Raw genomic sequence first — 56182 nt, 5'->3', positions numbered from 1 at the left:
TCGTCAGGAACTCCTTGATGGCCGACTTCTTCGCCCGGTCGACGACGTTGCGGATCACGGCGCCCGAGTTGAAGTCCTTGAAGTAGAGGACCTCCGTCTCGCCGTTCGCGTACGTGACCTCCAGGAATTCGTTCTCCTTGCCCGTCGAGTACATCGACTCGACGGTCTGCCGGATCATCTCGCGCACCGTGGCGCCGGGGTCTCCTCCGTGCTCGGCGAGGTCGTCCGGGTGCAGGGGCAGCCGCGTCGTGAGGTATTTGGCGAAGATCTCCGCCGCGCCCTCGGCGTCGGGGCGCTTGACCTTGATCTTCACGTCGAGGCGGCCCGGCCGCAGGATCGCCGGGTCGATCATGTCCTCGCGGTTGGAGGCGCCGATGACGATCACGTTGTCGAGCTTCTCGACGCCGTCGATCTCGCTCAGCAGCTGGGGCACGATCGTGGTCTCGACGTCGGAGGAGACGCCGGTCCCGCGGGTGCGGAAGAGGGAGTCCATCTCGTCGAAGAAGACGACGACGGGGTTGCCTCCCGCGGCCTTCTCCCGGGCCCGGGCGAAGATCAGCCGGATGTGGCGTTCCGTCTCGCCCACGTACTTGTCCAGCAGCTCGGGGCCCTTGATGTTCAGGAAGTGGCTCTGCGCCGAGGTCTCCCCCCGCAGCTCGGCCGCGCGCTCGGCGAGGGAGTGGGCGACGGCCTTGGCGATGAGGGTCTTGCCGCAGCCCGGGGGTCCGTACAGCAGGATGCCCTTGGGGGCCTTGAGCCCATGTTCCCGGTAGAGGTCAGCGTGCAGGAACGGCAGTTCGACGGCGTCGCGGATCTGCTCGATCTGCGGGCCCAGGCCCCCGATGTCGGCGTAGGCGATGTCGGGGACCTCTTCGAGGATGAGCGACTGCATGTCGGAGAGGTGGACGCGTTCCATGGCGAGCCCCGTGCGCGGGTCCACGGCGAGGCTGTCCCCGACGCGGACCTTCTCGGCGGAGACGGGACCGGCAAGCCGCACGACGCGCTGGTCGTCGGCGCGGCCCACGGCCAGGACGCGCCCGTCGTCGAGGACCTCCTTGACGGACACGAGCTCACCCGTGGCCTCGAAGCCGAGTCCGGCCACGACCGTCAAGGACTCGTTGAGCAGGACCTCCTGCCCCAACTGCAGCTTCGTGAAGTCCAGGAGCGGACTCACGGCGACGCGCAGCTTGCGCCCGCCCTGGACGATGTCGACGCCCTGCCCCCGCGTCGAGGCGATCGCCGTCCCCGCGGGCGCCGGGCCCTTCTCGTGGAGGGCCACGATGGTGCCGTGGCTGAAGGGCGCCTCCCCGTCCTTGTCCAGGGCGGACTTGAGCGTGACGATCTCCTCGCGCGTGCGCTCGAGCATCGCCACGAGGCGGCTGTTGTTCTGCCCTGCGGCGGCGAGCTGCCGGTCCAGGGTGCGGGCCTTCTCGCGCAGGACGTTCAGCTGCCGTTCGGCCAGCGAGAGCTCGCCCGCGAGCCGCTCCTCGCGCGGCGCGGCCGGCTGGGAGGGATCGTGGTGGCTGCTGTCCGTGGGCATGTGCGGTGCTTCCTTCGCGCTGGGGATCCCGCCGTGGGGCTTGGGACCATCGTATCCATGCACCACGGCGGCCCCTAGGATCCTTCCCGCGCCGGCGTCATGGTCCGGCGCCCCGCAGCGGGCCTAGGCGTCGGCGCCGTCCCCGTCCGGCGCGGCATCGGCGTCCCCGTCGGCACCACGGCCGGCCAGGGATCCGCGCTGGACCATCGACGCGGCGTCGCGGGCCGCGCGGCGCAGCCGCTTGTCGGACACGCCGCGTTCGCCGAGCCCGGCACCCGACCACGCCTCGTCGTCGTGCCCCTTGGTCCAGGCCTCGACGTCCTCGGCCGCGAACTCGGTGTTCTTCACCCGCTTCTGCCCGGGGATTCCCGCGGCTCCGTCGGCGAGCCGGCGGGCGGTCATCAGGAATCCCGTGTGCGCCACCATCCGGTGGTCCGGACGCACCGCGAGCCCGTCGAGGTGCCAGCCGCGCACCATGGATTCCCAGGCCTCCGGCTCCGTGAAGCGGCCGTCGGCCCGGATGGCCTCGGCCGTCCGGGACAACTGGGTCACCGTCGCGACGTAGTTCACCCAGACGCCGCCCGGGGCGAGCACCGTGGCGACGGCGTCGACGCACTCCCAGGGCGCGAGCATGTCCAGCACGACCCGGTCGACGCTGCCGGGGGCCTCGGTCTCGAGGACCTTGTCCTGGAAGTCTCCGATCGTGATGTCCCAGGCCGGGTGCGGGCCGCCGAAGATCGTCTCGACGTTGCCGCGGGCCACGTCGGCGAACTCCTCGCGCCGCTCGAAGCTGTGCAGGCGCCCGGCGTCGCCGACGGCGCGCAGCAGGGAGATGGACAGCGCGCCCGAGCCGACGCCGGCCTCGACGACGCGGGCCCCGGGGAAGATGTCGCCCATCGTCACGATCTGCGCGGCGTCCTTGGGGTAAACGACGGCGGCGCCGCGCGGCATCGAGAGGACGAAGTCCTTCAGGAGTGGGCGCAGGGCCTGGTAGCGGTGGCCCGTCGTGTTCTCGACCACAACGCCCTCGGGACGGCCGATGAGGTCGTCGTGCTCGAGGACGCCGCGGTGCGTGTGGAACGCGCCGCCGGGGGTCAGCGTGACGGTGTTGATCCGCCGCTTCTCGTCCGTGAGCTGGACGCGGTCGCCGGGCCGGAACGGTCCGCGCCGGCGGGCGGTGCCGTGGGGCTGCCCGGGCTCGGGCGCGGGCTGGGGATTCTGCGGTGCTTCGTTCATCGGGGGTCCTGTTCCGTGGGGTTCGTGGCGGGCATCCGGCGGCGCGTGCCCGGGGGTGGTCAGCGTCCGGTGACGGCCCGGACGACGGCGGACTGCACGAGCAGGCCGACGATGTCTCCGGCGTCGTCGAGGACGACGTACTCGCTGCCGTCGAGGGAGGCGAGGTGGGAGATGAGCTCCCGGCCCGCGGCGTCGCGGCGGACGAGGGCCCCGGGGGCGAGGGCCCGTGCGGCGGTGCCGGCCGGCGTCGTGCTGCGCAGGTGAGGCGGCACCGACGCGAGCGAGGCGGCGTCGACGACGGCCTCCGGACGCCCGTCGGCGTCGACGAGGACGACGTGCCCTGGCCGGGCGGCGACGCGCTCGTCGACGTCCGCGACGCTCGCCCCGGCCTGGATCGCGCTCGCGGGCTCCATGAGGGCCACGGCGCTCACGCGCGGCAGGCGCTCGCGCATCCTGGCATCGCGGATCGCCTGGTTCGCGCCGGTCCAGAGGAAGCCGCCGACGAGCATGCAGATGATCGTGAACTGCAGGTCGAGCGCACGCCCCTCGACGATCGGCAGGACGACGAAGTAGGCGACGAGGCCCGCGACAATCAGCCGGCCGGCCCACCCGGCGGCCACGGTCCCGCGCTCCTGGGAGCCCGTCGCCCGCCAGACGGCGGACTCGACGAGTCGCCCGCCGTCGAGGGGAAGCCCCGGCAGCACGTTGAAGACGGCCACGAGGAAATTGGCCCAGACCAGGATGTACAGCAGCAGGCCGGCCACGCCGGTCGGGGCCGCGGCCTGCTGGACGGCATAGCCGAGGCCCGCGAGCACGAAGTTCGCGGCGGGCCCGGCGAGGGCCACGACGAGCGACTTCCCGGGCGTCGCGTGGAAGCTGCCGAACTGGGTGTGCCCGCCCCACAGCGTCAGGACGATCCGCGCCCCCGGCCAGCCGAAGGCCCGGGCGCTCAGGGCGTGGGCGAGCTCGTGGACGAGGATCGAGAGCAGCAGCAGGACGGCGTAGGCGAGCGCCACGGCGTAGGCCCCGGGGCCGATCCCGGGCAGCGCGCGGGCGACGTCGGGTGAGAAGACGACGACGATGAACGCCGCGATGAGGAACCAGGACCAGGCGAGGGAGACGGGCACGCCGAAGACGCGTCCGAGCGGGATGCCCTCGCGGCGTTCCGCGCCGGCCTGCGTCACGTGGCGGACCCCGCAGCCGTTCCCGGAGCGGCGCCCGCGGCGCGCGAGCGGACCAGCGCGTCCAGGTCGGCGGCCGTCCGGCCGGCCAGGGTCTCCCACACGGTCCATCCGCCGTCGGGCAGCGCGGTGATGTGGGGCACGGCGACGGTCGCGGCGCCGCTCGCGTGCGCGGAGGCGACGCCCGGGGCCGAGTCCTCGAGGGCGGCCATGCGGGCCGCGACGGGCCGGCCGGCCACGGCTTCGAGGAGCTCCATGGCACGCAGGTAGGGCTCGGGATCCGGCTTGCCGCGCTCGACCATGTCTCCCGTGACGACGACGGAGAAGGTGTCCTCGGGCAGGGCCGCGGCGACGATCCGGGCCAGCGGCCCCTCGGACATGGTCACGAGGGCGCACGGCACGCCGTGGCGCCGTAGGTCGGCGAGGAGCTCGCGGGCACCGGGGCGCCACGGGACGCGCTCGGTCACGGACTGCGCGACGGCGCCGGTCAGCTCGTCGATGATCTCCCGGATCCCCAGCCCGACGCCCGCTTCCTGCAGCATGCCGGCGCTCGTGGGCAGGGCCTGGCCGACGAGCCGGAGTCCGTCCTCGTGGCTCCAGCTTCCTCCGTGCGCCGCGACGAGGCGCTGTTCGGCCGCGATCCAGTAGGGCTCGGTGTCGACGATGGTGCCGTCCATGTCCCACAGGACGGCTTGGAGTCCTGCGTCGTGGTCGAAGGCGTTCGGGATCCCGGCGGGGGCGTTGGAGGGCATGCGGCAATTCTACCGGGGCGGGATGCCCCGCCCGTCCGGCGTGGCGTTAGGGTGAGACCGTGGCAGAGAATTTCAAGGAGCGCACATCGCTGACCGAGCTGGCGTCCTCGGCCCCCGGGTCGGACGACGCCGGACGGGGCGCGATCATGGTCGTCGCCTTCGAGGGCTGGAACGACGCCGGCGAGGCGGCCAGTGACGCCGTGCGGGCCCTGTGCCGGGCATGGGGCGCCAAGAAGATCGCCCAGCTCGGGGAGGACGACTACTACGACTACCAGTTCTCCCGCCCGTCCGTCCGCCGCAACGCCGCCGGCAAGCGGGTCATCCACTGGCCCTCGACGCGTTTCTACCGCGCGCCGATCCCGGGCGCGGACCTCGACGCGCTCATCGTGCGCGGGGTGGAGCCGACCTACCGGTGGCAGGCGTTCACGGCGGAGCTGCTGACCCTCGCGGAGGAGCAGAACGTGAGGGCCGTGGTCCTCGTCGGCGCGCTCCTGGCGGACGTCCCCCATTCGCGGCCCATCCCCGCGACGATGACCTCGGAGGACGCCGGGCTCCGTGAGGCGCTCGGGGCCGAGGCGGCGAGCTACGAGGGTCCGACGGGCATCCTGGGGGTCCTCGCCGAGACGGCCGACTCGGCGGGCCTGCCAACGGTGTCGATCTGGGCCGCGGTGCCCCACTACGTCGGGCAGTCCCCCTCGCCCAAGGCCACCCTGGCCCTGCTGCGCAAGCTCGAGGACGTCCTGCGGATCCACGTCGAGGTCGAGTCCCTCGCGGAGGACGCGGAGGCCTGGGAGCGCGGCGTGGACGAGCTCGCCTCAGACGATCCGGAAATCGCGGCCTACGTGCAGCAGCTCGAGCAGGCCCAGGACGCCGCCGAGCTGCCCGAGGCGAGCGGCGAGTCGATCGCGCGCGAGTTCGAGCGCTACCTCAAGCGCCGGGGCAGCGACGGCCGCGAGGGTCCGTCCGTCGACTGAGCCCGCCTCAGTCCAGGCGGATCCCCAGCAGGGCGTCGACGGCGTCGCGCAGCGCGGCCGCACCGGAGCCGTCCCCGGCGGGGGCGGCGGCGAACGCGTCGAGGACGTCGAGGGACGCAGGCGCGTCGAGGTCGTCGGCGAGGTGCGCACGCAGGCGGTGTACGACGTCGGACGCCTCCCGGGTGCCCGCGGCCCGGGCCGCGGCGGACCAGTTCCGGACGCGTTCCCCGGCCCGTTCGAGCATGGCGTCGGTCCACGACCAGTCGCTGCGGTAGTGCTGCGAGAGGATCGCGGCGCGGACGTGGCGCGGGTCGGCGCCGCGGGACCTGAGCACGGAGACGAGGACCAGGTTCCCCTTGGACTTGCTCATCTTCTCGCCGTCGAGTCCCACCATGCCCGTGTGGACGTAGTGCTCGGCGAGGGGGCGCCCGTCGGTGGCGCTCGCGTGGCCGGCCGAGTACTCGTGGTGGGGGAAGACCAGGTCGGATCCGCCGCCCTGGACGGTGAAGGGCGCGGGCAGGAAGCGGCGGGCGATGACGGAGCACTCGATGTGCCAGCCGGGCCGGCCGCGTCCGAGGCCGGCGCCGTCCCACGCGGGCTCGCCGTCGCGCTCGACGCGCCAGAGCAGCGGGTCGAGCGCGTCGCGCTTGCCGTCCCGTCCCGGGTCGCCGCCGCGCGCGGCGAAGTACTCCTCGCGCAGGCCGCGCGTGTAGCCGCTCACGGATCCCGGGGACCAGGCCCCGTTCGCCGCGGCCTGCGCGTCGAAGTACACGTCGCCGTCGGGCTCGCCCCCGCTGCCGGGGACGCGGTAGGCCAGTCCCGCGGCGAGCATCCGCTCGACGACCGGGACGATCCACTCGACCGACTCGACGGCGCCGACGTAGTGCCGGGGCGGCAGGACGGAGAGGGCCTCCATGTCGGTCCTGAACAGCTCGGTCTGCTCGGCGGCGAGTTCCCGCCAGTCGACCCCGGTCGCGGTCGCGCGCTCGAGGAGCGGGTCGTCGACGTCGGTCACGTTCTGGACGTAGTGGACGTCGATCCCCTCTGAGCGCCAGAAGCGGTGCAGCAGGTCGAACGCGACGTAGGTCGCGGCGTGTCCCAGGTGCGTGGCGTCGTAGGGCGTGATGCCGCAGACGTAGAGCCCGGCCTCGGCACCCTGGCGCGGCGTCTCGAGGGCGCCGGTCCGCGAGTCGTGGATCCGGAGGGTGTGCCCCGACGGCGCCAGCGCCGGCAGGTGGGGTGCCTTCCATGCGTGCATGGGGGCTCCTTTCAACGGTTTGGTGGGGCGGCCGCTGCCGCTTCCCTACGGCTGGATGACCTGGAGGCCGAGGAGGACGTAGAGCCCCAGGCCCAGGAGGACGCGGTACCAGACGAACAGGCGGTAGTTGTGCGTGGAGATGTACTTGAGCAGCCAGCCGACGATGATGTATCCGACGATGAACGCCACGCCGGTCGCCGCGAGCGTCTCGGGGATTCCGTAGGGGCCATTGGCCGCCTCGTCCGTGAGGGCCTTGTAGAGCTTGTAGAAGCCCGAGGCCATGACCGCGGGGATCGCCAGGAGGAAGGAGTACCTCGTGGCCGCCTCGCGGGTGTAGCCGAGCAGGAGGCCGCCGGTGATCGTTCCGCCGGAGCGGGAGACCCCGGGGATCAGGGCCATAGCCTGGGCCAGGCCGTAGAGGATGCCGTGCTTGTAGGTGAGCTGGTCGAGAGAGCGCTGCTGGCGGCCGAAGGTATCGGCGACGGCCAGGATCAAGCCGAACACGATCAGCGTCGTCGCGACGATCCACAGGCTGCGGAACGTGGAGTCGATCTGCTCCTCGAAGAGCAGGCCGAGGACGGCGATCGGGATGCTGCCGAGGATGATCAGCCACCCCATGCGGGCGTCGGGATCGTTGCGTGGGACCCGTCCGACGAGCGAAGCCGCCCAGGCCTTGATGATCCGGACGATGTCGCGCCAGAAGAACACGATCACGGCCGCCTCGGTGCCCAGCTGCGTGATGGCCGTGAAGGTCGCCCCAGGGTCGGAGGCGTTGGGCAGGAGTTCCCCGACGATGCGCAAGTGGGCGCTGGAGGAAATGGGGAGGAATTCGGTGAGGCCCTGCACCAGGCCAAGGAAGAGAGCTTCGAACCAATTCACAGGTGAGACACTACTTCACCCGCCGCCACGGCACCGATTCCAGCAGCCGTGAGCCATGTCATGCCCGGAGGTCGTCCAGCTCCCCGGCGTCGCCGTCGGCCGACTCCTCGTCGTCCTCGTAGAGGTCGAGCGGCGTGACCTCGCCGTACGCGTCGTAGAGCGCGTCCTCGTAGCCCTCGAAGGCGTCGGCGATGGAGAAGAAGGCCGCCTCGACGGCGGGGTCCGCTTCCCCGCGCCGCGAAGACACGGCCGAGAGGTGCTCCTCCAGGGCGGCGACGAGGGCCTGCAGCGCTACGCGCGGATCCGTGCTCATGGACTAGACGTTACCCGCAAACCCTGCACAATGGACAGGACATGAGGAAACTTCCGACGCCGACCGCCCAGCTCGTACGCGACCCCCGGGAACCGTTCGAGTACCTCGTCGTGACCGTGCAGCCGGGCCAGTCCCTCTCCGACGCCCGCCAGTCGCTCGTGGACTACGCCGAGTACGGCAAGTGGGAGCTCAAGCGCAGCAGCAGCTACTTCGGTGGGATGCGGCGCTTCTGGCTGCGCCGGAAGGTCATGCGCGTCGAGCGGACGCTGCCCCCGGCCTGAGCGCCCGCGGCTCCCCGCCTACCCGGCCGGCTCGACGGGCCCGAGCAGCCAGGCGGCGACGGTGCGGTGGGCCGATCCGGCATCGGACGGGTGGTACAGACCGGCCAGGACGTCGCGGTAGAGGCGCTCGAGCTCGCCTCCCCTGAAGTACCCGCGGCCGCCGGCCACCCGAAGCGCGAGGTCGACCGTCCGGCGGGCGGTCTCCGTGGCGTGGGTCCGCAGGGCGACGAGCCGGGGGAACCACTGCGCTCCGTGGTCGACGCCGTCGTCCAGCTCGCGGGCCGTCAGCCGGAGTTGCGGATCGAGGGCGAGCACGGCCAGACCGGCATCGGCGACCTGCCAGCGCACGTCGGGGTCCTGGTCCAGCCCGCGGCCACCGGCGGCGTTCGAGGTGCGCGCCGCGGGCAGTTCGGCGGCGAGCTGCATGCCGCGGTCGGCGATCCCCGCGTAGACGGCGGAAACCAGCGTCAGGAACGACGCGAAGATGCCGAACACGAGCGGATCGTCGTTGGGCGCCGCGGGCAGCCGGCTGTGGATGCCCTCGACGGGGACGCGGGCCCGGTCCAGGCGCGTCGTGTGCGATTGGGTGGCCCGCATGCCCAGGGCGTCCCACGTCGGGACGATGGACACGCCGGGGTCGTCGCGCTCCACGAAGCCGTGGAGGAGCTCGGGCTCGGCGCCCTCGCGTTCGAGGCGGCCGAAGACCCCGAGCCTGGTCCAGGCCGGGGAGAGGGAGGTGAAGATCTTGGTGCCCGTGAAGTAGACGGCGTCGCCGCCCTCGTCCCGGACCTCCTCGGCGACGGTCGTGGAATCGAAGAGGACGGAGTCGTTGCCGGCCTCCGAGATGCCGAAGGCCAGGACCTCCCCGGCGGCGGCCCATTCGCCGACGGCGTCGAGCCGGTGGTCTCCCCGCGCCGCGAGGAGCCGCGCGATCCCGGTCCAGACCAGGTGCATGTTCACGGCCAGGGCGGTCGCCGGGGCATGGGCGGCCAGGAGCCGCTGCGCCGCCGCCGTCGTCTCCAGCCCCCAGTCCCGCCCGCCGAGCCGCTCCGGGAGCATGGCCTTGAGGTATCCGGCCTCCTGGAGCTCCCGGAGGTCCTCCGCGCAGAAGCGGTTCCCGGCGTCGTACCCGGCGGCGCGTCCGCGGATGCGCTCCAGCAGCGACGCGTCGAGGACCTGGCTGACATCGGCCACTGCGGGCTCCGTTTCTCTCGTGTCTTCTCCGGCAGCGCGCCGGATCAGTAGGTGCTCAGGAGGCGGTGCAGCACGCGCGTGCCGAAGTGCAGCGCGTCCACGGGGACCCGCTCGTCGACGCCGTGGAACATGCCGGTGAAGTCGAGGTCGTCGGGCAGGCGCAGGGGCGCGAATCCGTAGCCGGTGATGCCCAGGCGCGCGAGTGACTTGTTGTCGGTGCCGCCCGAGAGCATGTAGGGCAGCACGACCGCGCCCGGGTCCTCCGCCCCGAGCGAGTCCACCATGGAGTCGACGAGGGAGCCGGAGAAGGGCACTTCGAGGGCGATGTCCGAGGTGACCGTGCTGATGTCGATCCCCTCGCCGACGAGGCCGCGCAGCGTCTCCATGACGTACTCGTCGCGACCGGGCAGCGTCCGGCAGTCGATGAGCGCCTCGGCGGAGCCCGGGATGACGTTGTGCTTGTAGCCGGCCTTGAGGACGGTCGGGTTGGAGGTGTTCCGCAGCGTCGCTCCCACGAAGCGCGCGACGGTGCCGAGCTGGTCGAGGAGGGCCTCGGGGTTTGCCTCGTCGAATTCGACGCCTGTGATGTCGGACACGGCCTCGAGGAACGCGCGGGTCGTCTTGGTGTATTCGCTGGGCCACTCGTGGCGTCCGACGGCGGCGACGGCCTCGGCGAGGCGCGTCACCGCGTTGTCGGTGTTGATCTGGGATCCGTGGCCGGCGCGGCCGGCCGCCGCCAGGCGGAGCCAGGCGATGCCCTTCTCCGCGGTCTGCAGGAAGTAGGCCCGCTGTCCGCCGATCGTCGACGAGAAGCCGCCGACCTCGCTGATCGCCTCGGTGGCGCCTTCGAAGACCCCGGGGTGGTGGTCCACCATCCAGTGGGCGCCGTATTCGCCGCCGGCTTCCTCGTCGGCGAAGAACGCGAAGACGATGTCCCGCCGCGGCCGGGTTCCCTCGCGCTGCATGCGGCGCTGCACCGCGAGGATCATGGCGTCCATGTCCTTCATGTCGACGGCGCCCCGGCCCCAGACCAGTCCGTCCTTGACCTCCGCGGCGAACGGGTCGACGCTCCAGTCCTCCTTGAGCGCGGGGACGACGTCGAGGTGGCCGTGGACAACGAGCGCCGGCAGGGACGGGTCGCTGCCTTCCATGCGTGCCACGACGCTCGCCCGCCCGGGAGAGGACTCGTAGATCTCGGGCGAGAGCCCGCCCTCGTCCAGGAGTCCCGCGACGTATTCGGCCGCCCCGCGCTCCCCCCGGCAGTCGTTGCCCCCGAAGTTCGAGGTGTCGAACCGGATGAGGTCCCTGCAGATGCGCAGGACCTCGTCCTCCGCGATCCGGGCCGCGTCCGTGGGGTCTACGTGCTGAGTCATGGCTGTCCCTTCCGCCTGCCGCTGGTGCCTCCCAGCCTAGCCAGTCGGAGGTGGCGGGGGCCGAATTGGGAACTGCGCGAACTGCGTGCTAGAGTCTTACTCGCTGCTTTCGCCGGTGCGGGACTTGAGAGAGTCACCGGATCGGCGGAGATCTTCACCTGCGCGGGTGGCGGAATAGGCAGACGCGCTAGCTTGAGGTGCTAGTCCACGTATAGTGGGTGGGGGTTCAAGTCCCCCTCCGCGCACGAAATGAGCCCCGGATTTCCGGGGCTTTTTTCATGCCCTGGCGCGCCGCCCCGCCGGCGCCTGCGAAGCTTCCGTCCGCGGTCACAAGCCCCTGACCTTGAACCCTTCGCCACAAGCCTGCGTCCTTGTCCTCCGCGGGAGCGCATCGGCACCCCGCGGAACCCTAGTCGCCCGCGCCGATCGGGAGTACGGTGTTGCCTACGTAGCTGTCTGTCCGGAAGGCCGTTGAATTGGGGTGGCCCTCCGGTGGTTGAGGGGAACAGATGAAGACGCACGGACGAAGGCGGAGTTCTTGGGGAACCCGCCGGGCGTCCGCTTCGTGGCGTTGGATCGCCGCGGCAGCGGCCGCCGCCTTGGTTGCCGGTACCGCGCCGGGGGCCGGAGTGGCCCTGCCGCTCCGGACCAGCGACGTCCGGACCGGTTCCGATCTGCCCTGGGCCAGAGAACAGCTGGCCCAGCCGGTCAGCGTGCCCGGTCTGCAGGACCAGGACGCCTCCTTCAGCCAGGACGCCTTCTGGCCCGCGCCCGAGGCGGGTACGACGCCGGTCACGGCACCCTGGGAGCGGCCGTCAGGGCTCGAGGTGCAGTCCGACGGAACGGCGACCGACGGGCAGAGCATCCTCCGTTCGACGCACCGGCTGGACCTCACGGGGGCCGATTCGGGCCTGCCCGGCGGGCTCAAGCTCGCCCACCCCGTCTCCGTGCTGCGCATCACGAGCCCCTTCGGCTGGAGGAAGAATCCGACGGGCCCCGGACACCACATCCACATCGGACAGGACTACGCGATCGCCTGCGGCACCCCCGTAAGGGCCGCGGAGGCCGGCAGAGTCGTCCAATCGGCGTGGGCCGGGCACTCGGGCCAGCGCATCCGGATCGACCACGGCCACGGGATCGAGACGGCCTACAGCCACAATTCGCTGCTCATCGCCCAGGTCGGCGACACCGTGGAACAGGGCGCCCTGCTGGCGCTCTCCGGGACCACCGGGAACTCCACCGGCTGCCACCTGCACTTCGAGGTCTACGTCAACGGGCACTGGACCAATCCCGCCCTCTACCTGCCGCGGATCCCGGGCCAGCCCGCGCCGATGACCCCGCGTGAGCTCGTCCGCGTCCGGGACGCGAAGACCCCGTCCACGACGCCGGGCGCGAACTACCTCCAGGCGGGCGCGCCGCGCCCGTCGACGGTCGCGTCACCCGCGCCCGCCCCGTCGCGCCCCGCCGCGCCGGCTGAACCGTCGTCGACCGCGTCCGGCCCTCCGTCGGCTCCACCGGGCACCGCCGTGAAGCCCTCGCCCACAGCGGCACCGCAACCGGAGCCGGCCCCCTCGGCCCCTCCTACACCCACCGGCCCCGCGGCGCCGACGCCGGTCCCCTCGCCGACCCCGGGGACACCGGTCCCGACGCCCGTGCCGACGACGCCCGCACCGGCACCTGAACCACTGCCCACGGAGACCGGACCGTCCGGTCCGGACCCCACGCCGGTTCCGACGCCCACGGCCGCACCCGAAGCGCCGGAGCCCACGCCGGGACACGGCGATCCGGAGGATGACACGCCGGGAGGACCCGACGGCGAGGAGGCCACGCCGCCGTCTCCCGGTCCCGGGGACCCGGCCGGTGACGGTCCCTCGGCCCCCGACCCGTCGGACGGACCGGGCGATGGATCCGGTGATGGACCGGGCGCAGGCACGGACCCCGCGGAATCCGGCACCGGGCACTCCGAGGGCGATCCGGCGGACGGCGACGCGGCGTCCACGGACGGCGGACCGGGCGACCGGGACGCGGACGAGGACCCGGCCGTCGCGGATCCCCCGCCGGTCAACCCGACACCGGCCTCCGCAGCTCCGACGACCGCAGCGCCCGGGCCGTCGTCCGCACGGACGCCGCAGGACGCTCCGCGGCCCGCCGCCACGGCCCAGAGCACGACCACGTCCCAGGCCGCAGCGAAGCAGATGGCCACGCCCTCCCGGGCGGTCACGCAGGAACCGGCGGCCACCGCCGTCGGATCCACGGCGGCAAGGGCCGGGACCGAATCGGCCCCGCGTCCGGGCACGGCCACACCGGAGGCTCAGCGCCCGTCGCACGGCCGCGCTGCCGGAGGAGACGGTGTCTGTCCAGAGGGGACCGACGATGTCCACGTGGCGGAGCGCTCCGCCTCCGGAGCCGAGGACGCGGCCAAGGAGAATGAAAGCTGCCTCGCGGCCGACTCGCAGACCTGACGGCCGGCCAGGGCCTCCAGGTGGCGCGTCAGGCGGTGACTGGTCAGTCCGCCGGGCCCCCGTGGGCGAGAAGGCGCTCGTAGAGCCGGCGCGAGGACGCCTCGAACGACGCGGGCAGGAACAACTCCGCCGCGCCGCCCGCGGCGCGTGAGAGCTTCTCGGCGATGGCGGGATCCTCGGCGAGCTCCACGAGGGCGTCCGCCATCGAGTCGATGTCCGGTGCGGGCGCCATGTATCCGCACGTGGCCAGCCCCTCCCGCAGCTCGGGATCGACGTAGAACACGCCCCGGCCCAAGAGGACGGATTCGACGACGGTCATCGGCTGGTTGTCGAAGCCGAACGAGCTCAGGCACGTGAGGTGCGCCCGCGAGACGAGCCCCCGCACCGTCGCGTTGTCCACCCGCCCGAGGAACTCGACGCCCTCGAGGCCCCGCGCCGCGGCCTTCGCCTCGGCCAGCTGCAGCCCGTCGCCGATGACCGAGACCTGGAGCCGGCCCGGACCGAGGCGCCGGGAGGCCCGGGAGACCGCCTCGAGGAACGGAAGCAGACGCTTCTCGGCCACGCAGCGGCCGATCCAGGCCAGGCGCAGCGGATCCGTCGGGCCGCGGCCCGGCAGCGGCACGGGTTCCGCGTCGATCCGGAAGGTGTTGGGCACCACGACGACGTCCACGAGCCCGGCCGCGCGCAAGTGGCGGGCCTGGTGCGCGGACGGGGAGACGACCGCGTCGGCGAGCCGCGCCGTCGTCAGCGTCATGTTGCGCAGCGCCGCGTCCACGGGCCGTTCGCCCAGGCTGGCCCGCGTGATCCCCCCGTTGGTCAGCCAGCGGTAGAACCCGCGCAGCAACGCCGCGGCAACGGGCTGGAGCGGCATGAGGGCCTGCCAGAAGAAGGTATGCACGGTCAACACCACGGGGATCCCGGAACGTCGCGCCGCGCGGAAGCCGGCGCGGACCAGGCCGAACTCCGAGTGGCAATGCAGGACCTCGACCCCGCGGCGGCGCAGGACGGAAGCGAGCCGGCGCTGCAGCCCCGCCGAGGTGCGGATCAGGGGCAGCCCCACGGCGGGCAGGGTCAGCGAGAAGTCGACCGGTTCCATGTCGATCCGCGGGTGGTCCTCGAGCGCCGGGACCGGGCCGCGCGGCCTCGGGGCGATCACGGTCACCTCGTGGCCCGCATCGGCGAGGACCCGCGCCTGCTGCAGGAAGGCCGTCTGGGCTCCTCCGAGGTACTCCAGGGAGTAGTCGCACATCAGGGCCACACGCATGCCTCCAGCCTAGGCCACGCCGGGCGCCGACCGCCCCGGCGGCACGGCCCGGAGTCCTGGCCGGCCGGACACCGGGTGGCGGGCGCCCCGGCGGCGGGGATAGCCTGCTGCTGACGCGATCGGCCCATGGTGGGCGGCGCCTAAGGATGGACGATGCCCGCACGCACCAACGCCTCCGGGGCCCTCGATGCCCCCCGGCGGATGGCCATGCTCTCCCTGCACACCTCTCCCCTGGCCCAGCCGGGGGCGGGCGACGCGGGCGGGATGAACGTCTACGTGCGCCAGCTGGCCTCGGCTCTGGCGCGCACCGGAATCGAGGTCGACGTCTTCACGCGGGCCGTCGACGGACCGTCCACGACCGACCTGGGCGACGGGGTGCGCGTCCGCCACGTCGCCGCCGGTCCGCGCGGGCCGTTGTCCAAGGAACGCCTGCCGGAGCACCTGCCCCAGCTCGTCGCGGCGATCAACGACTGCTGTGCGGGCCGCTACGAATTGATCCACAGCCACTACTGGATGTCGGGCGTGGCGGGGCTGCGGCTGGCCGCCGACTGGAACGTGCCGCTCGTGCACACGATGCACACGATGGGAGCGGTCAAGAAGCGTCACCAGGCCGGGGCCGAGGAGCCGGACGTCCGCCTCGCCGCCGAGGCGCGCCTCGCCGCGGAGGCCGCCCGGCTCACGGCCAACACCCCGGCCGAGGTCGCGGAGCTCGTGGGCGACCTCGCCGCCGACGCGGGGCGGATCGACGTGGTCCCTCCCGGGGTCGACCTCGGGATCTTCCATCCCGGCGCCGAGCCGCTCTGGGAGGGCCTGCCCGGTCCGTCCCGCGGCGTGGCCGGCGTTGACCGGCCACTGCGGCTGCTCTTCGCGGGCCGGGTCCAGAAGCTGAAGGGCCCGCACATCCTGGTCCACGCGATCGCCGAACTGCACCGCCGGCGCCCGGAGCTCGGCGTCGAACTGGCCCTGATCGGGGCGCACAGCGGAGCCAAGGAGCTCGACCTCCGGCAGGTCATCGCCGACGAGGCGCCGCACCTGGCGGTCCGGATCCTGGATCCCGTGCCCCCGGCGCACCTGGCCCGGTGGTTCGCGGGAGCCGACCTCGTGGCCGTGCCGTCCTACAGCGAGTCGTTCGGGCTCGTGGCCATGGAGGCGCAGGCGTGCGGGACCCCCGTCATCGCGAACGACGTCGGAGGGCTGGCCCATACGGTCCGCGATGGTGCAACGGGGGTACTGGTGCCCGGGCTGGATCCGGTCCTCTGGGCGTCGGCCCTCGAGGCGCTGGTCGACGCGCCCGGGCGGCTGGACGCGTGGGGCGCGGAGGCGGCGCGGCACGCGGCGGGCTTCAGCTGGGAGCGCACCGCCGCGGCCGCGCTGCACAGCTACCGCAACGCCCTCGCCGTCCCGGTCCCCGGCTAGGCGCCGGCGACCGTCGGTTCCACGGATCCGCGGAAATGCCGGCGCCCCGTGCGGCCGTCCCAGCCACTGAACCCGGTCCGGCCGCCGTCCGGCCGGGCCGCGAACTGCACGGTCCCGGGCAGGAAGACGGGTGCCTCGAAGGTGATCTCCCAGCGGTAGCCGCCCTCGACGGGGGCCGTCGAGGCCAACGCCCTCCCTGCGAGATACATGCCGTGGGCGATCTGCCGCTTCAGGCCGAGGGCCCTCGCGCTCGCCGCCGAGAGGTGGATCGGGTTGTAGTCGCCGAGCACCGCGGCGTAGTCCCGTCCCGTTCCCGGACCGAGGCGCCAGGCGCCGGTCCGCGCGGGCGCCGCGACCCCGGCGTCGTCCCGCGCGGGCCGCTCCGGACGTTCGCCGGCCCACACCCCCTTGGCCAGGTAGGTGGAGGTGCCGCGCCACGCCGGGCCGTCGCCGTTGTGCACCTCGCTGACCAGGTCGACCCGCGTACCGGCGTGGTGCGGCGCCAGCTCCTCCGCCCACGCGCGGACCTCGAGCGGCCCGGACACGGCCAGGGGCCGGGCGTGATCCACCCGGTTGGCCAGGTGCACCATGCCCAGGAGCGGCAACGGGAACGAGCGCTCGGCCATGAGCCCCATGGCGACGGGGAACGCGAGCCCGTGGACGAATACGGAGGGGAGCGTGTCCCGGACCGTGTCGCCCATGAGCCGCTGGTAGGCCACGACGCGGGCGGGGTCGGCGCGCACGCCGGCCACGCGGTGCTCGGTTTCCGGCAAGGCTCCCGGCGTCTCCCGCCCGCGCCCGGCCAGGCGGGCGAGGTGCCCGCCGGCCGCGGCGGCGTAGAGCGACGGGAGCGAGGGCGCCGCGTCCAGCTGGACGATCCGGCGGCTCATCGGCCCACCAGGGACTGCCCGCAGACCCGCAGCGTCTGCCCGTTGATCCCGCCGGCGGCGTCGGAGGCGAGGAAGGCGATGGCCTCGGCGACGTCGAGCGGCAGCCCGCCCTGCATGAGCGAGGGCATGAGCATGCGCGCCACGGTGCGGGTCGCGACGGGGATCTTCGCCGTCATGTCGGTCTCGATGAAGCCGGGCGCCACAGCGTTGATGCCGCCGGCGCCCATGCTGCGGGCCGTCGCCGACACCATGCCGATGACCCCGCCCTTCGACGCGGCGTAGTTGCTCTGGCCGCGGTTGCCGGCGATGCCGCTCGTGGAGGCGAGCGAGACGATCCGCAGTCCGTCGATTCCGGCGGCGAGGAACGCCTCGTTCATGGCGAGCTGCGATTCGATGTTGACGGCGATGACGGAGTTCCAGCGGGCAGCGTCCATGTTGGCCAGGAGCTTGTCCCGCGTGATGCCGGCGTTGTGCACGACGATGTCGAGCCCACCGTGGCGGGCGCGGGCGTGCTCGAGGATCAGCGCGCCGGCGTCGGGCCGGGTGATGTCCAGTTGCAGCGCCGTGCCGCCGACCTCGTTCGCGACGGCCGCGAGCGCTCCCCCCGCGGCGGGGACGTCCACGACGACGACGCGGGCGCCGTCGCGGTGCAGGGTCCGGGCGATCGCCGCGCCGATGCCGCGCGCGGCGCCCGTGACGACGGCGGTCTTGCCGGCGAGCGGGCGGTCCCAGTCCTGTGGCAGCGCGCCCCGTCCGGTCTCGATGGCGAGGAACTGGCCGTCGACGTACGCGCTGCGTCCGGAGAGCAGGAAGCGCAGCGCCGCGACGGCCGAGGGGGCGCCGGCGTCGATGCCCTCCCCGAGCAGGATCCCGTTGGCGGTCGCCCCGCCGCGCAGCTCGCGCCCGATCGAGCGCACGAAGCCGTCCACGCCCTGCCGGGCCGCGGCCTCGGCCGGATCCAGCTCGGGCCCGGACGGGCGCGAGACGGAGACGACGCGGCCTCCGGGGGCCAGCTGGCGCAGGGCCTCCCCCGTCTCCAGCGCCACCTCGGCGAGGTCGCGGGGCGCGCGCACGTCGTCGAGGGCGAGGACGACGGCGCCGGCCGTGCCGGGGCCTCCGGCGTGGCGCCTGACGTCGAGCCCCCAGCCGAGCAGGACCCCGGACAGCGCGGCGGCGGAGGCCCCGCCGCCGAGCAGCAGGACGGGCCCCGGGACGAGCGGCGCGGCCGGGTCGTAGCGGCGCAGGATGGACGGCCGGGGCAGTCCCAGGGCCTTCGAGAGCTGCTGGGTCAGTCCGGTGTTGACGAGCTTGAGGTACGCGTCGGCCATGATCAGCGCGCCTCCAGGATCGCGACGACGCCCTGCCCGCCGGCCGCGCAGACGGAGATCAGGCCGCGGCCCGAGCCCTTCTCGTGGAGCATCTTGGCCAGGGTGGCGACGATCCGTCCGCCCGTTGCGGCGAACGGGTGCCCCGCGGCGAGCGAGGAGCCGTTGACGTTGAGCCGGGAGCGGTCGATCGAACCGAGCGGGGCGTCGAGGCCGAGCTTGTTGCGGCAGAAGTCCGGGTCCTCCCAGGCCGCCAGCGTGCTGAGCACCGTGCCGGCGAAGGCCTCGTGGATCTCGTAGAAGTCGAAGTCCTGCAGCGTCAGGCCGTTGCGCTCGAGCAGCCGCGGCACGGCATAGGCGGGGGCCATGAGCAGGCCCTCCTTGCCGTGCGCGAAGTCGACGGACGCGGCTTCGAAGTCGACGAAGTCCGCCAGCATCGGCAGGTCGTTCTCGCGCGCGAAGTCCTCGGAGCCGAGGAGGACGGCCGAGGCCCCGTCGGTCAGCGGCGTCGAGTTGCCCGCCGTCATGGTGGCGCGCTCGCCCAGCTCGCGTCCGAACGCGGGCTTGAGCGAGGCGAGCTTCTCGAGCGTCGTGTCGGGGCGCAAGTTGGTGTCCCGGGTGACACCGCGGAACTCGGTGACCAGGTCGTCGAAGAAGTGGCGGTCGTAGGCGGCGGCGAGGTTACGGTGGCTCGCGAGCGCCAGCTCGTCCTGGGCCTCGCGCGTGATCCCCCACGCCGCCGTCGTCAGGGCCTGGTGGTCTCCCATCGACAGGCCCGTGCGCGGTTCCCCGGTTCCGGGCGCATCGGGGGCGAGGTCGCGGGGACGCAGCTTCGCGGCCGCGGCGAGGCGCTGCGGCAGGGTCCTGGCGCGGGAGAGCTCGAGCAGCACGGCCCGCAGGCCCTCGCTCACGGCGATCGGCGCGTCGGAGGTCGTGTCCACTCCCCCGCCGATGGCCGACTCGATCTGCCCGAGCTTGATCTTGTTCGCGAGCGAGCCGATGGCCTCCAGACCCGTGGCGCAGGCCATCTGGACGTCGTAGGCGGGCGTCTCGGGGGCGAGCGCGGTGCCGAGGACGGATTCGCGGACCAGGTTGAAGTCCCGTGAGTGCTTGAGGACGGCGCCGCCGGCGACGGCACCGAGGCGGTGGCCCTGCAGGCCGAACCGTGCCACGAGGCCGTCGAGCGCAGCGGTGAGCATGTCCTGGTTGGACGCCTGGGAGTAGGCGCCGTTGGAGCGGGCGAACGGGATCCGGTTGCCGCCGATGACGACGGCGGGGCGCACGGCTTCCGCTCGCGCTGCGGACGTGGGCTTTTCGGCCATGGTGTCTCCTTGGGAGTCGCTGCGGGGTCCCGCCGCGGCCGGAGGTGCTTTCTCGCGGCCGGTGTGACGAGGGTTACCGATACCTAGCGTACCTGATACGCTGGGTATCGTGAACATCCCCGCCACGCCCCTTGCCGGGCACCCGGCCGCCCCCGGCGACGGCCGCTCCGCCCGCTGGGACGCCCACCGCCAGTCCCGCAAGCTCGCGCTCGTCAAGGCCGCCCGCAAGGCCGTCCACCGGCTCGGCCCGGCGGCCTCGATGGAGGACCTCGCCACGGCGGCCGGCACCAGCAAGTCGGTCTTCTACCGCTACTTCGGCGACAAGGACGGCCTGCGCCGCGCCATGGGCGAGATCGTCGTGGGGACGATGCGCGAACGCATCATGTCCGCCATGCAGGACGCCTCCTCGCAGGCCGAGGGGCTCGGCTCGATGGTCGGCGCCTACCTGTCGATGGCGGAGACGTCCCCCAACGTGTACTTCTTCGTCACCTCCACCGACCGCGAGTCCCCGGGCGGCACCGCGGATCCCCTCGACCACTTCCTCGCCGAGCTCACCTCGATGATGGCCGGGCACATGCGCGGCTATCTCGCGGGCCACCCCGGGCACGGCGCCCCCGACACGGACCTCGAGTTCTGGCCGCGCGCCGCGCTCGGCATGGTCCGCACCACCGGAGAGGCCTGGCTGCGGATGCCGGCAGACCGCTCACGGCCCACGCGCGACGAGCTCACGGCGGCGCTGCTGCGCTGGCTCGTCCACGGCATCGCGGCCGAGGGCGCCGCGGGCCCCGCCGACACCGACTCCGCCGAACGCTCCAGCTCGGCACACCGACCCGAACGAAAGGCCACGCAGTGACCCAGGAAACCCCCACCTCCCCCGTTCCCGATCCCCGCGTCGACGTCGACGCGCTGGGCGCCCAGCTCCTCGGCAAGTGGGCCGACGTCCGCCGGACCTCTCGCGCCCTCGCGGCCCGCCCGGAGTTCCAGCGCATCGACGGCCAGTCCATGGACGAGCACCGCGACCGCGTCTTCGACCAGCTCCGGCTCCTCGTCCAGGAGAACGCGATCTCCCGCGCGTTCCCCCGCGGCGTCGGGGGCGGCGACGACCACGGTGGAAGCATCGCGGCCTTCGAGGAGCTCGTCACGGCCGATCCGTCACTCCAGATCAAGGCCGGCGTCCAGTGGGGCCTCTTCGCCGGGGCCGTCCTGCACCTGGGCACCGAGGAGCACCATGAGAAGTGGCTCCCGGGCATCCTCTCCCTGGAGATCCCCGGCGCCTTCGCCATGACCGAGATCGGGCACGGATCGGACGTGGCCAGCATCGCGACCACGGCCACCTACGAACCGGAGACGGAGGAGTTCGTCCTCCACACGCCGTTCCGCGCCGCCTGGAAGGAGTACCTCGGGAACGCCGGCATCCACGGCCAGGCCGCCGTCGTCTTCGCCCAGCTCGTCACGCGCGGCGTCAACCACGGCGTGCACGCCTTCTACGTCCCCATCCGCGACGGAGCCGACTTCCTGCCCGGTGTGGGCGGCGAGGACGACGGCCTCAAGGGCGGACTCAACGGCATCGACAACGGCCGGCTGCACTTCACCAACGTCCGCGTCCCGCGCACCAACCTGCTCAACCGCTACGGCGATGTCGCCGCCGACGGCAGCTACAGCTCCCCCATCGCCAGCCCGGGGCGCCGCTTCTTCACGATGCTCGGCACCCTCGTCCAGGGCCGCGTGTCCCTCGACGGCGCGGCGGCCGCGGCGAGCAAGACGGCCCTGCAGATCGCCGTGGGCTACGGCAACCAGCGCCGCCAGTTCAACGCCTCCTCCGACACCACCGAGGAGGTGCTGCTCGACTACCAGCGCCACCAGCGCCGCCTCCTCACGCGCGTCGCGACGACCTACGCCATGGGCTTCGCCCACGAGGAACTGCTCGAGAAGTTCGACGACGTCTTCTCCGGAGCGCACGACACGGACGAGGACCGGCAGGACCTCGAGACCCTCGCTGCCGCCCTCAAGCCCCTCTCGACGTGGAACGCCCTGGACATCCTCCAGGAATGCCGCGAGGCCTGCGGCGGGGCCGGCTTCATCGCCAAGAACCGCTTCACCGCCCTGCGTGCCGACCTCGACATCTACGTGACGTTCGAGGGCGACAACAACGTCCTGCTCCAGCTCGTGGCCAAGCGGCTGCTCTCCGACTACGCGGAGGAGTTCCGCAACCTCGACGCGGGGGTCCTCGCCCGCTACGTCGTCCGCCAGGCGGGCAACGCCGCCCTGCACCGCACGGGTCTGCGGCAGCTCGCGCAGACCTGGGCCGACACCGGCTCGGAGAAGCGCTCGGCCAACTTCCTCAAGGACCCGCAGACCCAGCGGGAGCTGCTCACGGACCGCGTGCGCTCGATGGTCGCCGAGGTCGCCGACGTCCTGCGAGGTGCCGCGAAGCTGCCCCAGGACCGCGCCGCCGCCCTCTTCAACGAACACCAGAACGAGCTCATCGAGGCCGCCCGGGCCCACGCCGAGCTGCTCCAGTGGGAGGCCTTCACCCGGGGCCTCGCCCGCGTGGAGGACCCCGGCACCCGCGCCGTGCTCACCTGGGTCCGCGACCTGTTCGGGCTCGGCCTGATCGAGAAGGACCTCGCCTGGTACCTCATGCACGGCCGTCTGTCCGGCCAGCGCGCCCGGACCCTCGGCCCGTACCTCAACCGGCTCCTCAACCGCCTGCGTCCGCACGCACAGGACCTCGTCGACGCGTTCGGCTACGCGCCGGAGCACCTCCGGGCCGAGATCGCCACGGGGATCGAGGCGGAACGCCAGGAGGAGGCCATGGAGTACCAGCGCCTGCGCCGCGCCTCGGCCGACGCCCCCGTCGACGAGAAGGTCCTCGCCGCACGGCGCAAGGCCGCCGAGAAGGACGCCCCGCGGAGCGTCTCCACGGCCTCCCGCTGACGCACGCGCCTCGGCACCACTGACGCCGGGCCGGCGCCCCACGTGGGGCGCCGGCCCGGCGTCGTCCGTCCTACGGCCCCGCGACGTCCGTCACCGCACCGCGGCGGGGCGGAACCGGTCGCGACCGCCCCGGTGCGCGTCCGGCGTCGTCCTCCCGGCGTCCCGTCAGGCGAGGGCCGAGCGGTAGACCTCGATGGTCTTGTCCGCGATGGCGTCCCAGGAGAAGTGCCCGGCGGCGCGGCGGCGGCCCGCGGCTCCCATGGCCCGGGCCCGCTCCGGATCCCCGAGGGCCCGGACGAGGGCCGCGGCGAAGTCCCGGACGAAGCCCTCCGGATCCAGGGGCGTGCCGGTGCCGTCCTGGACTTGTTCGAGGGGCACGAGGTACCCGGTCTCGCCGTCCGCGACGACCTCCGGGATCCCGCCCGTGGCGCTCGCGACGACGGCCGTTCCACAGGCCATCGCCTCGAGGTTCACGATGCCCAGCGGCTCGTAGATCGACGGGCACGCGAAGACGGTGGCCTGGGCGAGCACCTGGCTGAGCTCGCGCCGCGGGAGCATGCGCTCGATGACGACGACGCCGTCGCGCGAGGACTTCAGCCCCTCCACGAGCCCGGCGACCTCCGCGGCCAGCTCCGGCGTGTCCGCGGCGCCCGCGCACAGCACCAGCTGGACCTCGGGCGGCAACTGGGCCGCGGCCCGCAAGAGGTACGGAACGCCCTTCTGCCGCGTGATGCGGCCGACGAAGGCGACCGTGGGGCGGTCCGGATCGATGCCGAGACCCTCGAGCGTGTCCGTACCGGGGGCGTCGGACCACGCGTCGACGTCGATCCCGTTGTGGACCACGTGGACGCGGTCCGGGTCGATTCCCGGATAGGCGCGTAGGATGTCGGCCCGCATGCCCGCCGAGACGGCGATGACCGCGGCGGCGGCATGGTAGGCGGTCGACTCCGCCCACGAGCTCAGCGCGTACCCTCCACCGAGCTGCTCCGCCTTCCACGGGCGCAGCGGCTCGAGCGAGTGCGCCGAAACGACGTGCGGGATGCCGTGCAGGAGCGATCCCCAATGGCCGGCCATGTTGGCATACCAGGTGTGGGAATGCACGAGCTCGGCGCCGGCCAGGTCCTGCACGATCTCCAGATCGGTGCCCAGCGTCTGGAGCGCGGCGTTCGCCGAGCCGAGGCCGGGCGGGACGCCGTAGCTGGAGACGAGCGCGCCGTGGTAGTCCTCGGGCCGCGGATCGCCGAAGGCACGGATGCGCAGCTCGAGCCGCGGGGCCAGCACGCGCCCGAGCTCCGCGACGTGGACGCCGGCCCCGCCGTAGATCGTGGGCGGGAATTCCTTGGTAACAATGTCTACTCGCACACTCACAACGTAGTCGGTGCGAGCCCGGTCACATAGTGTGACATTGTGGTGATCGTCGAGGTCGGCAGGCCACGCCGGCCCTAGGAAACGAGGGAGTGCCCATGCCCACGAAGAAGGTCCTCGCCATCGTGCTTGCCGGCGGCGAGGGAAAGCGGCTCATGCCGCTGACGGCGGACCGCGCCAAACCGGCCGTCCCGTTCGGCGGCGGCTATCGCCTGATCGACTTCGCCCTGTCCAACGTCGTCAACTCCGGCTACTACCAGGTCGTCGTCCTCACGCAGTACAAGTCCCACAGTCTGGACCGCCACATCTCCGAGACCTGGCGGCTTTCCGGACAGCTGAACAACTACGTCGCCAGCGTGCCGGCCCAGCAGCGCCTCGGCAAGGAGTGGTTCCTCGGCTCGGCCAATGCGATCCTGCAGTCCAAGAACCTGATCACGGACGCCAACCCGGACTACGTCGTCGTGGTCGGGGCGGACCACGTGTACCGGATGGACTTCTCCGAGATGCTCGAGGCCCATATCGCCGCCGGCGTCTCGGCCTCCGTCGCCGCCGTCCGCCAGCCGCTTTCGCTCGCGAACCAGTTCGGCGTCATCGAGGTCGACCCCGACGCGCCGCAGCTCATCTCCGGCTTCGTGGAGAAGCCCGAGACCACGGCCGGGCTCGCCGACGACCCGGAGAGCTTCCTGGCCTCGATGGGCAACTACATCTTCAACGCCGACGCCCTCGTCGAGGCCCTCGAGCAGGACGCCCTCCGCGACGACACGGCCCACGACATGGGCGGGGACATCATCCCCTCCTTCGTCGAACGGCGTGATTGCGCCGTGTACGACTTCACGCTCAACCCCGTCCCCGGGGAGGCCAGCGACGGCAGCCGCTACTGGCGCGACGTGGGCACGCTGGATTCCTACTTCGAGGCCCACATGGACCTCATCGCCCCGATCCCGGAATTCAACCTCTACAACCGGCAGTGGCCGATCTTCACCCGGCCGACCGTCTCCCCTCCCGCCAAGATGGTGCGCGGGGCCGACGGAACGCCCGGCCAGGCCCACGACTCGATCCTCGCGGCGGGCGTCCTCGTCTCCGGCGCGCTCGTCGAGAATTCCGTCCTGGGAACCGACGTCGAGGTCTCCCAGGGGGCCCACGTCTCGCGCTCCGTCCTGCTGGACAACGTGAAGGTCGGGGCCGGCGCGAGGATCCACCACGCGATCATCGACAAGAACGTCGTCGTCCCCGACGGGGTCGAGATCGGCGTGGACCCCGAGGCCGACCGCGCCCGCGGCTTCACCGTGACCCCGTCCGGGCTGACGGTGCTGAGCAAGGGACAGCTCGTCGTGCCGCAGCCGGGGCGCGTCGCCGCGCGGGACTGAGCGGGCCGCCGGGGCGGAGGGGGCCGGGCCCGGAAACGCCCCGGCCCCCCGCCCGGGCCTCCACGATGCCGCGATCGCGGCCCCCGGGCGATAGGGTGTCCCCGACATGAGTGATGCAAGCACGCCCCGTTCCGCCGCGGAATCCGACGACCAGCCCTTCTCCCCCGAGGACCTCGCGGCCTGCCTGCGCGTCCTCGCGGCCGTGCACACGCTGCCCGACGACGACGAGCGCTTCGTCGCCGTGCGCCGCGCCACGGGCAAGATGTTCAAGGAGGTCAAGCGGCACCGGCGCACGCTGGCCCGCCAGGAGGAGCTCGAGGCCGACCGCCGCCTGATGGAGCTCACGGCCACGGGCGCGGCCGACCGCCTCGACGACGAGACGGAGGGCCTGCCGCTGACCTCGACGGCTCCCGGGGCGACGGCGGGCGAGTACCGCCAGCCGCGCAAGTGCTACGTCTGCAAGCAGCCCTTCACGACCGTCGACGCCTTCCACCACCTCCTGTGCCCGAGGTGCGCGGCCGACGGCCGCCACTGGCGCACCGCCGGCACGGACCTCTCCGGCCGCCGCGCCCTGCTCACGGGCGGACGCGCCAAGATCGGCATGCACATCGCCCTGCGCCTGTTGCGCGACGGCGCCCACACGACCATCACGACGCGCTTCCCGCGGGACGCGGCCCGCCGCTTCGCCGCCCTGCCGGACAGCGCCGAGTGGCTGCACCGCCTGAGGATCGTCGGGATCGACCTGCGCGATCCCTCGCAGGTCGTCGCGCTCACCGACCGGCTCCTCGGCGAGGGGCACCTCGACATCCTGATCAACAACGCGGCCCAGACGGTGCGCCGCACGTCGAACTCGTACCGCCACCTCATCGAGGCCGAGGAGGCGCCGCTGCCGCGGGAGCTCACCCCGGCCGGCGGCGGCCCCGAGGTCTGGGGCGCGGGACACCCGCCCGAGGCGCACCCGCAGGCCCTCGCCGCGGCGTTCGACCTCGAGGCCGGCGCGCTCCTGGCGCCGTCGACGGTGGAACCCGCGCGCCTTGCCGAGCTCGCGATGACCGCCGGCTCGGCCTCGCTCGCCCGGATCGCCGAGGGCACCGCGATCGACGCCGGAGGGCTCGTCCCGGACCTCGTCTCGGAGAACAGCTGGACGCAGGTCCTGGGATCCGTCGACGCCCTCGAACTCCTCGAGGTCCAGCTCTGCAACGTCACGGCCCCGTTCCTCCTGGCCGGCCGCCTCCGCCCCGCCCTGGCGGCCTCGCCCGCACGGCGGAAGTACATCGTGAACGTCTCCGCCATGGAGGGCCAGTTCTCGCGCCGCTACAAGGGCGCGGGCCACCCCCATACGAACATGGCCAAGGCCGCCCTGAACATGCTCACCAGGACGTCCGCCGAGGAGATGCTCGAGACCGACGGCATCCTCATGACCGCCGTCGACACCGGGTGGATCACGGACGAGCGCCCGCATGCGGACAAGGTGCGGCACGCGGCCGAGGGCTGGCACGCGCCGCTCGACCTCGTCGACGGCGCCGCCCGCGTCTACCACCCCATCGTGGAGGGCGAGCGCGGCACGGACCTCTACGGCTGCTTCATCAAGGACTACCGGCCCTCGGCCTGGTAGGCGCTCAGGCCAGGCGCGTGACCTTGACGCTGACGTCGAGCGTGACGCCGCGGCCACCGGCCTGGATGCCCTTGAGCGGGCTCACGTCGCGGTAGTCCCGCCCGCGCGCGACCGAGACGTGCAGGTCGCTGGCCGGCTTGTGGTTGGTCGAATCCCACGACCTCCACTCGCCGTCCCACCACTCGACCCAGGCGTGCGACTGCCCGGCCACGGTCTCCCCGATCGCCGCTTGCGGCCGCGGGTGGATGTAGCCGGAGACGTAGCGCGCGGGGATGCCGAGCGAACGCAGGGCGCCGATCCCAAGGTGCGCCAGGTCCTGGCACACGCCCCGACGCTCCGCCCAGACATCCTCGGCCTTGAAGTGCACGCCCGTGACGCCGGGAACGTACTCGACGTTCTCCTGCAGCCACGCCAGCACGCCGAGCGCGGCCTCGTGGGGCGTCGCGGCGCCGGCCAGGTGGGCGACGGCCGCGACGACGTCGGGGCCGGGCTCGCTCAGCGCCGACTGCGGAAGCCAGTCGGAGAACTCCCCCATGGCGGCCTCGTCCCCCAGGACCTCCCAGCCGGCCAGGTGCTCGGCGCCCGCCGGACGCTCGGAGCGGTGCACCTCGACGGTCGCCTCGGCGTCGACCTGCAGGTAGTCGTGGGGCGTGCCGACGTCGAACGCGGTGACCCGCGTGCCCCAGTAGTCCCGGTACTGCTGCACGGCTCCGGCACCGGGCAGCACCTGGACGGTGCTCTCCAGGACCACTTGCTGCGCATCGGTGAGCGGAGACATCCGGGCCTCGTTGTAGGAGAGCCCGACGCGCCCCTCGTAGTCGTAGCGGGTCGTGTGGTGGATCTTCAGTCGGCTCATGAGATTTCTCCAACCCACGCGGTGTCGGCCGCGCGCGAGAAGTACTTGCGGGTGACGGCGTCGGAGGCCTGCGCGCAGGCCTTCTGGACGCGTTCCATGTGCTCGGGCAGTTCCTGCAGGAGGTCGTCCGAGGGATGGAACTCGAGGAAGGACCGGGCCTGGCCGACGATCCGCCGGGCGTCGGAGTCGAAGCCGACGCGGCGCAGGGACGGGTCCAGGCGCCGCAGGCAGGCCTCGGCCTCCGAGAGCGAGTAGACGATCGAGCGGGGGAAGAGCCGGTCGAGCAGGAGGAACTCGGCGGCGTGCTTCTCGCCGAAGGCCGAGCGCTGCGTGCGCAGGAACGACTCGTAGGCGCCCGCGCAGCGCAGCATGTTCACCCAGGACAGCCCGGAGGCCTGCGTGTCCGCCGTCGAGAGCATCCTCGCCGTCATGTCCGCCTTTTCGAGGGCCCGGCCGAGCTCGAGGAAGTTCCACGACTCGTCCTTGCTCATGGTCGTGTCCGCGGAGCCGCGGACCATGGCCGTGCGCTCGAGGACCCAGTGGCAGAAGCGGAAGGTCCCGACGACGTCCTTGCGGTGCTGGCTCAACCCGTTCCACGTCGTGTTCAGCGCCTCCCAGAGGGAGGAGGAGACGGTCTCGCGGGCGCGCCGGGCGTTCTCGCGGGCCGCCCCGAGGGCGCCGGCGATCGAGGCGGCGTCGGCCCGGTCGTAGGCCATGTGGTGCAGCAGCTCGGCGAGGCCGAAGTCCTCGTCGTCGGTGCGCGCACCCATGACGGCCATGAGCTCCCGCGAGGCCACGCGCTGCTCGGCGAGGGGGAGCTGGTTGAGTCGTTCCAGGTGGACGTCGAGGATGCGGGCGGTCCCGTCGGCCCGCTCGATGTAGCGGCCGATCCAGAACAGCGATTCGGCGATGCGGCTCAGCATGTCGTCTCCTCCTTCAGCGGGTCGGGGGTCGTGTCCGTGGGGTTCACTGCTGCTGCTGCTCGGCCTGGCCGTCGGGGTCGGCATCCCGCGTGCCGACCTCGATGGGCCACACGTTCCTGGCCGCGCGGGAGGACCCGGAGCCGGAAGCCGGCGCCGCCGCGGGTCCCGCCGTGCCGTCGACGACCCACGTGTCCTTGGATCCGCCGCCCTGGGAGGAGTTCACGATGAGCGATCCCTCCTTCAGGGCCACGCGGGTCAGGCCGCCGGGCAGGACCCAGACGTCGTCGCCGTCGTTGACGGCGAAGGGGCGCAGGTCCACGTGGCGCGGGCTGAAGCGGTCGCCGGCCATCGTGGGCACCGTCGAGAGCTGCAGGACCGGCTGTGCGATCCAGCCGCGCGGGTCCTTCAGGACGCGGGCGCGCAGGGCGTCGAGCTCGGCGCGGCTCGCATCCGGCCCGATCACGAGGCCCTTGCCGCCGGATCCGTCGACGGGCTTGACCACGAGCTCCGCGAGCCGGTCCAGGACCTCCTCGCGGGCCGCGGGCTCCTCGAGCCGGTAGGTGTCCACGTTGGGGATGACGGGGTCCTCGTGCAGGTAGTAGCGGATCAGGTCCGGGACGTAGCTGTAGATGAGCTTGTCATCGGCCACGCCGTTGCCGATCGCGTTGGCGATCGTGACGTTGCCGGCCCGTGCGGCGTTGATGATCCCGGGGCAGCCGAGCACGGAGTCGGCCCGGAACTGCTGCGGGTCGAAGAACTCGTCGTCGATGCGCTTGTAGATCACGTCCACGCGCTGTTCGCCCTCGGTCGTGCGCATGTAGACGCGGTTGCCGCGGCAGACCAGGTCGCGCCCCTCGACGAGCTCGACGCCCATGAGGCCGGCGAGGAGCGTGTGCTCGAAGTAGGCGCTGTTGAACACGCCGGGGGTCAGCACGACGACGTTGGGGTCCTCGACGCCGCCCGGCGCCGTCTTGCGCAGCGCCGCGAGGAGCCGGCGCGGATACTCGTCGACGCCCCGGATGTTCTGCTGGCCGAAGGCCTCGGGCAGGCCCTTGGCCATGGCCCGCCGGTTCTCCATGACGTAGGAGACGCCCGAGGGCACGCGCACGTTGTCCTCGAGGACGCGGAATGTGCCGGCCTCGTCGCGGACGAGGTCGATTCCGGAGATGTGCACGCGCACCCCTCCGGCGGGCTTGAAGCCGTGGACCTGGCGGTGGAAGTGGGCGCTGGAGGTGATGAGCTTGCGCGGGACGACGCCGTCGGCGACGACGTGCATCTTGTCGTAGACGTCGTCGAGGAACGCCTCGAGGGCCTTGACGCGCTGGGCCACGCCGACCTCGAGGACGTGCCATTCCTCGCCGGAGAGGACGCGGGGCACGATGTCCAGCGGGAACGGCCGCTCCTCCCCCGCGAAGTCGAAGGTCACGCCCTTGTCCAGGAACGTGCGCGCCATCGAGTCGGCGCGCGCCGCGACGTCCGCCGGGGTCAGTTCCCCGAGGGCCGCGGACACCTGGCGGTAGGCCTCACGGACGGCGTGGTCGCGCTCGAACATCTCGTCGAAGGCCGTGGACCGGTCCTGCGCTGCGGCATAGTCGGCAAATAGATCGGACATGAGAGCTAGATAACCACGTCCGGGGCCGACTTGGCATCCCCGAAGCGCCGGTGTCGTGCCGCGGCGTCGAAAGCGGGTAGCGTTACAGCCGCCCGAAAGGATCCCCATGTACCCTGTGCCGGCTCCGCGCCGCCGCGCCGTGGCGTTGGCGCCGGGCCTCGCCGCGGCCGCTGCCGCCGTCGGCCTCGCCTTCGCCGCCGCCCGAATCCTGCCGGGCATCCCGGCGCTGACGTGGTGCGTCGTCCTCGGCCTGGCCCTCGGCTCCGTCCCGCTGCCCCGGGCCGCCGTGCGTTTCCGCGCGTCGCTGGACGCCGGGCTCGACGTCGCGGCGATGCACCTCATGCGCGCCGGGATCGTCCTGCTGGGCCTGCAGCTCGCGCTGTCCGACGTCGTGGCGCTCGGCTGGGCTGGCCTGGCCGCGGTGGCCGGCGTCGTGGCCGTCGCCTTCGCGGCCACGTGGGCGGCGGCCCGGGCCGCGGGGCTGCCGGGCGACCAGCCGGTCCTCCTGGCGGCGGGGTTCTCCATTTGCGGCGCGAGCGCGGTCGGCGCGCTCGCCCAGGCGCGTGGCACCTCGCGCGACGCGGGGCTCCCCGTGGCGCTCGTGACGTTGTGCGGGACGCTCGCGATCGCCGCCCTGCCGGCGGCCAACCTCCTGCTGGGCCTCGGCCCGGTGGCGTTCGGCCACTGGGTCGGAGCCTCGGTCCACGATGTCGGGCAGGTCGTCGCTACGGCGCAGTCCGCGGGGTCCGCGGCCCTCGCCGCCGCCGTCGTGGTCAAGCTCGTCCGGGTCCTGGCGCTCGCCCCGGTCGCGATCGCCGGCGGCTGGCTGGCCCGTTCCGGGAACGACGCCGGGGCCTCCCGGTGTCCGCCGCTCGTGCCCTGGTTCGTGGCCGGCTTCGCGGCCGCATGCCTGCTCCGCTCCACCGGCTGGGTGCCGGCACCCGTCCTGGACGGGGCCCACGTGGCGCAGGAGCTCCTGCTGGGCGCGGCCCTCGTGGGGCTGGGCTTCGCCATCCGGCCGCGCGAGCTCCTGGGCCAGGCCCGGCGGGCCCTCGGCGTGGCGCTGGTAGCGTGGGCCGCGGTCGCCGCGGCGGGCCTGGGGGCGGCCTGGATCATCGCCTCGACGTGATCTAAAACACTTATTTCATGATTGAATGGGACCGTGGAACCGAACAGCACCCTCATGGACACCGGCCGCAACCTCTCGCGTGGGGAGGCCGCGGAACGCTCGCGGATCCTGACGACGCGCTCCTACGAGGTCTTCCTCGACCTCTCCGGAGCCGAGGACCCCGGCGCCACGGGATATCCCTCGCGCACCACGGTCGAGTTCGACTGCGCCGAGCCCGGGGCCGCGACCTTCCTGGACTTCATCCACGGCGGCGTCGACGCGGTCGAGCTCAACGGCGAGGCCCTCGACCCCGCCCGGTGCGCGGGCCCGTCCCGGATCACCCTGGCCGGACTGCGGGAGCACAACACGGCCACCGTCCACGGCACCGCGCTCTACAGCAGCAGCGGCGAGGGGCTGCACCGCTTCACGGACCCGGCGGACGGGGCGGTCTACCTCTACACGCAGTACGAGCCCGCCGACGCCCGCCGGGTCTTCGCCGACTTCGAGCAGCCGGACCTCAAGGCCTCCTTCACCTTCTCCGTCCGCGCCCCGCGCGGCTGGCACGTGGCCTCGAACCGCTCTGCCGACACGGTCGAGGACCACGGCGACGGGACGGCGACGTGGACCTTCGCCCCGACGGAGCGGATGTCGACCTACATCACGACCATCCTCGCCGGCCCGTACCACTACGTGACGGACAGCTGGGAGGGGACGATGCCCGACGGCACCTCCCTGACGATCCCGCTCGGCGCGTCCTGCCGCGCCTCGCTCGCCCCGCACTTCGACGCGGAGGCGGTCTTCGACGTGACCAAGCGCGGGCTCGACTTCTTCCACCGGCTCTTCGACTACCCGTACCCGTGGGGCAAGTACGACCAGGCGTTCGTCCCGGAGTACAACCTCGGCGCCATGGAGAACCCCGGCCTCGTGACGTTCACGGAACACTACGTCTTCACGTCCCGCGCCACCGAGGCCCAGTACGAGGCCCGCGCGAACACGATCATGCACGAGATGGCGCACATGTGGTTCGGCGACCTCGTGACGATGCGCTGGTGGGACGACCTCTGGCTCAAGGAATCGTTCGCCGACTACATGGGCACGCTCGCCGTCGACGAGGCGACGGACTTCGAGACGGCGTGGACGACGTTCGCCAACCGGCGCAAGGCCTGGGCGTACGTGCAGGACCAGCTGCCCACGACCCACCCGATCGTCGCCGACATCGGCGACCTCGAGGCGGCCCGCCAGAACTTCGACGGGATCACCTACGCGAAGGGCGCCTCGGTCCTCAAGCAGCTCGCCGCGTTCGTCGGGCGCGACGCGTTCGAGGAGGCGACGCGCGCCTACTTCCGCCGCCACGCCTACGGCAACACGTCCCTGCAGGACTTCCTCGACGTCCTCGCCGAGGCCTCGGGCCGGGACATGGGCACCTGGTCCCGTGCCTGGCTGCAGACGGCGGGAGTGCCCGTGCTCGGGATCGAGCTGGACGAGGACGACGCCGGGGCCGTCACCTCCGCGCGGCTCGTCCAGGAGGGGCTCGACCCCGCCACGGGGGCGGAGGTCCTGCGGCCCCACGTGCTGCGGGTGGGCTCGTTCGAGCTCCGCGACGGGGCCCTCGAACGCACGGGAAGCCTCGAGGCGGAGATCGCCGGCGCCTCGGTGGAGCTGTCCGGGCTGGCCGGCCGCCCGCGCCCCGCGCTGCTGCTGCCGAACGACGCCGACCTGAGCTATGCCAAGGTCCGCTTCGACGACGGGTCCCTCGAGGTCCTCCTCGGGCACCTCGACACCCTGCGCGAACCGCTCGCCCGCGCGACCGCCTGGGCCTCCCTGTGGAACATGGTGCGGGACGCGGCCCTCGAGGCCCCGCGGTTCCTGGACGCCGTGCGGCGCATGGCGGGTTCCGTGGGCGACGTCGGCGTCCTCGCGACGCTCCTGTCCCAGGCCGGGACGGCCGTGAGGCTCTATTGCCCGCCCGCCGTCCGCCGTGAGGAGCACCGGCTCCTGGCCGCGGCGCTGCGGGGGCATCTGGACAGCGCGGCGCCGGGTTCCGACCTGCAGCTCGCCTTCGCGCGCTCCCTCGTCTCGTTGGCGCGCGACGGCGGCCTCGACGACTTCGTCGAGGCGCTCCTCGGCGAGGCGCATCCCGTGGACGGCCTCGTCGTCGACGAGGAGTTGCGCTGGGCCCTCCTGCAGGCCGCGGCGGCGCGGGGACTCGTCGACGCCGAGCGCCTCGAGGCGGAGCTCGTGCTGCGCCCCTCGGCCGCGGCGTCCGTCGGGCACGCGCTTGCGTTGGCCTCGCGGCGCGAGGCCAACGTCAAGCGCGCGGCGTGGGACGCCGCGCTGAGCGGCCGGGACGCGGCGGGCCGGGAGCTGTCCAACGACCGCCTGAGCGCCGTCGTGGCCGGGTTCATGGTCGGCGGGCACGCGCTGCTCGATCCGTTCTACGCCGAGTACTGGCCCGCGTTGCGGGGCCTCTGGGAGCGCATGAGCATCGGGCAGGCGACGCGCGTGGTCCAGGGGCTGTTTCCCGGCGCCCAGGACCTCGGCGAGGAGGGCCCGACGGACCACCCCGTCCTGGCCGCGGCGGATGCCTGGCTGCGCTCGAACGACGACGCGCCGCGCGCCCTGCGCCGGATCATCCTCGAGCAGCGTGACCAGTTGGCGCGCAGCCTGCGCGCGCAGTCCGTCGTCGTCTAGCCCGGCAGCCCGTCACCGAAGACGCGGGTGCCGCCGCGGCGTGCGGCGGCACGGGCCCTAGCATGGCGGCCCGGTCAGGGAACGCGCGAGGTCCAGCCCGGATCGAGGAACTTCTCCTCCGCGAGCTCCCGGGCCCGGTGGAGCGTTGCGGCATCCAGGCCGCCCCGGGACGCACCGTAGCGCCGGGTGAAGGTCTGCATCATCGCCTCGATGATCTCCCCGCGGCTCCGCCCGGTGTGGCGCTTGAGCGGGTCGACGCGCTTCTTGGCGCTCGCGATCCCCTTGTCGGAGAGCTTCTCCCGGCCGATCCGCAGGACCTCGGTCATCTTGTCCGCGTCGATGTCGTAGCTCATGGTCACGTGGTGCAGCAGCCCGCCCCCGGCCAGTCGCTTCTGCGCTGCGCCGCCGATCTTCCCGTCGTCGGTGGCAATGTCGTTGAGCGGCTTGTAGAAGGCCCGCACGCCGAGCCCGGCCAGGGCCTCCATGACCCACGCGTCCAGGAAGGCGTAGGAATCGGCGAAGGACATCCCGTCGACGAGCGAGGCGGGCAGGTAGAGCGAGTAGGTGATGCAGTTGCCGGCCTCCATGAACATGGCGCCGCCCCCGCTGATGCGCCGCACGACGGTCACCCCATGGCGCTCCGCGGCCTCGGCGTCCACCTCGTTGCGCAGGGACTGGAAGCTCCCGATGACCACGGCCTTCTCGGTCCAGTCCCACAGGCGCAGGGTCGGGTTCCGCGTCCCGGCGGCGACCTCCCGCGTGAGGACCTCGTCGAGCGCGACGTTGACGGCGATGGGCAGCGGTTCCGGGGCGATGACTTCCCACGCGTGGTCCTCCCACGTCGTGGCGTGGCCGAGGGCGCGCCGGGCTGCCGTGGCGACGGCCGCGGCGTCGAAGCCCGTCATCACCGCTCCGGGCCGCAGCCCCCGGGCCACGGCGTCGCGCAGCTCGGCGTGGGGCGCGTCGGCAGGAAGGCCGCACAGCGCGGCGTTGAGGTCCTCGAGGGCCTCGTCGGGTTCGAGGAAGAAGTCGCCGTTGACGCTCGCCTCGGTGATGATGGCGGGGCCGGCGCCGTCGGTGGGCCCGGTGCGCAGCTCGACGGCGACGAGCTTGCCACCGGGCACCTTGTACGCTCCGCGGTGCAGGACATCAGCCGCGGCGGCGCCGTCGGCCGGGCCGGCACCCGGGCCTGCGTCGTGCCCGGGCCGGGCTCCGGCGTCGTGCGGGGAAGGGCTCGGGACGGTGCTGTGGTGGTCCTGGGGCATGGGATCCATTCTAGGGACGCCGGCCGTCGGGAGCGGTCCTTAAACGCGGAAGGGGCCCCGTCGGGGCCCCTTGCGTCGGCGCGCCGGCGGCGCGTCGTGAAGGCTACTTCTTGCCGAAGTTCTTGAAGCGCGCGTTGAAGCGCTCCACGCGGCCGGCGGAGTCCATGATGCGCTGCTTGCCCGTGTAGAAGGGGTGCGACGCGGCGGAGATCTCGACGTCGATGACCGGGTAGGTGTTGCCGTCCTCCCACTCGATGGTCTTGTTGCTCGTCGCGGTGGAGCGGGTCAGGAACTTCTCGCCGGAGGCCAGGTCGTTGAACACGATCTGGGCGTACTGCGGGTGGGTGTTTGCCTTCATGAATAAACCTTTGTTCGAGCCCCTGGATTTTGCCAGCGGCCATTCGGGATCATGTTCCGTGAGGCACGGAACCGACTTTCCACTATAACGCAGGCCGCCCGCTGCCCCAAGCCGGCGGGCCGCACCACTCGTGCGAACCCTCAGGTGCGCTCATGCGCGGTGGCGTAGCTCCCAGAAGGCCACCGCGGAGGCAGCGGCGACGTTGAGCGAATCGACGCCGGCTCGCATCGGAATCATCACGGTCCGATCGGCCGCGTCGAGGGCCTGCGCCGAGACTCCGGCCCCTTCCGTGCCCAGCAGCAGGGCCAGCCGCTCGGGGTTCTCGGCGGCGACGGCGTCGACCGCCTCCGATTCCCCCGTCAGCTCGAGCGCGGCCAGGGAGAACCCGGCCCGGCGCAGCAGCCCGACCGTCTCGTCCCAGCTCCCGAGACGCGCCCACGGCACCTGGAAGACCGCCCCCATGGAGACCCGGATGGAGCGCCGGTAGAGCGGATCCGCGCAGCGCGGGCTCACGAGGACCGCGTCGATGCCGAGGGCGGCCGCCGAGCGGAAGATCGCGCCGAGGTTCGTGTGGTCGACGATGTCCTCCAGGATCGCGACCCGGTTCGCCCCCTCCAGCAGCTCCGCCGGTTCCCGGGGCCCGGGCCGGTGCATGGCCGCGAGGGCCCCGCGGTGCAGGTGGAAGCCGGTGATCTGCTCGAGCAGGCCCGGGGCGCCCACGAACGCTGGCACGTCCGGGTGCCCGGCGAGGACGTCCGCGAGCCCGTCGAGCCACTTCGGGGCCAGGAAGAAGGAGCGCGGCCGGTGGCCCGCGGCGAGGGCGCGGCGCAGGACCTTGGAGCTCTCGGCGATGTAGAGCCCGCGCTCGGGGTCCGTGCGCTGGCGCAGGGCCGCGTCGCTCAGGGCGACGTAGTCAGCGACGCGCGGATCGGCGGCGTCCTCGAGGTGGATGAGGGTCACGGCGCCACGAGTCTCATGAGCATGTTCGCGAGCGCCACGAGGCCGAGGGCGATGATGACGGCGCGCAGGACGCCGGGCGAGAGCCGCCGCCCGATCCGCGCGCCCAGGAAGCCGCCGATGAGCGAACCGCCGGCGATGAGCGCGACGACGGGCCAGTGGATGCGGTCGAACGCGAAGATCAGGTACGAGCACGCGGCGACGAGGTTCACGACGAGGCTCAGGATGACCTTGATCGCGTTGGACTGCTGGAGCGTGCCGTGGAAGAGCACGCCGAGGACGCCCATGAGCAGGATCCCCTGGGCCGCGGTGAAGTAGCCGCCGTAGACGCCGATGAGGAACACCAGGACGTACAGGACCGGGGGGAGCTTCTGGGCGTCGGCCTGATCCGGCGGGACGTGCCCGACCTCCTGCCGCTTCCTGGCCCACGCCGACAGGCGCGGCTGGAACGCGACGAGCAGGACCGCCACGACGATCAGCACGGGGGCCACGTAGCCGAACACCGTCTCCGGCAGGTGGAGGAGCAGGTAGGCGCCCGCGAGCCCGCCCAGGAGCGAGACGGGCAGCAGCTTCAGCAGGGTCTTCGGGACGCTCGCGGCCTCGCGGCGGTACCCCCACGCCCCGGAGAAGCCGCCGGCCACGAGCCCCATGGCGTTGGAGATGACCGCGCTGACCGGCGCGTAGCCGAGGGCCACGAGCACGGGGAAGGTCACGAGCGAACCGGAACCGACGATCGTGTTGATCGTTCCGGCCCACAGGCCGGAGAAGAGGATGAGCGCTTCGCGCCAGAACTCCAGCACGCCGGGCTAGGCGTCGCGGCGCGCGACGGCCGTGTACCGGCCCGCGTTCTCCGTCACCGTCAGCGGGAGGCCGAACGCCGCGGAGAGGTACTCCTCCGTCAGCGTCTCCTCCAGGGCGCCGGCCGCGACGACTCCGCCGTCGCGCAGCAGCAGTGCGTGTGTGAAGCCCGGCGGGACCTCCTCGAGGTGGTGGGTGACCAGGACCATCGCCGGCGCCTCCGGGTCCCGCGCGAGCTCGCCGAGCCGCGCGACGAGGTCCTCGCGCCCGGCGAGGTCGAGCCCGGCGCCGGGCTCATCCAGGAGCAGGAGCTCGGGATCGGTCATGAGGGCCCGGGCGATCTGGACGCGCTTGCGCTCGCCCTCGCTCAGGGAGCCGAAGCGGCGGTTGATCATCGTGGACATGCCCCACTCGTGCAGGAGCCGGAACGCGCGCCGCTCGTCCATCTGCTCGTAGGCCTCGCGCCAGCGCCCCGTGAAGCCGTAGGACGCGGTGACGACGACGTCCAGGACCGTCTCCTGCTCGGGGATCTGCGCGGCGAGGGCCGCGGAGGACAGGCCGATGCGGGGACGCAGCTCGAACACGTCGACGGCGCCGAGGACCTCCCCCAGCACGCCGGCGAGGCCGCGCGTGGGGTGCATGCGCGCTCCCGCGATCTGCAGCAGGGTCGTCTTGCCCGCGCCGTTCGGCCCGAGGACCACCCAGCGCTCGCCCTCGCGGACCTGCCAGTCCACGCCGTCGAGGAGGTTCTTGCGTCCGCGCACCACGGAAACGTCGGCCAGGCCCAGCACTTCAGTCATGGACAAGACACTAGGCCAGTTCCCGCCGATCGGCCCAAACGATACGCCGTGGCGGCGCGGGAAGAATCCGTCATGATTCGCGGCCCGGACCCCGGTCCGGGGAGAATCGGGCCATGCACAACGCCTTGACGCTGATCCACCTCCGCCCCGGGAACGACGCCGACGCCGGCGCGGGCTCGCCCGACGCGGCCCTGCTGGGCGCCCTCGAGGACGCCGGGGCCCCGATCACGCACCACGAGGCGCTCGACGGCGGGGCGGGGGCCGGCTGGCGGCTCGTCCCGGCCCCGCGCACCCCGTCGACGGCGGTCCACGCGGCAGCCGCCGCGGGCCGGGCGCTCCTGCCGGCGGGCGAGTCCCTGTCCGTCGTCCCGGCGGCGCTCGCGGCGGCGCCGCGGCTCCTGCTCGTGATGGACGTCGATTCGACGCTCATCGAGCAAGAGGTCATCGAGATGCTCGCCGCACACGCCGGCAAGGAGGCGGAGGTCGCCGCGGTCACCGAGGCCGCGATGCGCGGCGAGCTGGACTTCGCCCAGAGCCTGCATGCCCGGGTCGCCGTCCTGGCGGGGCTGGACGAGTCGGTGATCGGGCAGGTCCGCGCCGCCGTCACGCTCTCCCCCGGCGCCGAGGAGCTCGTCGCGGCCTTCCACGCGGCCGGCCACGCCGTCGGGGTCGTCTCTGGCGGGTTCATCCAGGTCCTCGAGCCGCTCGCCTCCCGGCTCGGGCTCGACTTCGCCGCCGCGAACCACCTCGGGATCGAGGGCGGCCGGCTCACCGGAACCGTCGAGGGCGACGTCGTCGACCGGGCCGCGAAGGAGGCCCACCTGCGCCGCTGGGCGACCCGGCTCGGCATCCCCCTGGAGCACACGATCGCGGTGGGCGACGGCGCCAACGACCTCGACATGGTCCGGGCCGCCGGCCTCGGCGTCGCCTACAACGCCAAGCCCGCGCTCCGCGCCGAGGCCCCGGCGGCCATCGACTTCCCCCGGCTGGACGCAGTACGGCACTTCGCCGCGCTTTAGTCATGACGATCGCATAACACCCGGGCGCCGGGCGTCCCGCGTGCGCGTTCCACCGCCCGCGCGGCGCTACTCTTGATGGGGCGGCCGCACGGCCGCCGTGCCCCGCGGGGGCGGGACTACGGGAATCGGGGAGAACTTCGTGGCACAGGATCCGAAACGGCGCCGCCGCACGGGCTGGCTCATCGGCTCGGGGGTGGCCGTCGTCGTGCTGGCCGGCGGCTACGCCGGGGCCGCGGCGCTGCTCGGCGGCCAGGTGCCGGCGGGCACCGAGGTGCACGGGATCCAGATCGGCGGACTCTCCTCCGACGACGCCGCGGCCCGCCTCGAAGAGGAGCTGCGCCCCGCCGCGGAACGCCCCCTCGAACTCACCGCGGGCGGCGGCTCCACCACGCTCGAGCCCGCACGGGCCGGACTCGGCCTCGACATCCCCGCCACGCTCGCCGGGCAGACCGGCTTCAGCCTCGACCCCCAGGTGCTGTGGCACCGGCTGACCGGCGGCGGAGCCGTCGATCCGGTGCTGACGGTCGACGAGGACGCCCTCCGTAGCGCGCTCGAATCGGCCGCCGCCCAGCTCGACCGCGAGCCCGAGGAGGGCTCGATCACCTTCGAGGAGGCCCGGCCCGTCGTCGTGGAACCGGTCCCGGGCAGCAGCGTCGACGTCGACGCCGCCGTCGCAGCCGTCTCCGGGTCGTGGTTCGACACCGCCGCCCCGCTCGCGCTCCCGGCCGGGGAAACGCAGCCGCTCGTCCCGGCCGCGAGCTACGCCACCGTGCTGCAGGACGCCGCCGAGCCCCTCGTCGCCGGGCCCGTGACCGTGGCCGCCGGGGACCTCACGGCGGAGCTCGCGCCGGAAGTCCTCGCCGACGCCGCGTCCTTCGGCGTCGACGGCACCACGATCACCCTGGAGCTGGACAACGACGCGCTCGCCGGGGCCGTGCTCGAGGCCAACCCCGCCCTGGCCTCGACGGCCAAGGCCGCGAGGATCGTCCTCGACGGCGGCAGCCCCGCCGTCGTCCCCTCCGTCCCCGGCCGCGGGATCGACACGGACGGACTCGCGGCGAAGGTCCTCGAGGCCGCCGGCACCGCGGAGCGCACGGCCACCGTCGAGCTCAAGGTGACCCAGCCCGAGCTGACCACGGCCGCCGCCGAGAAGCTCGGGGTCAAGGAGATCGTCACCGAGTTCTCCACCCCCTATCCCACCTACGACTCGGTGCGGACCAAGAACCTCGTCGCGGGCGCCCGCAGGCTCAACGGCGTCGTCGTGATGCCGGGCGAGACCTTCTCCCTCCAGCGGGCGCTGGGCCCCATCACCACAGCGAACGGCTACTTCGAATCCGGGGTCGTCGAGAACGGCTTCTCGTCGACCGCCGTCGGCGGCGGGCTGTCCCAGATCTCCACGCAGATGTTCAACGTCGGCTTCCTCGCCGGAATGGACGACGTCGAACACCAGCCGCACAGCCGCTGGTTCGACCGCTACCCCGCCGGCCGGGAGGCCACGCTGTGGGAGGGCATGATCGACATGAAGTGGCGCAACAACACCGACCACGCGGTCATGATCCAGGCCTGGGTCGGCGACAGCCGGGTCTACACGCGCCTCTGGGGCACCAAGACGTGGACGGTCCGCACCACGACCTCGGACCACTACAACCTGACCGACCCCACGACGACGTACAACGAGGCCGAGAACTGCGTCCCCGAGTCCGGGGGCCAGAAGGGCTTCACCGTCGCGGTGACGCGCGAGCGCAGCTCGGCGGCCAAGACGCTGCCGAAGGAGACGCTCACGTGGACCTACCGCCCGTGGAACAAGGTGGTCTGCGGCAAGAAGCCGTAGCCGGCTTCCCGGCGGGGGGCGGCAACGCTGGGGGGCCCCCCCCCCGTGCGGGGTGGGCGCCCTCCGGCGTTCGCGTGCGGCGCCTCGCGTCCGGCCGTCGCGGGCCGCGCACCGGCCGGGATCAGCCCTGCTGGAAGTGCCCGGCGCCGCCGACGTACTCGGTGTGGCCCGTGGGGACGTCGGCCGTCGCCATGCGGGCGACCTCGGCGCCGAACTCCTCGACGCTGTAGAGCCGCCCGGCCGCCTCGCGGCGCGCCTCGATGGCTCCGGGCTGGGCGCGGTCCAGGAGGGTCGCCGTGACGGTGCCCTCGATCATGTCGCCGGAGACGACGACGAGCGAGATCCCCTTGGCCTCGAGCGCCGGAATGCGCTCCCGCAGGGCGAGCTCCCCGGCGCGCTTGGAGCGGGCCACCGGCTCGTAGGCGTCCATCGTGGGGACCGAGTCGATGAAGTGCGCCTGGTGGCTCGTGACGAACACGACGCGGGAACCGGCCGGCATGGCCTCCGCCGCCGTCTCGAGCAGGGCGACCTGGGCGTCGCGGTTCAGGCGCAGCGCGTAGTCCTCGCCCATGCCCGACTCCATGCCGCCCGAGGCGTTCAGCACGAGGACGTCGAGCCCGCCGAACTCGGCCACCGCGGTCTCGACGAGCGCACGCGCGCCTTCCGGCGTCGTCAGGTCGGCGCCGACGGCGACGGCGCGGCCGCCCGCGTCGACGATCCCCTGGACGACCTTGTTGGCGCGCGGGGCCTTCTGCCGGTAGTTGATGACGACGCCGGCGCCCTCGGCCGCGAGGAGGCCGGCGACGACAGCGCCGATGCCTCGGGACGAACCGGTGACGATCGCGGATTTTCCGGTGAGCTGGGCCATGGGGCCTCCTGGTGGATCGGGCGCGCGCGGCGCGGTCTTGTGGGAATGCTTCAACGACGCCGGGGCGGGCGAAGCGCTCTGCACCATCTTGCCAGCACCGCGCCGCGACGCGCTTGTAGGAATCCTCTAAGGAATCAGTGCCCCATGCCGAGGCCGCCGTCGACCGGGATCACGGCCCCGGAGATGTAGGCCGCCTCCTCGCTCGCGACCCAGCGCACGACGTTCGCGACCTCTTCGGCCTCGGCGAAGCGGCCGGCCGGGATCGAGGAGAGGTAGTCCTTCTGCGTCTGCTCCGGCAGGGCCGCCGTCATGTCCGTGTTGATGAAGCCCGGGGCCACGACGTTCGCGGTGATCCCCCGCGAGCCGAGCTCGCGGGTCAGAGAGCGGGCGATGCCCACGAGGCCCGCCTTCGAGGCCGCGTAGTTGATCTGACCGGGCGAGCCGTAGAGCCCCACGACGGAGGAGATGAGCACGACGCGCCCCTTGCGCAGCCGGATCATGCCCTTGGAGGCGCGCTTGATGACGCGGAACGCGCCGGTGAGGTTGGTGTCGACGACGGACGTGAAGTCCTCCTCGCTCATCCGCAGCAGGAGGGTGTCGCGCGTGACCCCGGCGTTGGCGACGAGCACCTCGACCGGACCGTGCTCGGCCTCGACCTCGGTGAAGGCGGCGTCGATGGACGCGGCATCCGTCACGTCCGCCTTCACGCCGAGGAGCCCGGCCGGGACCTCGCCGCTGCGGTAGGTGATGGCGACCTTGTCCCCCGCGGCCTCGAAGGCCCGGGCGATGGCCAGGCCGATGCCGCGGTTTCCTCCCGTGACCAGGACGCTGCGCGGCGCTGGGGTGCTGCTGGACATGTGTTCCTCCGTGGGGTGGGGCTGGATCGGGTTCCGGGTCATCCTATCGCCGGCGCGCCGCCCGCCGCCGCCCGCGCGCCGCGCGTTTGGCCCCGACGGCCGCCGGAGTGAGACAATGGAAGCCCCCGATTCGGAAGATCCATGACCCAGCATGCGAACCACGGCCACCGCCGCCCCGATGCGGGTGCGCCCGTACACAACATCACCGATGCGACGGCGTCGCACTCGGAGGAGATGCACGCGCGCATGGTCAAGTACTCGGTGTCGATGGGCATCCGCCTGGCCTGCTTCATCGCGGCCTTCTTCACCCACGGCTGGCTGCAGTGGGCCTTCCTCGCGGGCGCGATCTTCCTGCCCTGGTTCGCCGTCGTGATCGCCAACGGCGGCACCGACCGCTCGCGTCAGCCGGCCAGCACCGTACTGCTCGACTCCGCTCCCCTGACCGCCCTCGGGCCGGGGAGCACGACGCCGGGGCCCGGCCAAGCACACGGCGGCGCCCCGGGTGCCACGCCGGAAAACGACGGAGCGGACGGGACGCCCCGTCCGGGATCCGGGGACCCCGGCACCCCCGGCGGCGGCGCGGCCGGGGAAGGCGACGGCCCCGGCGTCGTCCTCGAAGGGGAGCTCGCCGAGGACCCGCCCCGCGCGCGCCCGGCGGACGGGGCCGCATGAGCCTCTTCGACCAGCTCGCCGGAGCCGAGGGACCCTCCGTGCCGCGCTGTTCGCGCAAGGGCTGCCGCGACGACGCGGCCTGGAGCCTGCTCTGGAACAACCCGCGGCTGCACTCCCCCGAACGGCGCAAGGTCTGGCTCGCGTGCGAGGGGCACCGCGGCTGGCTCGAGGACTACCTCGCCACGCGGGGCCTCCTGAAGCAGACCCTGCCCTTCGACCTCGACGACCCGCCCCGGGAGGCCTGAACCGTGTACCGCTTCCTCGCCAGCACCCGCTGGTTCGGCTGGCTCCTGATGGTCTGCGTCTTCGCCGCCGCCTGCGCCGGGCTCGGCCAGTGGCAGATGAACCGGCTCGACGAGGCGCGGGCCGGCAACCAGATCGTCGCCGAGAACTACGACGCCGCGCCGGCCCCCTACGCCGCGCTGGCGGACGACTTCGACTCCCTCGCCCAGGACGGCGAGTGGCGTCCCGTCCAGATGCGCGGCAGCTACCTCGCCGAGGACACGCTGATCGTGCGCAACCGGCCGCGCAACGGCGCGCCGGGTTACGAGGTCCTCGTCCCGTTCCGCACCGTCGACGGCGATGTCGTCGTCGTCGACCGCGGCTGGCTGCCGATCGGCAACGAGAACCCCGGGCGGCCCGATGCCGTGCCCGCTCCCCCCGAAGGCGAGGTGGAGATCGTCGTCCGGATGCGGATCGGCGAGCCGTCACTGGGCCGTGAGGCGCCCGAGGGCCAGGTCGCCTCGATCGAGCTGCCGCGCATCGGACAGATCCTCGGCTACCCGGTCAAGCCCGGGGCCTACGGCCTCATGGCCGCGGAGTCGCCCGCCCCCGCCGCGTCGCCCGAGCCGATCGCCCGGCCGGAGCTCGACGAGGGCAACCACTTGTCCTACTCGCTGCAGTGGTTCGCCTTCGGCGTCCTCGGCTTCGTGGCCCTCGGCTGGGGCGCCCGGCAGCAGGCCCGCATCAACCGCGAGGACCGGGAGGCCGCCGAGGAGGCCGAGGCGGCGGGGCTCGAGGTCATGCACTCGGCGTACCGGGCCCCGCGGGCCAAGGTGCGACGCCGGCGCGACGGCGCCCCGACGGACGAGGAGCTCGAGGACGCGTACCTCGACGCCCTCGAGTCCCGGGGACGCTAGCGGCGCGCGGCCGGCGCCGGCCCTGCGGCCCGGGGCTGGAACCGGGCGGAACGGGCCCGGACCGGAACCGGGCGGAACGGGCCCGGACCGGAACCGGGCGGAACGGGCCCGATCCGGCCGGAGTGGTCAGGCCAGGGTGACGAGTTCGAGGTAGTCGTCGCTCCAGAGGTCCTCATCGCCGTCGGGCAGCAGCACGACCCGCTCGGGATTCAGCGCCGCCACGGCGCCCTCGTCGTGGCTGACCATCACGACGGCGCCGGGGTAGGTGCTGAGCGCGTTGAGGATCTCCGCGCGGCTGGCCGGGTCGAGGTTGTTCGTAGGCTCGTCGAGGAGCAGGACGTTGGCGCTCGAGGCCACGATCGTGGCGAGCGCGAGGCGCGTCTTCTCGCCGCCGGAGAGCACTCCGGCCGGCTTGTCGACGTCGTCGCCGCTGAACATGAACGAGCCGAGGATCCCGCGCACCTCGGCGTCGCCGAGGTGGGTGGGCGCGGCCGAGCGCATGTTCTCGAGGACCGTGCGCTCGTGGTCCAGGGTCTCGTGCTCCTGGGCGTAGTAGCCGATCTTGAGCCCGTGGCCCGCGACGACCTCGCCCGTGTCCGGCTCGCCGACGCCCGCCAGCATCCGCAGCAGGGTCGTCTTGCCCGCGCCGTTCAGGCCCAGGATCACGACCTTGGAACCGCGGTCGATCGCGAGGTCCACGTCCATGAAGATCTCGAGCGAGCCGTAGGACTTGCTGAGGTTGCGGGCCGTGATCGGCGTCTTGCCGCACGGTGCGGGGTCCGGGAAGCGCAGCGCCGCCACGCGGTCCTGCACGCGGACGTCCTCGAGACCGCCCATGAGGCGGTCGACGCGCTTGAGCATGCTCTGCGCCGCGGAGGCCCCGGAGGCGCGGGCCTTCATCTTGTTGGCCTGCGCCAGCAGGGTGTTGGCCTTCTTCTCCGTGTTGGCCCGCTCGCGCCGGCGCGAGCGCTCGTCCGTCTCGCGCTGCTCGAGGTAGCGCTTCCAGCCGAGGTTGTAGAGGTCCATCGTCGCCCGGTTCGCGTCCAGGTGGATGACCTTGTTGACGGTGGCCTCGAGCAGCCCGGTGTCGTGGGAGATGACCATGAGGCCGCCCTGGTGGTTGCGCAGGAACTCCCTCAGCCAGGCGATCGAGTCGGCGTCGAGGTGGTTGGTGGGCTCGTCGAGGAGCAGCGTCTCGGCATCCGCGTAGAGGATGCGGGCGAGCTCCACACGGCGGCGCTGGCCGCCGGAGAGCGTGTCGAGGGTCTGGTTCAGGAGCCGCTCGGGCAGCGCGAGGTTGTTGCAGATGGCCGCGGCCTCCGCCTCCGCCGCGTAGCCGCCACGGGACATGAACTCGGCGTCGAGCCGGTCGTAGCGGTTCATCGCCTTGGCGCGGACGGCGTCGTCCTCGCTGCCCATCTCCTCCTGGCACTTCTTCAGCCGGGTGACGATGTCGTCCAGCCCGCGGGCGGAGAGGATCCGGTCGCGGGCAAGCTGGCCCATGTCCGGGGTGCGCGGGTCCTGCGGCAGGTAGCCGATCGACCCGGTGCGCGTCACGGTGCCCCCGGTCGGCTCGGACTCCCCCGCCAGGACCCGGGTCATGGTGGTCTTGCCGGCGCCGTTGCGGCCGACCAGGCCGATCTTGTCCCCCTGGTCGATCCGGAAGGAGACGCCCTCCATGAGCAGGCGTGCACCGGCACGGAGCTCCAGGTCGGCAACGGAAATCACAAGCGGCCCCTTCCAGGGTTGAAGGCGCGGACAGCGCAACTGTCCATTCTACAGGCGCCGCGGGACCCGTCCGCCGTGAGCGGGGCCACAGCACCGGGCCGCCGCGGGCGCGGCCACGCCACCGGGGTGCGCGGTCCGGGAGTATCCTCGCTCCATGAGCTTCAACGACGACACGCGGATCGACTCCGGCCGGGTCCGCGATACGCGGGGCCGCCGGACCGGGACCAAGGTGGCCGTGGGCGGCGGCGGACTGCTGGTCCTCCTGATCGCGGCCCTGTTCAACGTCGATCCGGCGTTCCTCGACCAGCTCGGGCTCGGCGGCGACGCCCCGCCGCAGCAGGGCCAGGCGCAGGATGGCGAACGGCTCGTGGACCAATGCCGCACGGGCGCCGACGCCGATGCCCGCGCCGATTGCCGGATCGTCGCCACAACGCAGAGCCTGGACGCGTTCTGGGTCCCCTACCTGCGGCGCTACGGCGAGGAGCTCGAGCTGCCCGGCGTGGAGATCTTCGCCGACGTCGTGGACACGCGCTGCGGACGGGCCACGAGCGCCGTCGGACCGTTCTACTGCCCCGCGGACCAGGTCGCCTACTTCGACACGGGCTTCTTCTCCGAGCTCTCGACGCGCTTCGGCGCCGACGGCGGCGCCCTCGCCGAGGAGTACGTCGTGGCGCACGAGTACGGCCACCACGTGCAGAACCACATCGGCACGCTCCGCCACTCGCAGGAGGGCGGCACGGGACCCGAGTCGGGGCCCGTCCGGGTCGAGCTCCAGGCCGACTGCTTCGCCGGGCTCTGGGCCGCGCACGCCTCGCAGACCGCCAACGAGGACGGCGAGCTGTTCCTCGAGCCCTTCACCGAGGCCGACCTCCGCTCCGCGCTCTCGGCGGCGTCCGCCGTCGGAGACGACCGCATCCAGGAGGCGGCGACCGGCCGCGTGAACCCCGAGGGCTGGACCCACGGTTCGAGCGCCCAACGGCAGGCGTGGTTCCTGCAGGGCTACCGCACGGGGGACATCAACCAGTGCAACACCCTCGACGCCGCGGACCTGGACACCCCGGGCGCCTGAGGTTCCCGCCGCGCGGAACGCGAACACCCCTCCGCCGTGCGGCGGAGGGGTGTTCGCGGCCGGCGCCGCAACGGGCCCTGCCGAGGGCCACGCGGGACGTCCGGACCCTAGATGTTGAAGCCGAGGGCCCGCATCTGGTCGCGTCCGTCGTCGGTGATCCGCTCGGGACCCCACGGAGGCATCCAGACCCAGTTCAGCCGGTGCTCGTCCACGACGTTGTCGAGCGCGCTGGCGACCTGCTCCTCGAGCACGTCCGTCAGCGGGCAGGCCGCCGTCGTGAGCGTCATGTCGATCAGCAGCGCGCCGTCCTCGGCGTACTTGAGCCCGTACAGCAGGCCGAGGTCGACGACGTTCACGCCCAGCTCGGGGTCGATGACGTCCTTGAGCGCCTCCTCGACGTCCTCGAGCGGCGTCTGCGCCGAGCCCTGCACCTGGTCGCTGTCCGCGGTCATCGGATCAGGCCCCGACGGCGAGGAAGCGGTCGTAGCCCTCTTCCTCGAGGCGGTCGGCGAGCTCGGGCCCGCCCTGCTCGGCGATCCGGCCGTCCACGAACACGTGCACGTGGTCCGGCTTGATGTAGCGCAGGATCCGCGTGTAGTGGGTGATCAGCAGGGTGCCCATCTCGTTCTCCTGCTGCGCGCGGTTCACGCCCTCGGAGACGACCTTGAGGGCGTCGACGTCCAGGCCCGAATCGGTCTCGTCCAGCACGGCGAACTTCGGCTTGAAGAGCTCGAGCTGGAGGATCTCGACGCGCTTCTTCTCGCCGCCGGAGAAGCCCTCGTTGACGTTGCGGTTGGCGAAGTCGGCGTCGATCTTCAGGTGGGCCATGGCCGCCTTGACGTCCTTGGTCCAGTGGCGCAGGCTCGGGGCCTCGCCGTCGATCGCGGTCTTCGCGGTGCGCAGGAAGTTCGTCATGGTCACGCCGGGCACCTCGACCGGGTACTGCATCGCCAGGAAGAGGCCGGCGCGGGCGCGCTCATCGACGCTCATCTCCAGGACGTCCTCGCCGTCCAGCGTGATGCTGCCGGACGTCACGGTGTAGCGCGGGTGGCCGGCGATCGTGGCGGCCAGGGTCGACTTGCCGGAGCCGTTCGGTCCCATGATGGCGTGGGTCTCACCGGTGTTGATGACCAGGGAGACGCCCTTGAGGATTTCCTTCTCGCCCTGCTCGGTCTCGATGGAGACGTGCAGGTCCTTGATTTCCAGGGTAGACAATGGTGTTCCTTTCGAACCGTGAAGTCAGTTGGCGGAGGCCGCGAGCTCGGCCTCGATGTCGTCGGTGAGCCGGGCCTGCAGCTCCTCGGAGGGGATCTGCTGGACGATCTCGTTGAGGAAGCCGCGCACCACGAGCCGGCGGGCGGTCTTCTCGTCGATGCCGCGGGCCATGAGGTAGAAGAGGTGCTCGTCGTCGAAGCGGCCCGTCGTCGATGCGTGGCCCGCGCCCTCGATGAGGCCCGTCTCGATCTCCAGGTTCGGCACCGAGTCGGCGCGCGCGCCGTCGGTGAGGACCAGGTTGCGGTTGGCCTCGTAGGAATCGGTGCCGACGGCCTCCTTGCGGATCAGGACGTCGCCGACCCACACGGTCCGGGCCCCCGCGCCCTGCAGCGCGCCCTTGTAGAGCACGTTGGACGTGTTGCGCGGGGTGTTGTGGTCCACGAAGGAACGGTGCTCGAGGTGCTGGCCGGCGTCGGCGAAGTACATGCCGAACAGCTCGGCCGTCGCCTGCTCGCCGGCGAAGCGCACGTTGGCGTTCAGGCGCACGATCCGCCCGCCGAACGTGACCGCGATGTGCTTGAAGGACGCCCCGTGGCCCACGACGGCGTCGTGCTGCCCGGTGTGGACGGCCTCGTCGTCCCAGCGCTGCACGGTCACGACGACCAGCTCGGCGCGGTCGCCCACGAGGATCTCGACGTTGCCGTTGAAGTCGGCCGCGCCCGTGTGCTCGATGACGACGACGGCACGGGAGTCCTCCTCCGCCTCGATCACGAGGTGGGAGTTGGCACGGCTGCCGCCGGCGCGCCCGGCGATGTCGACCACGACGGGCCCCTCGGGTGCGGAGCCGGCGGGGATCCGGACGTGGACGGCCTCGGCGGCGTTGGCGGAGGCGACGACGGCGGCGCGGTCGGCCGGCACCAGGACGGTGCCGCGCGGTGCCTCGCCGGCGCGCAGGACGCCGCTGCCGGCGCCTTCGGGGGCCGTGACGGAGAGCTCGACGGCGCCGGCCTCGCCCGCGTCGTCGGCGAACAGGCCGCGCAGGGCCTTGACGGGGCTGAAGCGCCATTCCTCTTCGCGGCCGTTCGGCACGGCGAAGTCGGCGACGTCGTGGCTCGTGGGACGCTCGGCGCGCGAGTGCATGATCTGCGTCTCGCTGCCGCCGCCGTGGGAGTGGGCTCCGACGACCTTATCGGCGACCAGGACCTCGCCTTCCTCGGTCATGCCGTCGATCGACGGGGCCCCGATGCGCGCCTTCTCGGTGGTGGTTGCGGTTTCAGTCATGGTTAACCGACGGATCCTTCCATCTGCAGTTCGATAAGGCGGTTCAGCTCGAGGGCGTACTCCATCGGCAGCTCGCGGGCGATCGGCTCCACGAAGCCGCGCACGATCATGGCCATGGCCTCGTCCTCAGCGAGCCCGCGGGACATGAGGTAGAACAACTGCTCCTCGGAGACGCGCGAGACGGTGGCCTCGTGGCCCATCTGCACGTCGTCCTCGCGGACGTCGATGTACGGGTAGGTGTCCGAGCGGCTGATGGTGTCCACGAGCAGGGCGTCGCAGACGACGGAGTTCTTCACGCCCTTGGCCCCCTCGCGCACCTGCACGAGGCCGCGGTAGGCGGAGCGTCCGCCGTTGCGGGCGACCGACTTCGCGACGATCGCGGAGGACGTGTTCGGGGCGATGTGGACCATCTTGGACCCGGTGTCCTGGTGCTGGCCCTCGCCCGCGAAGGCGATGGAGAGCGTCTCGCCCTTGGCGTGCTCGCCGACGAGGTAGACGGCCGGGTACTTCATGGTGACCTTGGAGCCGATGTTTCCATCGATCCACTCCATCGTCGCGCCCTCCTCGCACACCGCGCGCTTGGTGACGAGGTTGTAGACGTTGTTGGACCAGTTCTGGATGGTCGTGTAGCGCACGCGGGCGTTCTTCTTGACGATGATCTCCACGACTGCGGAGTGCAGCGAGTCCGACTGGTAGATCGGAGCCGTGCAGCCCTCGATGTAGTGAACGTAGGAACCCTCGTCGGCGATGATGAGGGTGCGCTCGAACTGGCCCATGTTCTCCGTGTTGATGCGGAAGTAGGCCTGGAGCGGGATCTCGACGTGGACGCCCTTGGGCACGTAGACGAACGAGCCGCCGGACCACACGGAGGTGTTCAGCGAGGCGAACTTGTTGTCGCCGACCGGGATGACCGAGCCGAAGTACTCCTTGAAGATGTCCTCGTGCTCCTTGAGACCGGTGTCGGTGTCGAGGAAGATCACGCCCTGCTTCTCGAGGTCCTCGCGGAGCTGGTGGTAGACCACCTCGGACTCGTACTGGGCGGCCACGCCCGAGACCAGGCGCTGCTTCTCCGCCTCGGGGATGCCCAGCTTGTCGTAGGTGTTCTTGATGTCCTCAGGCAGGTCCTCCCAACTCGTGGCCTGCTTCTCCGTGGAACGCACGAAGTACTTGATGTTGTCGAAGTCGATCCCGCTCAGGTCCGCGCCCCACGTGGGCATCGGCTTGCGGTCGAAGTACTTCAGGCCCTTGAGCCGGAGGTCGAGCATCCACTCGGGCTCGTCCTTCTTCGACGAGATGTCCCGCACGACCTCTTCGTTCAGGCCGCGGCGGGCGTTGGCACCGGCGTCGTTCTTGTCCGACCACCCGTACTCGTAGTTGCCGATCCCGTGGAGCTCCGGATTCTTCTCCAGGATCTCGGCGATCACGCCGGGGTCGGCGGTCTCCTGTGCAATCTGATCCGTCATCGCGGCCTCTCCTGCCTAGTGATCTTGATTCGAGTTCGCTTCTCAGCTGGCTGAGGAGTCTTCTGCCGGCCCACGGGAACGTGGGTCGTACACACATGCCCGCCACCGGCCAACGTGGACAGCCGCCGCACGTCGACGCCGAGGAGGCGGGAAAACACCTGGGTCTCTTCCTCGCAGAACACCGGGAACTCCCGGGCGAGGTCCTGGATGGGGCAGTGCCCCTGGCAGAGCTGCACCGCGGCCATCGCGGCCCGCGGCTGGTTCATGCCGACCTCGCGCGTCGAGCCGACGAAGCCGTCCGCCGTCAGCGCGTCGGACAGGGCCGCCGCGCGTGCCGCGAGGTCCTCCCCGGCGGCCTCCACGAGGGGACGGTAGCGCTCCTCCATGGCGGCGAAGCGCTTCGCGGCGAAGGCGTGGACGGCCTCGTCGCCGGCGGCCCGGGCCAGTTCCGCCAGGGCCTCGGTCGCGATGTCCAGGTAGTCGTTGCCGAGCTTCGCCTGGCCGCGGTGGCTCAGCACGTAGCGCCGCGCGGGCCGGCCCGCTCCGGCGGGGTGGTTGGCGACGAGCTTGACCTCGACGAGGCCCTGCCGGCTCAGCGCGTCGAGATGGCGGCGCACGGCGGCCGGCGTGAAGCCCAGCTGCTCACCGAGCTCCGCGGCGCTGACCGGCCCCTCCTGGAGCACGGCCGACAGGACCCGGTCCCGGGTCCGCTCCTCCGTCTCCGGCGCGGCCGGGGACCGACGGTCCTCTGCGGGCACGCCCGAGGGCATCGACTGCGAAGAATACACAACACAATCATGCGCTAATAATATCCCCGCGACCAGCAAGGCGTGCCTTACTCCACTCACCCCCGCGATGCACGTCACCGGGCCCCACGGCCAGGGGCGCACGCTCTACGTGGCGTAGAATGCTCTGGTGCCCACTTCCGCTCCCAGTCTCGTCGTCGAGGACCTCCGCAAGGACTTCGGCCCCGTGGCAGCCCTCGACGGGCGCAGGGTCCGCGTCCTGCACGGCATCAACCTCCAAGCCCGTCCCGGGGCCGTCACCACGATCCTCGGCGCCAACGGCGCCGGCAAGTCGACGACCCTCGCCTGCGCCCAGGGCCTCCTGCATCCCGACGCCGGGAGCGTGCGCCTGCTCGGGGCCGATCCGGCGTCGGCCTCGAGCTCCCTGCGCTCGCGCGTCGGCGTGATGCTGCAGGACGGCGGACTTCCGCAGTCGGCCACGCCGCGCCAGCTGCTGCGCCACGTCGCGGGGATGTACGAGCGGCCCGCGGACCTCGCGGCCCTCTGCGCCCGCCTCGGGATCGACGAGTTCGCCCACACCACGATCCGGCGGCTCTCCGGGGGTCAGCGGCAGCGCGTCGCGCTCGCCGCCGCTCTCGCCGGCCGCCCCGAGGTGCTCTTCCTCGACGAGCCGAGCGCTGGCCTGGATCCTCAGTCGCGGCGCACCGTGTTCGCGCTGATCGAGGAGCTGCGCGGCCAGGGCCTCGCGATCGTGCTGACGACCCACCTCATGGAGGACGCCCAGCGCCTCTCCGACTACGTCTACATCATCGCCGCGGGACGCAACGTCGCCGAGGGAACGGTTGACGAGCTGACCGCCCGGACCGCCGCGGGCGAGGCGACGCGGGCCCTGTCCTTCACGGCCGCGCCCGGGCTCGCCCTCGACGCGGCCCGGCTCCCGGCGGGCGTCCGCCTCACCGAGGAGTCGCCGGGCCACTACCGGGCCACGGGGATCGCCGGGCCGGCCGCGCTCACGGCGCTCGCCCGCTGGTGGGAGGAGCACGGCGTGCTCCCCTCGGGCATCAGCATGGAGCCCCGCAGCCTCGAGGACGTCTTCCTCGAGATCGCCCAGAACGGAGCGGCAGATGACTAGCACGCGAGAGCCCGCCCTCGAGGCCCCCGCGCACGGCGGCAACGCCGCGCCCGCGTGGCGCCGCATCCTCCGCCACGGCGGCTACGAGACGTCCATGATGATGCGCAACGGGGAACAGCTCGTCCTCGCCGTCGTCCTGCCGCTCCTCGCGCTCGTGGCCCTCGAGTTCCTCAGCGTCCTCGACGGGCTGGCGGAGCGCCGCATCGACGTCGCCGCGCCGGGCGTGCTGGCCCTGTGCGTCATGTCCACCGCCTTCACGGGCCAGGGCATCGCCACGGGCTTCGACCGCCGCTACGGCGTCCTGCGCTTCCTGTCCACGACACCGCTCGGCCGCGGCGGCCTCGTCTTCGGCAAGGCCCTCGCCGTGGCGGCCGTCCTGGCCATCCAGATCGTCGTCGTCGGCGGGACTGCGGCGTTGATGGGCTGGCGCCCCGCCGTGGGCGGGATCGGCACCGGCGTCCTGCTCCTGCTGCTTGGCGCCGCCACGTTCACCTCGCTCGGCCTGCTCATCGCCGGAACGGTCCGCGCCGAGGCGACCCTCGCCATCACCAACCTCGTCTGGATCCTGCTCGCCGCCGGCGGAGGCGTCCTCATCCCCGGAAGCCGGATGCCCGGCCTCCTCGAGCCCCTCGTGCAGCTCCTTCCCTCGGCGGCCCTCGGCGACGGGCTCCGGGCCGCGCTCGTCGACGGCGCGTTCCCGGCCGGGCAGCTGCTGGCGCTCGGCGCCTGGACGGTCGTCGCCGGCTTCGCGGCCACCAAGTGGTTCAAGTGGAACTGAGCCGCGCCACCGGCGGGACCGGGCCCGCCACGCCCCCACACCAGGCGGCCGACGTGCCGCAGAACGGAGTCATGGCATGAGAACCGCCGCCGCCCGCTGGACCGACCGGCTGCCGACCACGGTCGGGCGGGGAGTCCACGCGCTCGCGATCGCCTCGCTGGCCTCGCAGATCGGCATCATCGTCACGGGCGGCGCCGTGCGCCTGACCAAGTCCGGCCTGGGCTGCTCCGAGTGGCCCAATTGCGTGCCGGGATCCATGACCCCCACCCCCGAAATGGGGATCCACGGCCTGATCGAGTTCGGCAACCGGACCCTGACCTTCCTGCTCACCGCCATCGCCGTCTCGATGATCCTCGCCGTGTGGCGCATGCGCCGCGAGCACCGGACCGTCTTCGGCCTCGCCGTCGCGCTGCTCTGCGTCATCCCCGTCCAGGCGCTCATCGGCGGGATCACCGTCTGGACGCAACTGAACCCCTGGGTCGTCAGCCTGCACTTCCTGGCCTCGGCCGCCCTCGTGGCGACGGCGACGCTCCTCGTGAACCGGACCGGCCGGCTCCTGCGCGGCGAGCCGGCCATCGCCGTCGTCCCCCTGCCCGGGACCCTGCGCGCCCTCGGCTGGACGATCGCCGCCTCGGCGGCGGCCGCCGTCGTCCTCGGCACGATCGTCACCGGAACGGGGCCCCACGCCGGCGATGCCAACGCCCCGCGGCACGACTTCAACGCCGACCTCGTGACCCGGATCCACGTCGCGCCCGTGTACCTCCTGGTCGGCGCGACGCTGCTCGCGCTCGTCCTGCTCGCCCGGATGCCCGCCCAGCGCGCCCTCCGCCGCGCCGTCGTACTGCTCCTCGTCGCGATCGCCCTGCAGGCCGGCATCGGCTACTGGCAGCACTTCACGGGCCTGCCGATCGGGCTCGTCCTGCTCCACATGATCGGGTCCGCGCTCCTCACGGCCGCCGCGGCCAACGTCTGGGACCGGTCCACGGGACGCTTCCCGCTGTAGGCAGCCCGCACGACGGGCCCCCGGTTCCACCCGGGCGGCCGCCCCGTGCGGCGATCGCCGGCTGCGCAGGACCGGGCAGGCCGAGCGCCACGAGAAGAACGCACAACGCCCCCGACCGAAGCGGTCGGGGGCGTTGTCCGTGGCGCGGCGGGTCACGCCGCGGCGGCTCAGCCGAAGAGGGGCTGGCCGACGAAGGGATCCACGGCCAGCGCGACGAACACGATCGTCAGGTACGTGATGGAGATGTGGAAGACCTTCATGGCCTTCTTGTTCATCGCCGCCGGCTCGTGGTCGCGCCGGGCCTCCCGGTAGAGCACGTGGCACTCGTAGATGAACCAGCCGCCGGCCACGGCCGACAGGACGGTGTACACGATGCCGGCGTAGCCCAGCGGGGTCAGGAGGAGCGAGCAGACGACGGTCGCCCACGCGTAGAGCACGACCTGCACGGAGACGGTCCGGGCTCCGGCGATGGCCCCGAGCATCGGCACGTTCGCCGCGTTGTAGTCGTCGGAGTACTTCATGGACAGGGGCCAGTAATGCGGTGGCGTCCAGAGGAAGATGATGAGGAACAGGATCACGGCGGGCCACTCGACCGTGTTGGTGACGGCGGCCCACGCGATGAGCACGGGCATGCACCCGGCGACGCCGCCCCAGATGATGTTCTGGGCCGTGCGGCGCTTGAGGATCAAGGTGTAGAAGACCACGTAGAGGAGGATCGCGGCGAGGCCGAGGACGGCCGTCAACAGGTTCGCGCCCGCCCAGAGGACGGCGATCGAGGCGACGGCGAGGATCCAGGAGAACACGAGGGCCTCACGCGGGGTGACGTCCCCCGTAACGAGGGGGCGTCCCTTGGTGCGGTTCATGACGCGGTCCATGTCGCGGTCGATGTAGCAGTTGAAGGCGCCCGACGCTCCGGCCGCCATGGCGCCGCCCAGCATGGTCGCGACGATCAGGAGCAGATCGGGGAAGCCGCGGTGGGCGAAGATCATCGTCGGCAGCGTCGTCACGAGCAGCAGCTCCACCACGCGCGGCTTGGTCAGCGCGAGATACGCCGCCGCCTTCCGCCGGG

50 protein-coding genes and 1 tRNA gene (2 of these 51 only partly in view) are annotated in these 56182 nt (G+C 72.5%); 20 read left to right on the top strand and 31 right to left on the bottom strand.

Features of this window, described 5'->3' with window-relative positions:
• The 4 genes from arc to ACQ3I4_RS02555 form a co-directional block, all read right to left on the bottom strand.
• Positions 1-1540 carry the 5' portion of a proteasome ATPase gene (gene arc / locus ACQ3I4_RS02570; protein ID WP_430632730.1) on the bottom strand. 239 nt of this gene lie to the left of the window's left edge, so the window shows 1540 of its 1779 coding nt (coding positions 1-1540); the start codon lies at positions 1538-1540; its stop codon lies beyond the left edge, outside the window.
• Between the two features lie 123 nt (positions 1541-1663).
• Positions 1664-2776 carry a tRNA (adenine-N1)-methyltransferase gene (locus ACQ3I4_RS02565; RefSeq protein ID WP_329861492.1) on the bottom strand — a complete coding sequence of 371 codons (1113 nt, stop codon included), beginning with the start codon at positions 2774-2776 and terminating at the stop codon, positions 1664-1666.
• 59 nt (positions 2777-2835) lie between these two features.
• Positions 2836-3960 (bottom strand): site-2 protease family protein, encoded by a 1125-nt coding sequence (locus ACQ3I4_RS02560; RefSeq protein WP_329861493.1) that lies wholly within the window; start codon positions 3958-3960, stop codon positions 2836-2838.
• Positions 3957-4709: an HAD family hydrolase gene (locus ACQ3I4_RS02555; protein ID WP_329861494.1), complete on the bottom strand. Its 753-nt coding sequence runs from the start codon at positions 4707-4709 to the stop codon at positions 3957-3959. Before ACQ3I4_RS02555 ends, ACQ3I4_RS02560 begins: the two co-directional genes overlap by 4 nt.
• A gap of 89 nt (positions 4710-4798) precedes the next feature.
• Between ACQ3I4_RS02555 and ACQ3I4_RS02550 the strand changes: the two genes are divergently transcribed.
• Complete coding sequence (locus tag ACQ3I4_RS02550; RefSeq protein ID WP_329861518.1) at positions 4799-5683, top strand: PAC2 family protein; 885 nt, start codon at positions 4799-4801, stop codon at positions 5681-5683.
• Between the two features lie 7 nt (positions 5684-5690).
• On the opposite strand, the gene mshC is transcribed toward ACQ3I4_RS02550, so the two are convergent.
• The 3 genes from mshC to ACQ3I4_RS02535 are packed head-to-tail and all read right to left on the bottom strand — an operon-like array spanning position 5691 to position 8133.
• Complete coding sequence (gene mshC / locus ACQ3I4_RS02545; RefSeq protein WP_430632729.1) at positions 5691-6941, bottom strand: cysteine--1-D-myo-inosityl 2-amino-2-deoxy-alpha-D-glucopyranoside ligase; 1251 nt, start codon at positions 6939-6941, stop codon at positions 5691-5693.
• A gap of 45 nt (positions 6942-6986) precedes the next feature.
• On the bottom strand, positions 6987-7820 hold the full coding sequence (locus ACQ3I4_RS02540; protein WP_329861497.1) for an undecaprenyl-diphosphate phosphatase: 834 nt from the start codon (positions 7818-7820) through the stop codon (positions 6987-6989).
• A gap of 58 nt (positions 7821-7878) precedes the next feature.
• On the bottom strand, positions 7879-8133 hold the full coding sequence (locus tag ACQ3I4_RS02535; protein ID WP_329861499.1) for a hypothetical protein: 255 nt from the start codon (positions 8131-8133) through the stop codon (positions 7879-7881).
• Between the two features lie 41 nt (positions 8134-8174).
• On the opposite strand from ACQ3I4_RS02535, the gene ACQ3I4_RS02530 reads away from it, so the two are divergent.
• Positions 8175-8414, top strand: coding sequence for a DUF5703 family protein (locus ACQ3I4_RS02530; RefSeq protein WP_329861501.1), 240 nt, complete (start codon positions 8175-8177; stop codon positions 8412-8414).
• A gap of 18 nt (positions 8415-8432) precedes the next feature.
• Here the strand turns inward: ACQ3I4_RS02530 and ACQ3I4_RS02525 are convergent, their stop codons facing one another.
• A complete protein-coding gene (locus ACQ3I4_RS02525; protein WP_329861502.1) occupies positions 8433-9608 on the bottom strand; it encodes an acyl-CoA dehydrogenase family protein in 1176 nt (391 codons plus the stop codon).
• A 44-nt stretch (positions 9609-9652) separates the two neighbouring features.
• The gene (locus ACQ3I4_RS02520) at positions 9653-10981 is read right to left on the bottom strand and encodes a M20/M25/M40 family metallo-hydrolase (protein ID WP_329861503.1); all 1329 of its coding nucleotides are present in this window, start codon (positions 10979-10981) and stop codon (positions 9653-9655) included.
• A gap of 160 nt (positions 10982-11141) precedes the next feature.
• Between ACQ3I4_RS02520 and ACQ3I4_RS02515 the strand changes: the two genes are divergently transcribed.
• Together ACQ3I4_RS02515 and ACQ3I4_RS02510 are read left to right on the top strand one after the other, a co-directional pair.
• Positions 11142-11226: transfer RNA gene (locus tag ACQ3I4_RS02515), tRNA-Leu, on the top strand.
• Positions 11227-11610: 384 nt separating this feature from the next.
• Positions 11611-13443 (top strand): peptidoglycan DD-metalloendopeptidase family protein, encoded by a 1833-nt coding sequence (locus ACQ3I4_RS02510; RefSeq protein WP_430632728.1) that lies wholly within the window; start codon positions 11611-11613, stop codon positions 13441-13443.
• Positions 13444-13486: 43 nt separating this feature from the next.
• On the opposite strand, the gene ACQ3I4_RS02505 is transcribed toward ACQ3I4_RS02510, so the two are convergent.
• The gene (locus tag ACQ3I4_RS02505) at positions 13487-14707 is read right to left on the bottom strand and encodes a glycosyltransferase family 4 protein (protein WP_329861507.1); all 1221 of its coding nucleotides are present in this window, start codon (positions 14705-14707) and stop codon (positions 13487-13489) included.
• 153 nt (positions 14708-14860) lie between these two features.
• On the opposite strand from ACQ3I4_RS02505, the gene ACQ3I4_RS02500 reads away from it, so the two are divergent.
• Positions 14861-16123 carry a glycosyltransferase gene (locus ACQ3I4_RS02500; RefSeq protein ID WP_329861508.1) on the top strand — a complete coding sequence of 421 codons (1263 nt, stop codon included), beginning with the start codon at positions 14861-14863 and terminating at the stop codon, positions 16121-16123.
• Here ACQ3I4_RS02500 and ACQ3I4_RS02495 read toward each other — a convergent pair.
• Genes ACQ3I4_RS02495 through ACQ3I4_RS02485 form a run of 3 tightly spaced genes read right to left on the bottom strand, consistent with a single transcriptional unit; the run spans position 16120 to position 19660 of the window.
• Complete coding sequence (locus tag ACQ3I4_RS02495) at positions 16120-17013, bottom strand: MaoC family dehydratase (RefSeq protein WP_329861510.1); 894 nt, start codon at positions 17011-17013, stop codon at positions 16120-16122. The genes ACQ3I4_RS02500 and ACQ3I4_RS02495 overlap by 4 nt on opposite strands.
• Positions 17010-18341: a 3-oxoacyl-ACP reductase gene (locus ACQ3I4_RS02490; RefSeq protein ID WP_329861512.1), complete on the bottom strand. Its 1332-nt coding sequence runs from the start codon at positions 18339-18341 to the stop codon at positions 17010-17012. The genes ACQ3I4_RS02495 and ACQ3I4_RS02490 overlap by 4 nt, the downstream gene beginning before the upstream one ends.
• 2 nt (positions 18342-18343) lie before the next feature.
• Positions 18344-19660, bottom strand: a complete 1317-nt coding sequence (locus ACQ3I4_RS02485; protein ID WP_329861513.1) for an acetyl-CoA C-acetyltransferase — start codon at positions 19658-19660, stop codon at positions 18344-18346.
• A 109-nt stretch (positions 19661-19769) separates the two neighbouring features.
• Between ACQ3I4_RS02485 and ACQ3I4_RS02480 the strand changes: the two genes are divergently transcribed.
• Together ACQ3I4_RS02480 and ACQ3I4_RS02475 are read left to right on the top strand one after the other, a co-directional pair.
• Positions 19770-20513: a TetR/AcrR family transcriptional regulator gene (locus tag ACQ3I4_RS02480; RefSeq protein ID WP_329861514.1), complete on the top strand. Its 744-nt coding sequence runs from the start codon at positions 19770-19772 to the stop codon at positions 20511-20513.
• Positions 20510-22597, top strand: coding sequence for an acyl-CoA dehydrogenase (locus ACQ3I4_RS02475; protein ID WP_430632727.1), 2088 nt, complete (start codon positions 20510-20512; stop codon positions 22595-22597). The genes ACQ3I4_RS02480 and ACQ3I4_RS02475 overlap by 4 nt, the downstream gene beginning before the upstream one ends.
• 165 nt (positions 22598-22762) lie before the next feature.
• Here ACQ3I4_RS02475 and glgA read toward each other — a convergent pair whose 3' ends face one another.
• Entirely contained in the window at positions 22763-23959 is a 1197-nt protein-coding gene (gene glgA, locus ACQ3I4_RS02470) for a glycogen synthase (RefSeq protein WP_329860153.1), read from the bottom strand.
• A 95-nt stretch (positions 23960-24054) separates the two neighbouring features.
• Between glgA and glgC the strand changes: the two genes are divergently transcribed.
• The gene (glgC, locus tag ACQ3I4_RS02465) at positions 24055-25329 is read left to right on the top strand and encodes a glucose-1-phosphate adenylyltransferase (protein ID WP_329860152.1); all 1275 of its coding nucleotides are present in this window, start codon (positions 24055-24057) and stop codon (positions 25327-25329) included.
• 106 nt (positions 25330-25435) lie between these two features.
• Positions 25436-26944 (top strand): SDR family NAD(P)-dependent oxidoreductase, encoded by a 1509-nt coding sequence (locus ACQ3I4_RS02460; protein WP_329860151.1) that lies wholly within the window; start codon positions 25436-25438, stop codon positions 26942-26944.
• A gap of 4 nt (positions 26945-26948) precedes the next feature.
• Here the strand turns inward: ACQ3I4_RS02460 and ACQ3I4_RS02455 are convergent, their stop codons facing one another.
• The 3 genes from ACQ3I4_RS02455 to ACQ3I4_RS02445 are packed head-to-tail and all read right to left on the bottom strand — an operon-like array spanning position 26949 to position 30335.
• Positions 26949-27800, bottom strand: coding sequence for a transglutaminase family protein (locus ACQ3I4_RS02455; protein WP_329860150.1), 852 nt, complete (start codon positions 27798-27800; stop codon positions 26949-26951).
• The gene (locus ACQ3I4_RS02450) at positions 27797-28723 is read right to left on the bottom strand and encodes an alpha-E domain-containing protein (RefSeq protein ID WP_329860149.1); all 927 of its coding nucleotides are present in this window, start codon (positions 28721-28723) and stop codon (positions 27797-27799) included. The genes ACQ3I4_RS02455 and ACQ3I4_RS02450 overlap by 4 nt, the downstream gene beginning before the upstream one ends.
• 43 nt (positions 28724-28766) lie before the next feature.
• Positions 28767-30335, bottom strand: coding sequence for a circularly permuted type 2 ATP-grasp protein (locus ACQ3I4_RS02445; protein ID WP_430632726.1), 1569 nt, complete (start codon positions 30333-30335; stop codon positions 28767-28769).
• 106 nt (positions 30336-30441) lie between these two features.
• Here ACQ3I4_RS02445 and ACQ3I4_RS02440 point away from each other — a divergent pair, with 106 nt between their 5' ends.
• Both ACQ3I4_RS02440 and pepN read left to right on the top strand, forming a co-directional pair.
• Positions 30442-31464: a YeiH family protein gene (locus ACQ3I4_RS02440; protein WP_329860147.1), complete on the top strand. Its 1023-nt coding sequence runs from the start codon at positions 30442-30444 to the stop codon at positions 31462-31464.
• Positions 31465-31497: 33 nt separating this feature from the next.
• A complete protein-coding gene (gene pepN, locus ACQ3I4_RS02435; RefSeq protein WP_329860146.1) occupies positions 31498-34134 on the top strand; it encodes an aminopeptidase N in 2637 nt (878 codons plus the stop codon).
• Positions 34135-34208: 74 nt separating this feature from the next.
• Here the strand turns inward: pepN and ACQ3I4_RS02430 are convergent, their stop codons facing one another.
• The 5 genes from ACQ3I4_RS02430 to ACQ3I4_RS02410 form a co-directional block, all read right to left on the bottom strand.
• On the bottom strand, positions 34209-35399 hold the full coding sequence (locus ACQ3I4_RS02430; RefSeq protein ID WP_329860145.1) for a lipoate--protein ligase family protein: 1191 nt from the start codon (positions 35397-35399) through the stop codon (positions 34209-34211).
• A 103-nt stretch (positions 35400-35502) separates the two neighbouring features.
• Positions 35503-35757 carry a type B 50S ribosomal protein L31 gene (locus ACQ3I4_RS02425; protein ID WP_329860144.1) on the bottom strand — a complete coding sequence of 85 codons (255 nt, stop codon included), beginning with the start codon at positions 35755-35757 and terminating at the stop codon, positions 35503-35505.
• Between the two features lie 150 nt (positions 35758-35907).
• Positions 35908-36717, bottom strand: coding sequence for a TrmH family RNA methyltransferase (locus ACQ3I4_RS02420; RefSeq protein WP_329860142.1), 810 nt, complete (start codon positions 36715-36717; stop codon positions 35908-35910).
• Entirely contained in the window at positions 36714-37511 is a 798-nt protein-coding gene (locus ACQ3I4_RS02415) for a sulfite exporter TauE/SafE family protein (RefSeq protein WP_329860155.1), read from the bottom strand. Before ACQ3I4_RS02415 ends, ACQ3I4_RS02420 begins: the two co-directional genes overlap by 4 nt.
• A 9-nt stretch (positions 37512-37520) precedes the next feature.
• Positions 37521-38312 carry an ABC transporter ATP-binding protein gene (locus ACQ3I4_RS02410; protein ID WP_329860141.1) on the bottom strand — a complete coding sequence of 264 codons (792 nt, stop codon included), beginning with the start codon at positions 38310-38312 and terminating at the stop codon, positions 37521-37523.
• A gap of 113 nt (positions 38313-38425) precedes the next feature.
• Here ACQ3I4_RS02410 and serB point away from each other — a divergent pair, with 113 nt between their 5' ends.
• Complete coding sequence (gene serB / locus ACQ3I4_RS02405; RefSeq protein ID WP_329860139.1) at positions 38426-39331, top strand: phosphoserine phosphatase SerB; 906 nt, start codon at positions 38426-38428, stop codon at positions 39329-39331.
• A gap of 139 nt (positions 39332-39470) precedes the next feature.
• A complete protein-coding gene (locus tag ACQ3I4_RS02400) occupies positions 39471-41162 on the top strand; it encodes a VanW family protein (RefSeq protein ID WP_329860138.1) in 1692 nt (563 codons plus the stop codon).
• A gap of 121 nt (positions 41163-41283) precedes the next feature.
• Here ACQ3I4_RS02400 and ACQ3I4_RS02395 read toward each other — a convergent pair whose 3' ends face one another.
• Positions 41284-42030: an SDR family oxidoreductase gene (locus tag ACQ3I4_RS02395; RefSeq protein WP_329860136.1), complete on the bottom strand. Its 747-nt coding sequence runs from the start codon at positions 42028-42030 to the stop codon at positions 41284-41286.
• A gap of 134 nt (positions 42031-42164) precedes the next feature.
• Positions 42165-42887, bottom strand: coding sequence for a beta-ketoacyl-ACP reductase (locus ACQ3I4_RS02390; RefSeq protein WP_329860135.1), 723 nt, complete (start codon positions 42885-42887; stop codon positions 42165-42167).
• A 141-nt stretch (positions 42888-43028) separates the two neighbouring features.
• On the opposite strand from ACQ3I4_RS02390, the gene ACQ3I4_RS02385 reads away from it, so the two are divergent.
• Genes ACQ3I4_RS02385 through ACQ3I4_RS02375 form a run of 3 tightly spaced genes read left to right on the top strand, consistent with a single transcriptional unit; the run spans position 43029 to position 44698 of the window.
• Positions 43029-43559: a DUF3099 domain-containing protein gene (locus tag ACQ3I4_RS02385; protein ID WP_430632725.1), complete on the top strand. Its 531-nt coding sequence runs from the start codon at positions 43029-43031 to the stop codon at positions 43557-43559.
• Positions 43556-43804 carry a hypothetical protein gene (locus ACQ3I4_RS02380; RefSeq protein WP_329860133.1) on the top strand — a complete coding sequence of 83 codons (249 nt, stop codon included), beginning with the start codon at positions 43556-43558 and terminating at the stop codon, positions 43802-43804. The genes ACQ3I4_RS02385 and ACQ3I4_RS02380 overlap by 4 nt, the downstream gene beginning before the upstream one ends.
• Positions 43805-43807: 3 nt before the next feature.
• Positions 43808-44698, top strand: a complete 891-nt coding sequence (locus ACQ3I4_RS02375; RefSeq protein ID WP_430632724.1) for an SURF1 family cytochrome oxidase biogenesis protein — start codon at positions 43808-43810, stop codon at positions 44696-44698.
• A gap of 126 nt (positions 44699-44824) precedes the next feature.
• On the opposite strand, the gene ACQ3I4_RS02370 is transcribed toward ACQ3I4_RS02375, so the two are convergent.
• Positions 44825-46426: an ABC-F family ATP-binding cassette domain-containing protein gene (locus tag ACQ3I4_RS02370; protein ID WP_430632723.1), complete on the bottom strand. Its 1602-nt coding sequence runs from the start codon at positions 46424-46426 to the stop codon at positions 44825-44827.
• A gap of 154 nt (positions 46427-46580) precedes the next feature.
• Between ACQ3I4_RS02370 and ypfJ the strand changes: the two genes are divergently transcribed.
• Positions 46581-47495: a KPN_02809 family neutral zinc metallopeptidase gene (gene ypfJ, locus ACQ3I4_RS02365; RefSeq protein WP_430632722.1), complete on the top strand. Its 915-nt coding sequence runs from the start codon at positions 46581-46583 to the stop codon at positions 47493-47495.
• A 107-nt stretch (positions 47496-47602) separates the two neighbouring features.
• Here the strand turns inward: ypfJ and ACQ3I4_RS02360 are convergent, their stop codons facing one another.
• From ACQ3I4_RS02360 to ACQ3I4_RS02340, 5 genes are read right to left on the bottom strand one after another with little or no spacing between them, the layout of a single operon-like run.
• Entirely contained in the window at positions 47603-47947 is a 345-nt protein-coding gene (locus ACQ3I4_RS02360; protein WP_329860130.1) for a metal-sulfur cluster assembly factor, read from the bottom strand.
• Positions 47948-47951: 4 nt separating this feature from the next.
• A complete protein-coding gene (gene sufC, locus ACQ3I4_RS02355) occupies positions 47952-48710 on the bottom strand; it encodes a Fe-S cluster assembly ATPase SufC (protein WP_329860129.1) in 759 nt (252 codons plus the stop codon).
• 24 nt (positions 48711-48734) lie between these two features.
• Positions 48735-49991: a Fe-S cluster assembly protein SufD gene (gene sufD / locus ACQ3I4_RS02350; RefSeq protein WP_430632721.1), complete on the bottom strand. Its 1257-nt coding sequence runs from the start codon at positions 49989-49991 to the stop codon at positions 48735-48737.
• A gap of 2 nt (positions 49992-49993) precedes the next feature.
• Positions 49994-51454 (bottom strand): Fe-S cluster assembly protein SufB, encoded by a 1461-nt coding sequence (sufB, locus tag ACQ3I4_RS02345; RefSeq protein WP_329860125.1) that lies wholly within the window; start codon positions 51452-51454, stop codon positions 49994-49996.
• Positions 51451-52224: a helix-turn-helix transcriptional regulator gene (locus tag ACQ3I4_RS02340; protein WP_430632796.1), complete on the bottom strand. Its 774-nt coding sequence runs from the start codon at positions 52222-52224 to the stop codon at positions 51451-51453. Before ACQ3I4_RS02340 ends, sufB begins: the two co-directional genes overlap by 4 nt.
• Before the next feature lie 145 nt (positions 52225-52369).
• On the opposite strand from ACQ3I4_RS02340, the gene ACQ3I4_RS02335 reads away from it, so the two are divergent.
• From ACQ3I4_RS02335 to ACQ3I4_RS02325, 3 genes are all read left to right on the top strand, one after another.
• Positions 52370-53332, top strand: coding sequence for an ABC transporter ATP-binding protein (locus ACQ3I4_RS02335; protein ID WP_430632720.1), 963 nt, complete (start codon positions 52370-52372; stop codon positions 53330-53332).
• A complete protein-coding gene (locus ACQ3I4_RS02330) occupies positions 53325-54110 on the top strand; it encodes an ABC transporter permease (RefSeq protein WP_329860122.1) in 786 nt (261 codons plus the stop codon). The genes ACQ3I4_RS02335 and ACQ3I4_RS02330 overlap by 8 nt, the downstream gene beginning before the upstream one ends.
• A gap of 76 nt (positions 54111-54186) precedes the next feature.
• On the top strand, positions 54187-55113 hold the full coding sequence (locus ACQ3I4_RS02325) for a COX15/CtaA family protein (protein WP_329860120.1): 927 nt from the start codon (positions 54187-54189) through the stop codon (positions 55111-55113).
• Between the two features lie 167 nt (positions 55114-55280).
• Here ACQ3I4_RS02325 and ACQ3I4_RS02320 read toward each other — a convergent pair whose 3' ends face one another.
• A protein-coding gene (locus ACQ3I4_RS02320; protein WP_430632719.1) for a heme o synthase crosses the window boundary here: on the bottom strand, positions 55281-56182 show its 3' portion. 82 nt of this gene lie beyond the right edge of the window; only the last 902 of its 984 coding nucleotides appear in the window; its start codon lies beyond the right edge, outside the window — the gene reads right to left on this strand; the stop codon is at positions 55281-55283.

Origin of the sequence: Zafaria sp. Z1313 (assembly GCF_050563205.1) — a bacterium.
In the GTDB taxonomy this organism is placed as follows: Bacteria; Actinomycetota; Actinomycetes; order Actinomycetales; family Micrococcaceae; genus JAZDCJ01.
Note: the sequence above shows the minus strand (reverse complement) of the source record. Positions and strands in the feature narration are given on the sequence as shown.

What these genes read in the sequence shown, in the direction of transcription:
- ACQ3I4_RS02395 (WP_329860136.1), bottom strand. Translation starts at nt 42,030, where the DNA reads ATGGCCCAGCTCACCGGAAAATCCGCGATCGTCACCGGTTCGTCCCGA.
- ACQ3I4_RS02450 (WP_329860149.1), bottom strand. Translation starts at nt 28,723, where the DNA reads ATGCTGAGCCGCATCGCCGAATCGCTGTTCTGGATCGGCCGCTACATC.
- ACQ3I4_RS02325 (WP_329860120.1), top strand. Translation starts at nt 54,187, where the DNA reads ATGAGAACCGCCGCCGCCCGCTGGACCGACCGGCTGCCGACCACGGTC.
- ACQ3I4_RS02340 (WP_430632796.1), bottom strand. Translation starts at nt 52,224, where the DNA reads ATGCCCTCGGGCGTGCCCGCAGAGGACCGTCGGTCCCCGGCCGCGCCG.
- serB (WP_329860139.1), top strand. Translation starts at nt 38,426, where the DNA reads ATGCACAACGCCTTGACGCTGATCCACCTCCGCCCCGGGAACGACGCC.
- ACQ3I4_RS02555 (WP_329861494.1), bottom strand. Translation starts at nt 4,709, where the DNA reads ATGCCCTCCAACGCCCCCGCCGGGATCCCGAACGCCTTCGACCACGAC.
- ACQ3I4_RS02360 (WP_329860130.1), bottom strand. Translation starts at nt 47,947, where the DNA reads ATGACCGCGGACAGCGACCAGGTGCAGGGCTCGGCGCAGACGCCGCTC.
- ACQ3I4_RS02530 (WP_329861501.1), top strand. Translation starts at nt 8,175, where the DNA reads ATGAGGAAACTTCCGACGCCGACCGCCCAGCTCGTACGCGACCCCCGG.
- ACQ3I4_RS02410 (WP_329860141.1), bottom strand. Translation starts at nt 38,312, where the DNA reads ATGACTGAAGTGCTGGGCCTGGCCGACGTTTCCGTGGTGCGCGGACGC.
- ACQ3I4_RS02495 (WP_329861510.1), bottom strand. Translation starts at nt 17,013, where the DNA reads ATGAGCCGCCGGATCGTCCAGCTGGACGCGGCGCCCTCGCTCCCGTCG.
- ACQ3I4_RS02440 (WP_329860147.1), top strand. Translation starts at nt 30,442, where the DNA reads ATGTACCCTGTGCCGGCTCCGCGCCGCCGCGCCGTGGCGTTGGCGCCG.
- ACQ3I4_RS02330 (WP_329860122.1), top strand. Translation starts at nt 53,325, where the DNA reads ATGACTAGCACGCGAGAGCCCGCCCTCGAGGCCCCCGCGCACGGCGGC.
- sufB (WP_329860125.1), bottom strand. Translation starts at nt 51,454, where the DNA reads ATGACGGATCAGATTGCACAGGAGACCGCCGACCCCGGCGTGATCGCC.
- ACQ3I4_RS02390 (WP_329860135.1), bottom strand. Translation starts at nt 42,887, where the DNA reads ATGTCCAGCAGCACCCCAGCGCCGCGCAGCGTCCTGGTCACGGGAGGA.
- ACQ3I4_RS02485 (WP_329861513.1), bottom strand. Translation starts at nt 19,660, where the DNA reads ATGGCCGAAAAGCCCACGTCCGCAGCGCGAGCGGAAGCCGTGCGCCCC.
- ACQ3I4_RS02490 (WP_329861512.1), bottom strand. Translation starts at nt 18,341, where the DNA reads ATGGCCGACGCGTACCTCAAGCTCGTCAACACCGGACTGACCCAGCAG.
- ypfJ (WP_430632722.1), top strand. Translation starts at nt 46,581, where the DNA reads ATGAGCTTCAACGACGACACGCGGATCGACTCCGGCCGGGTCCGCGAT.
- sufD (WP_430632721.1), bottom strand. Translation starts at nt 49,991, where the DNA reads ATGACTGAAACCGCAACCACCACCGAGAAGGCGCGCATCGGGGCCCCG.
- ACQ3I4_RS02385 (WP_430632725.1), top strand. Translation starts at nt 43,029, where the DNA reads ATGACCCAGCATGCGAACCACGGCCACCGCCGCCCCGATGCGGGTGCG.
- ACQ3I4_RS02455 (WP_329860150.1), bottom strand. Translation starts at nt 27,800, where the DNA reads ATGAGCCGACTGAAGATCCACCACACGACCCGCTACGACTACGAGGGG.
- ACQ3I4_RS02380 (WP_329860133.1), top strand. Translation starts at nt 43,556, where the DNA reads ATGAGCCTCTTCGACCAGCTCGCCGGAGCCGAGGGACCCTCCGTGCCG.
- ACQ3I4_RS02535 (WP_329861499.1), bottom strand. Translation starts at nt 8,133, where the DNA reads ATGAGCACGGATCCGCGCGTAGCGCTGCAGGCCCTCGTCGCCGCCCTG.
- ACQ3I4_RS02460 (WP_329860151.1), top strand. Translation starts at nt 25,436, where the DNA reads ATGAGTGATGCAAGCACGCCCCGTTCCGCCGCGGAATCCGACGACCAG.
- ACQ3I4_RS02565 (WP_329861492.1), bottom strand. Translation starts at nt 2,776, where the DNA reads ATGAACGAAGCACCGCAGAATCCCCAGCCCGCGCCCGAGCCCGGGCAG.
- ACQ3I4_RS02520 (WP_329861503.1), bottom strand. Translation starts at nt 10,981, where the DNA reads ATGACTCAGCACGTAGACCCCACGGACGCGGCCCGGATCGCGGAGGAC.
- ACQ3I4_RS02505 (WP_329861507.1), bottom strand. Translation starts at nt 14,707, where the DNA reads ATGCGTGTGGCCCTGATGTGCGACTACTCCCTGGAGTACCTCGGAGGA.
- mshC (WP_430632729.1), bottom strand. Translation starts at nt 6,941, where the DNA reads ATGCACGCATGGAAGGCACCCCACCTGCCGGCGCTGGCGCCGTCGGGG.
- ACQ3I4_RS02500 (WP_329861508.1), top strand. Translation starts at nt 14,861, where the DNA reads ATGCCCGCACGCACCAACGCCTCCGGGGCCCTCGATGCCCCCCGGCGG.
- ACQ3I4_RS02430 (WP_329860145.1), bottom strand. Translation starts at nt 35,399, where the DNA reads ATGCCCCAGGACCACCACAGCACCGTCCCGAGCCCTTCCCCGCACGAC.
- ACQ3I4_RS02445 (WP_430632726.1), bottom strand. Translation starts at nt 30,335, where the DNA reads ATGTCCGATCTATTTGCCGACTATGCCGCAGCGCAGGACCGGTCCACG.
- ACQ3I4_RS02425 (WP_329860144.1), bottom strand. Translation starts at nt 35,757, where the DNA reads ATGAAGGCAAACACCCACCCGCAGTACGCCCAGATCGTGTTCAACGAC.